At 37.6% G+C, this 57,338-nt stretch carries 57 protein-coding genes (1 of these 57 cut by a window edge); 39 read left to right on the top strand and 18 right to left on the bottom strand.

The features are described from left to right. The 4 genes from N0B48_RS09840 to hutU form a co-directional block, all read left to right on the top strand. Positions 1–479 carry the end of a 2-hydroxyacid dehydrogenase gene (locus N0B48_RS09840; RefSeq protein WP_259838606.1) on the top strand. It extends 499 nt beyond the left edge of the window, so the window shows 479 of its 978 coding nt (coding positions 500–978); the start codon falls outside the window, past its left edge; its stop codon occupies positions 477–479. 250 nt (positions 480–729) lie between these two features. Further along, positions 730–1,020, top strand: a complete 291-nt coding sequence (locus tag N0B48_RS09845; RefSeq protein ID WP_259838607.1) for a hypothetical protein — start codon at positions 730–732, stop codon at positions 1,018–1,020. 190 nt (positions 1,021–1,210) lie between these two features. Further along, on the top strand, positions 1,211–5,410 hold the full coding sequence (locus N0B48_RS09850; protein ID WP_259838609.1) for an FIDD domain-containing protein: 4,200 nt from the start codon (positions 1,211–1,213) through the stop codon (positions 5,408–5,410). Positions 5,411–5,632: 222 nt separating this feature from the next. Next, positions 5,633–7,618 (top strand): urocanate hydratase, encoded by a 1,986-nt coding sequence (gene hutU / locus N0B48_RS09855; protein ID WP_259838610.1) that lies wholly within the window; start codon positions 5,633–5,635, stop codon positions 7,616–7,618. A 101-nt stretch (positions 7,619–7,719) separates the two neighbouring features. Here the strand turns inward: hutU and N0B48_RS09860 are convergent, their stop codons facing one another. From N0B48_RS09860 to N0B48_RS09870, 3 genes are all read right to left on the bottom strand, one after another. Then, the gene (locus N0B48_RS09860) at positions 7,720–8,271 is read right to left on the bottom strand and encodes a hypothetical protein (RefSeq protein WP_259838611.1); all 552 of its coding nucleotides are present in this window, start codon (positions 8,269–8,271) and stop codon (positions 7,720–7,722) included. A gap of 10 nt (positions 8,272–8,281) precedes the next feature. Further along, positions 8,282–8,536 carry a hypothetical protein gene (locus N0B48_RS09865; protein ID WP_259838613.1) on the bottom strand — a complete coding sequence of 85 codons (255 nt, stop codon included), beginning with the start codon at positions 8,534–8,536 and terminating at the stop codon, positions 8,282–8,284. Positions 8,537–8,824: 288 nt separating this feature from the next. Continuing rightward, on the bottom strand, positions 8,825–9,610 hold the full coding sequence (locus N0B48_RS09870; RefSeq protein ID WP_259838615.1) for a hypothetical protein: 786 nt from the start codon (positions 9,608–9,610) through the stop codon (positions 8,825–8,827). A 400-nt stretch (positions 9,611–10,010) separates the two neighbouring features. Here N0B48_RS09870 and N0B48_RS09875 point away from each other — a divergent pair, with 400 nt between their 5' ends. Further along, on the top strand, positions 10,011–10,721 hold the full coding sequence (locus N0B48_RS09875) for a TonB-dependent receptor plug domain-containing protein (protein ID WP_259838617.1): 711 nt from the start codon (positions 10,011–10,013) through the stop codon (positions 10,719–10,721). Positions 10,722–10,743: 22 nt separating this feature from the next. Here the strand turns inward: N0B48_RS09875 and N0B48_RS09880 are convergent, their stop codons facing one another. Together N0B48_RS09880 and tpx (N0B48_RS09885) are read right to left on the bottom strand one after the other, a co-directional pair. Then, positions 10,744–11,982, bottom strand: coding sequence for a serine hydrolase domain-containing protein (locus N0B48_RS09880; RefSeq protein WP_259838619.1), 1,239 nt, complete (start codon positions 11,980–11,982; stop codon positions 10,744–10,746). 210 nt (positions 11,983–12,192) lie between these two features. Beyond that, positions 12,193–12,765, bottom strand: coding sequence for a thiol peroxidase (gene tpx, locus N0B48_RS09885; RefSeq protein WP_259838620.1), 573 nt, complete (start codon positions 12,763–12,765; stop codon positions 12,193–12,195). 175 nt (positions 12,766–12,940) lie between these two features. Between tpx (N0B48_RS09885) and N0B48_RS09890 the strand changes: the two genes are divergently transcribed. The 5 genes from N0B48_RS09890 to N0B48_RS09910 all read left to right on the top strand — a co-directional run bounded on the left by N0B48_RS09890 (position 12,941) and on the right by N0B48_RS09910 (position 17,666). Further along, entirely contained in the window at positions 12,941–14,569 is a 1,629-nt protein-coding gene (locus N0B48_RS09890) for an NADP-dependent glyceraldehyde-3-phosphate dehydrogenase (RefSeq protein ID WP_259838622.1), read from the top strand. 148 nt (positions 14,570–14,717) lie between these two features. Further along, entirely contained in the window at positions 14,718–15,227 is a 510-nt protein-coding gene (locus N0B48_RS09895) for an RNA polymerase sigma factor (protein ID WP_259838623.1), read from the top strand. Between the two features lie 11 nt (positions 15,228–15,238). Then, positions 15,239–16,054, top strand: coding sequence for a hypothetical protein (locus N0B48_RS09900; protein ID WP_259838624.1), 816 nt, complete (start codon positions 15,239–15,241; stop codon positions 16,052–16,054). 504 nt (positions 16,055–16,558) lie between these two features. Beyond that, positions 16,559–17,059 (top strand): RNA polymerase sigma factor, encoded by a 501-nt coding sequence (locus N0B48_RS09905; protein ID WP_259838625.1) that lies wholly within the window; start codon positions 16,559–16,561, stop codon positions 17,057–17,059. Positions 17,060–17,075: 16 nt separating this feature from the next. Continuing rightward, positions 17,076–17,666: a hypothetical protein gene (locus N0B48_RS09910; RefSeq protein WP_259838626.1), complete on the top strand. Its 591-nt coding sequence runs from the start codon at positions 17,076–17,078 to the stop codon at positions 17,664–17,666. A 45-nt stretch (positions 17,667–17,711) separates the two neighbouring features. Here the strand turns inward: N0B48_RS09910 and N0B48_RS09915 are convergent, their stop codons facing one another. Further along, positions 17,712–19,265 (bottom strand): S41 family peptidase, encoded by a 1,554-nt coding sequence (locus tag N0B48_RS09915; RefSeq protein WP_259838627.1) that lies wholly within the window; start codon positions 19,263–19,265, stop codon positions 17,712–17,714. A gap of 143 nt (positions 19,266–19,408) precedes the next feature. On the opposite strand from N0B48_RS09915, the gene N0B48_RS09920 reads away from it, so the two are divergent. Next, positions 19,409–20,503 (top strand): MBL fold metallo-hydrolase, encoded by a 1,095-nt coding sequence (locus tag N0B48_RS09920; RefSeq protein WP_259838628.1) that lies wholly within the window; start codon positions 19,409–19,411, stop codon positions 20,501–20,503. A 1-nt stretch (position 20,504) separates the two neighbouring features. Here N0B48_RS09920 and N0B48_RS09925 read toward each other — a convergent pair whose 3' ends face one another. Then, a complete protein-coding gene (locus N0B48_RS09925; RefSeq protein WP_259838629.1) occupies positions 20,505–20,792 on the bottom strand; it encodes a GNAT family N-acetyltransferase in 288 nt (95 codons plus the stop codon). 401 nt (positions 20,793–21,193) lie between these two features. On the opposite strand from N0B48_RS09925, the gene N0B48_RS09930 reads away from it, so the two are divergent. The 4 genes from N0B48_RS09930 (at position 21,194) to N0B48_RS09945 (ending at position 24,776) form a co-directional block, all read left to right on the top strand. Next, positions 21,194–21,616 carry a hypothetical protein gene (locus N0B48_RS09930; protein ID WP_259838630.1) on the top strand — a complete coding sequence of 141 codons (423 nt, stop codon included), beginning with the start codon at positions 21,194–21,196 and terminating at the stop codon, positions 21,614–21,616. Between the two features lie 101 nt (positions 21,617–21,717). Next, positions 21,718–22,623 carry a helix-turn-helix domain-containing protein gene (locus N0B48_RS09935; protein ID WP_259838631.1) on the top strand — a complete coding sequence of 302 codons (906 nt, stop codon included), beginning with the start codon at positions 21,718–21,720 and terminating at the stop codon, positions 22,621–22,623. Between the two features lie 93 nt (positions 22,624–22,716). Then, the gene (locus tag N0B48_RS09940; RefSeq protein ID WP_259838632.1) at positions 22,717–23,718 is read left to right on the top strand and encodes an aldo/keto reductase; all 1,002 of its coding nucleotides are present in this window, start codon (positions 22,717–22,719) and stop codon (positions 23,716–23,718) included. Between the two features lie 65 nt (positions 23,719–23,783). Next, positions 23,784–24,776 (top strand): MBL fold metallo-hydrolase, encoded by a 993-nt coding sequence (locus N0B48_RS09945; protein WP_259838633.1) that lies wholly within the window; start codon positions 23,784–23,786, stop codon positions 24,774–24,776. A gap of 312 nt (positions 24,777–25,088) precedes the next feature. Here N0B48_RS09945 and N0B48_RS09950 read toward each other — a convergent pair whose 3' ends face one another. The 9 genes from N0B48_RS09950 to N0B48_RS09990 form a co-directional block, all read right to left on the bottom strand. Continuing rightward, positions 25,089–25,481, bottom strand: a complete 393-nt coding sequence (locus tag N0B48_RS09950; protein WP_259838634.1) for a DoxX family protein — start codon at positions 25,479–25,481, stop codon at positions 25,089–25,091. Positions 25,482–25,874: 393 nt separating this feature from the next. Next, positions 25,875–26,651, bottom strand: coding sequence for a DUF1223 domain-containing protein (locus tag N0B48_RS09955; RefSeq protein ID WP_259838635.1), 777 nt, complete (start codon positions 26,649–26,651; stop codon positions 25,875–25,877). A gap of 118 nt (positions 26,652–26,769) precedes the next feature. After that, on the bottom strand, positions 26,770–27,531 hold the full coding sequence (locus tag N0B48_RS09960) for a LytR/AlgR family response regulator transcription factor (protein WP_259838636.1): 762 nt from the start codon (positions 27,529–27,531) through the stop codon (positions 26,770–26,772). Continuing rightward, positions 27,512–28,528 carry a sensor histidine kinase gene (locus N0B48_RS09965; RefSeq protein ID WP_259838637.1) on the bottom strand — a complete coding sequence of 339 codons (1,017 nt, stop codon included), beginning with the start codon at positions 28,526–28,528 and terminating at the stop codon, positions 27,512–27,514. The genes N0B48_RS09960 and N0B48_RS09965 overlap by 20 nt, the downstream gene beginning before the upstream one ends. Positions 28,529–29,136: 608 nt before the next feature. Further along, a complete protein-coding gene (locus tag N0B48_RS09970; RefSeq protein WP_259838639.1) occupies positions 29,137–29,577 on the bottom strand; it encodes a cytochrome P460 family protein in 441 nt (146 codons plus the stop codon). Beyond that, the gene (locus tag N0B48_RS09975) at positions 29,577–30,557 is read right to left on the bottom strand and encodes a heme-binding domain-containing protein (protein WP_259838641.1); all 981 of its coding nucleotides are present in this window, start codon (positions 30,555–30,557) and stop codon (positions 29,577–29,579) included. The genes N0B48_RS09970 and N0B48_RS09975 overlap by 1 nt, the downstream gene beginning before the upstream one ends. A 327-nt stretch (positions 30,558–30,884) precedes the next feature. After that, positions 30,885–33,104 carry an NADP-dependent isocitrate dehydrogenase gene (locus N0B48_RS09980; RefSeq protein ID WP_259838643.1) on the bottom strand — a complete coding sequence of 740 codons (2,220 nt, stop codon included), beginning with the start codon at positions 33,102–33,104 and terminating at the stop codon, positions 30,885–30,887. A 107-nt stretch (positions 33,105–33,211) separates the two neighbouring features. Further along, positions 33,212–34,324, bottom strand: coding sequence for a DUF8740 domain-containing protein (locus N0B48_RS09985; RefSeq protein WP_259838644.1), 1,113 nt, complete (start codon positions 34,322–34,324; stop codon positions 33,212–33,214). Positions 34,325–34,336: 12 nt separating this feature from the next. After that, positions 34,337–34,789, bottom strand: a complete 453-nt coding sequence (locus tag N0B48_RS09990) for a T9SS type A sorting domain-containing protein (protein ID WP_259838646.1) — start codon at positions 34,787–34,789, stop codon at positions 34,337–34,339. Positions 34,790–35,169: 380 nt separating this feature from the next. On the opposite strand from N0B48_RS09990, the gene tpx (N0B48_RS09995) reads away from it, so the two are divergent. The 24 genes from tpx (N0B48_RS09995) to gcvP all read left to right on the top strand — a co-directional run bounded on the left by tpx (N0B48_RS09995) (position 35,170) and on the right by gcvP (position 55,057). Next, positions 35,170–35,667 carry a thiol peroxidase gene (gene tpx, locus N0B48_RS09995; RefSeq protein ID WP_259838648.1) on the top strand — a complete coding sequence of 166 codons (498 nt, stop codon included), beginning with the start codon at positions 35,170–35,172 and terminating at the stop codon, positions 35,665–35,667. 90 nt (positions 35,668–35,757) lie between these two features. Beyond that, positions 35,758–36,105 carry a glyoxalase superfamily protein gene (locus tag N0B48_RS10000; protein ID WP_259838650.1) on the top strand — a complete coding sequence of 116 codons (348 nt, stop codon included), beginning with the start codon at positions 35,758–35,760 and terminating at the stop codon, positions 36,103–36,105. Positions 36,106–36,158: 53 nt separating this feature from the next. Beyond that, complete coding sequence (locus tag N0B48_RS10005; protein WP_259838651.1) at positions 36,159–36,563, top strand: glyoxalase superfamily protein; 405 nt, start codon at positions 36,159–36,161, stop codon at positions 36,561–36,563. A 171-nt stretch (positions 36,564–36,734) separates the two neighbouring features. Then, positions 36,735–37,946 (top strand): DUF763 domain-containing protein, encoded by a 1,212-nt coding sequence (locus N0B48_RS10010; RefSeq protein WP_259838653.1) that lies wholly within the window; start codon positions 36,735–36,737, stop codon positions 37,944–37,946. A gap of 194 nt (positions 37,947–38,140) precedes the next feature. Continuing rightward, positions 38,141–38,731, top strand: coding sequence for a Crp/Fnr family transcriptional regulator (locus tag N0B48_RS10015; RefSeq protein ID WP_259838654.1), 591 nt, complete (start codon positions 38,141–38,143; stop codon positions 38,729–38,731). Between the two features lie 78 nt (positions 38,732–38,809). Next, positions 38,810–39,223 (top strand): VOC family protein, encoded by a 414-nt coding sequence (locus N0B48_RS10020; RefSeq protein ID WP_259838655.1) that lies wholly within the window; start codon positions 38,810–38,812, stop codon positions 39,221–39,223. Between the two features lie 46 nt (positions 39,224–39,269). Next, positions 39,270–39,731: a DinB family protein gene (locus N0B48_RS10025; protein ID WP_259838656.1), complete on the top strand. Its 462-nt coding sequence runs from the start codon at positions 39,270–39,272 to the stop codon at positions 39,729–39,731. 47 nt (positions 39,732–39,778) lie between these two features. After that, entirely contained in the window at positions 39,779–40,219 is a 441-nt protein-coding gene (locus N0B48_RS10030; RefSeq protein ID WP_259838658.1) for an SRPBCC family protein, read from the top strand. A 20-nt stretch (positions 40,220–40,239) separates the two neighbouring features. Beyond that, positions 40,240–40,764 carry a DinB family protein gene (locus N0B48_RS10035; protein WP_259838659.1) on the top strand — a complete coding sequence of 175 codons (525 nt, stop codon included), beginning with the start codon at positions 40,240–40,242 and terminating at the stop codon, positions 40,762–40,764. A gap of 3 nt (positions 40,765–40,767) precedes the next feature. Beyond that, the gene (locus N0B48_RS10040; protein ID WP_259838660.1) at positions 40,768–41,544 is read left to right on the top strand and encodes an alpha/beta fold hydrolase; all 777 of its coding nucleotides are present in this window, start codon (positions 40,768–40,770) and stop codon (positions 41,542–41,544) included. Between the two features lie 272 nt (positions 41,545–41,816). After that, positions 41,817–42,248 (top strand): VOC family protein, encoded by a 432-nt coding sequence (locus N0B48_RS10045; RefSeq protein WP_259838661.1) that lies wholly within the window; start codon positions 41,817–41,819, stop codon positions 42,246–42,248. A gap of 75 nt (positions 42,249–42,323) precedes the next feature. After that, a complete protein-coding gene (locus N0B48_RS10050) occupies positions 42,324–42,737 on the top strand; it encodes an SRPBCC family protein (RefSeq protein ID WP_259838662.1) in 414 nt (137 codons plus the stop codon). Positions 42,738–42,772: 35 nt separating this feature from the next. Next, a complete protein-coding gene (locus tag N0B48_RS10055; protein ID WP_259838663.1) occupies positions 42,773–43,021 on the top strand; it encodes a helix-hairpin-helix domain-containing protein in 249 nt (82 codons plus the stop codon). A gap of 83 nt (positions 43,022–43,104) precedes the next feature. Beyond that, positions 43,105–43,971 carry a VOC family protein gene (locus N0B48_RS10060; RefSeq protein ID WP_259838664.1) on the top strand — a complete coding sequence of 289 codons (867 nt, stop codon included), beginning with the start codon at positions 43,105–43,107 and terminating at the stop codon, positions 43,969–43,971. 108 nt (positions 43,972–44,079) lie between these two features. Then, complete coding sequence (locus N0B48_RS10065; RefSeq protein WP_259838665.1) at positions 44,080–44,913, top strand: SDR family oxidoreductase; 834 nt, start codon at positions 44,080–44,082, stop codon at positions 44,911–44,913. 163 nt (positions 44,914–45,076) lie between these two features. Continuing rightward, the gene (locus tag N0B48_RS10070; RefSeq protein ID WP_259838666.1) at positions 45,077–45,505 is read left to right on the top strand and encodes an SRPBCC family protein; all 429 of its coding nucleotides are present in this window, start codon (positions 45,077–45,079) and stop codon (positions 45,503–45,505) included. 34 nt (positions 45,506–45,539) lie between these two features. Continuing rightward, positions 45,540–45,983 (top strand): SRPBCC family protein, encoded by a 444-nt coding sequence (locus tag N0B48_RS10075; protein ID WP_259838667.1) that lies wholly within the window; start codon positions 45,540–45,542, stop codon positions 45,981–45,983. 115 nt (positions 45,984–46,098) lie between these two features. Beyond that, a complete protein-coding gene (locus tag N0B48_RS10080) occupies positions 46,099–46,557 on the top strand; it encodes a DoxX family protein (protein WP_259838668.1) in 459 nt (152 codons plus the stop codon). Positions 46,558–46,739: 182 nt separating this feature from the next. Then, the gene (locus tag N0B48_RS10085; protein ID WP_259838669.1) at positions 46,740–48,746 is read left to right on the top strand and encodes a S9 family peptidase; all 2,007 of its coding nucleotides are present in this window, start codon (positions 46,740–46,742) and stop codon (positions 48,744–48,746) included. Between the two features lie 457 nt (positions 48,747–49,203). Continuing rightward, on the top strand, positions 49,204–49,782 hold the full coding sequence (locus N0B48_RS10090; protein WP_047451537.1) for an RNA polymerase sigma factor: 579 nt from the start codon (positions 49,204–49,206) through the stop codon (positions 49,780–49,782). A gap of 13 nt (positions 49,783–49,795) precedes the next feature. Continuing rightward, positions 49,796–50,128, top strand: a complete 333-nt coding sequence (locus N0B48_RS10095) for a hypothetical protein (protein WP_090022282.1) — start codon at positions 49,796–49,798, stop codon at positions 50,126–50,128. Between the two features lie 90 nt (positions 50,129–50,218). Continuing rightward, on the top strand, positions 50,219–50,485 hold the full coding sequence (locus N0B48_RS10100) for a hypothetical protein (protein WP_259838670.1): 267 nt from the start codon (positions 50,219–50,221) through the stop codon (positions 50,483–50,485). Positions 50,486–50,920: 435 nt separating this feature from the next. Beyond that, entirely contained in the window at positions 50,921–51,568 is a 648-nt protein-coding gene (locus N0B48_RS10105; RefSeq protein ID WP_259838671.1) for a J domain-containing protein, read from the top strand. A gap of 630 nt (positions 51,569–52,198) precedes the next feature. Next, complete coding sequence (gene gcvP, locus N0B48_RS10110; RefSeq protein ID WP_259838672.1) at positions 52,199–55,057, top strand: aminomethyl-transferring glycine dehydrogenase; 2,859 nt, start codon at positions 52,199–52,201, stop codon at positions 55,055–55,057. A gap of 72 nt (positions 55,058–55,129) precedes the next feature. On the opposite strand, the gene N0B48_RS10115 is transcribed toward gcvP, so the two are convergent. Further along, positions 55,130–55,279 carry a hypothetical protein gene (locus N0B48_RS10115; RefSeq protein WP_259838673.1) on the bottom strand — a complete coding sequence of 50 codons (150 nt, stop codon included), beginning with the start codon at positions 55,277–55,279 and terminating at the stop codon, positions 55,130–55,132. A 211-nt stretch (positions 55,280–55,490) separates the two neighbouring features. After that, positions 55,491–56,951 (bottom strand): S41 family peptidase, encoded by a 1,461-nt coding sequence (locus N0B48_RS10120; protein WP_259838674.1) that lies wholly within the window; start codon positions 56,949–56,951, stop codon positions 55,491–55,493. Positions 56,952–57,338 lie beyond the last annotated feature (387 nt).

Below are 57,338 nucleotides of genomic sequence, written 5' to 3' on the forward strand. Positions count from 1 at the left end.
CTTTTGATATGAATATTATTTATCACAACCGTAATCAAAATGAAGAAGCGGAAAAAGAATTAAATGCCACCTACGTTTCTTTCGAGGAACTGGTTGCACAATCCGACGTTCTCAGTATTCATGCGAACTTCACTACTGAACAGAAAGACCTTTTTAATGCTCCGGTTTTTGCAAAAATGAAAGACAACGCGATTTTCATCAATACGGCAAGAGGCGGTTTCCAGAATGAGAAAGACCTATATGAAGCGCTGATTTCAAAACAAATCTGGGGAGCCGGTTTAGACGTTACCCATCCTGAACCGATGTCTAAAGAAAGCCCGCTTTTAGAACTTTCAAATGTCTGTGTACTGCCGCATATCGGTTCTGCTACTATTGAGGCGAGGACCGGAATGGCAAAAATAGCCGCTGAAAATATCATCGCTTTTTCTAAAGGAGAGAAAATACCTTATTGTGCCAATCCGGAAGTGTATACAGGATGAAGAATAAGTAATGAATAATAAGTAATAAAGTTGGAGAGAGCTATCTTTCAGATTTTTTTATGATGAAAAACGGTTGGGGTGTTGAAATCGAAATATTAAATTATCTGTTTCAAGGCATATAAAGAAGCTCATACAGACCTATTTTGTTACACGTTCTGCTGGTTTTAAGTTTTTGTACAAATCTCCTACAACAAACAGGAAGGTTGGAACCGTTTTTGTTCTATACTACTCAACATCAAATACTCATATTATGACACCAGAAGATAATACCAACGAACAGAACAGAAAGCTGGAAGAGATGGATTACAATCCCAGTGAAGATATATTCAATAAAGAAAAACATATTCCGCTTGACGGCGATGGAAACCCCATTCTGAGTGAAGAGGACGATGATAAATTAGATAAAGGACTTGATATTCCGGGAACTGAAGATGACGACGATATGGAAGAAATAGGATCTGAAGATGAAGAAAACAATTACTGGAGCCGCAGCGATAATGAAGATGACCACGAAGAAGAAAATGATGACGTAATGCGGTAGTACCAAAGTAGTACTTCATCAGTGCAATTTTTTTTGTTAACTTTTATATTATAATCAATTGTATTACAGTTGATTATTTTTTATTTGTGTTAACCGGGGAGTAACCCCTTGATTAATGTGATGAATGTAATTTAACAAATTGATAGCTTTACCATAATATTATAATTAATTTTTTTTAATTTTCATAGGGATGGTGAAATTTATACATTTATTATTGTTTTTTATTGTGGTTTCCGTTTTTTCTCAATCTCCTGTCAACGTAAAGGTGAAGGATGCAGCGGGAAATGAAAGTTTTAATGTAACTTGTAATAATAATCTTGATGCCAATGGCTGCCTGTCTCTTCATGTAGAATACCCTGTACTGAAACAAACCACCAGCTATGAAGTCAATCCAACGGCTTACAGCCCTCCTGTTGCTATGAATCAGGGAACTGCCCTTAATGCCAATTATGATGACCTGTTTGCTGTGAAGCTGGATATTCCTTTTAAATTTTGCTTTTTTAATCAATATTTTGATGCCCTTGTGGTAGGTTCTAACGGGATGATTACTTTTGATACTGCTCAGCTAGGGAATATCAATTACCCAAATGTTCAGTGGCAGAATCCTAATTCCGGCCTTTCCAAAAATTCTATTTTTGGGGTATACCATGATATGGTTTTCTCTTCCGGAGATTCTTCAGAAATTTATTATTCAACGATTGGTGCTGCACCTTACAGGAAATTTATAATCAATTTTTATGAAGGCAGAGTAGCCGGTTGTACGGATGTTTCCTCCTCACAGATCGTTTTACACGAAACAACCAATATGATTGAAGTGTTCGTGGATAAAAAACTTACCCCTTGTCCCACGAGGAAATTTGAAAATGCACTCATCGGGGTGATCAATGCAGACGGAACAGCAGGATATTCCCCTGCCACAAGAAATACAGGGGTTTGGCAGGCTTCGCAGGAAGGGTGGAGGTTCAATCCGCAGGGAAATACCATCGTTCCTGAAGTACAATGGACCAATTCCCAGGGTCAGAATGTTGGAACGGGTATTCAGACAACCCTTTGTCCCACTCAGAATGAAACCTATACAGCGAACGTTACCTTTACGATTTGCGGAAGCAGTGCCCTTACTTTAACGGATGATTTTGGAGTAACTTTTGATCCGACCTATCCTGTCGCCAATAATTTTACCCAGAATTTCTGTGCAAATGGCTCAGTTTCGGTTAATTTAAATAGTTTTCAGGCCAATCTTACCTCTCAAAATCCTGCTAATTTTAATTTTAGTTTCCATTCAACATTACAGGATGCACAAAATGGAGTGAACGCTTTGCCGGCTTCTTACACCCTAACCGCCAATACGGTGTTGTATGTAAGGGTTCAAAATCCTGCTGTTCCCGGGTGTTACAGAACTTCTGTACTCACTCTGAACTTTCTCACCAAAAGTTTACTGAAAACAACCGTAGAGATTTGTGATACCAATAATGACAATGTGGAGCCGAACTATGCGCTCTCATTATTGACCCCTGAACTTTTCCCGGCGGGAACTACAGGCATCTCTTATCATCCTACACAGGCTGATGCCCAGAATAATACCAATGCAGTTACTACCGCCAATATAACCGTAAATACCACACTCTGGGTAAGATTGCAGGAGGCAAGCTGTGTCTATGTTTTAGGACCGGTACGCTTTCAGTTTAAGCCCGGAGTTAATATTAATTCACCCATCAATTTTTCCTATACAATTTGTGATATCAATGCAGATAATAGTGAACTTTTCGACTATGCTGTCAATATAGGTCCTCTTATAACCGCTCAGCCGGGTGCTGTTTTTACCGCATATGAAACGTATGACGCGGCCGTAGCCGGTACGGGAACACCTTTAGGAACAATCCGGGAAGGGATATACCAAATTTTTATAAGGGTACAGATTCCGAACGGATGTTTTGCCGTTGTTCCTGTTAATTTGAACGTTACTTTTACAGAAATAATCGTTAATGAAAAAAGTGAGTACATTTGTTTTAACGGAACAGATGATATCACGGTCAATCTTTCCGTGTTATCGGCTGGGATGCTGGTTTCTCCTGTCACGGTTCCGGTAATCGAATTTTATGATGATTTTGCAAGTGCAACAGCCGGTGTCAACCTGATTAACCCGAATCAGATCATTACAACGGATGGAGATCTTGTTATAAAAACCTATTATGTCCGCTTTGAACAGTCTGATCTTTGCTATACGATAAAAGCTATTACGGTTCATTTGGTCCATCCTGCCATCGTTAAATCTGATTTTAAAGTTTGTGATTATAATAATGACGGTACCGAAAATATACAGCTGGCTCAGTATTCGGGGGCGATTATAGGAAATCAGAATGCAGCAACTGCGTTTTATCTTACCCTTGCTGACGCACAAAATGGTGTCAATGCCATAACCAATCTTACAGTGACCGGAAACCAACAGATTTTCGTGAAAATCACTTCACACAATTGTCATCAGATTTATCCTGTGAATATAAGCCTTACTTCAAACCCGGGGGTCAATTCGCCGGTTAATATTATGGTCAAAAATATCTGTGATAATAATAATGACGGATCAGAAATGTATAATTTAATGCTGGCCCAGCCTCAGATCTATAACGGATCAAATGCCACGTTTACTTATTTCATGAATTATGACAGTGTAACGCATACTTTTTCCAATCAGATCAGTAATCCGGGACAGTTTTTGGTTACCGGGAATGCAACGGTTTATGTAAAGGTTGAATTGAGTAACAGCGAATGTTTTTCCGTAGCTCAGTTGAATATACAAATGACCTTTCTGGCGCCTATTGTTTTGAATAATGCAGTTTTGAATACCTGTGATAAAAACTTTGACCTGAATGAAACATTCCAGGTGAGTGATGCTGTTAGCCAGTTATTCATTCCGGCCCAGAATACCCAGCCCCTTTCCAATATGACGATATCCTATTATCTTACGGCCGCAGAAGCCAATATAGGGAATCCAGCCAGCCAGATCGGGAATAGCATCACAACGAATATTTCTACATTGATTGTATGGGCCAGATTTCAATCCAATACCACAGGTTGTTATTCTGTTGCTTCAATTCAGTTGAATACCTATTTTCCTCCTAAAGCGATCAATTCCACCATCAGTGTCTGTGATGAAAATTTAGATGGCAGTTATGAAGTTAATTTATTGAATTTCACGGATTCAATGGTGAATACTCCCAATGCGGCCAATACATTCATTTTTTATCTGACCCAACAGGATGCGCAAAACGGTGTGAACCCCATTGCGAATCCATCCAACTATAGTGCTCAGCCTTTTCCCACACAGATCTGGGTGAAAATCCAGAATATACCAGACTGTGATGATATTGCGACAATTAATTTTGTATTCGGAACTCAATTGACGCTTCAGAATCCGGGACCGTTCCAGCTCAATAATGTGTGTGACACAGGAAATGATGGTATTGAGAATGTGAATTTAACACAATTTGAACAGCAGATGTATACCGGTGGAAACGTAACGTTCACCTACTATTCTTCGTTAGCTGATCTTAATGCCAATACAAATGCTATTGCCAATCCTTCCGCTTACTCATTTAATCAAAATACAGGACCCAATATCATCTATGTAAAAGTGAAAGCTCCCGGTTATTGTTCTGTAAAAGTAGAAATTAAACTGGCTCTCAAAAAGACTCCTTTTTTCACACTCCCAACACAATATATCTGTCCTGACGGTTCACTTACCTATACTGCGAATATTCAGGGATATACTATCATTAGTTACTTGTGGAAGGATCCTAATGGAAATGTAATTTCAACAACGGCCACCGTTACAGGTATTAAAGTCATTGGAAACTATAGCCTTACAGTGACTTCTGACAATGGTTGTTCCTATACGGGGACCATGGAATTAAAGTATTTTGATGTTCCCGTTATTCAAAGGATTGATATCAGTGGAGTTAATTGTACGGTTTTCGCAACCGGCACAAAAACAATCCTGTATTCTATAGATGGGATGACATGGCAGGCGAGTAATATTTTCTATAGTTTACCCAAAGAGATTATCACTTTTTATGTGAAATATGAAAATGAGGACTGTATTGTAAAACGGGAAGAACTGATTTTAAATATTACCAATGCAATTACACCTAACGGGGACGGTCGCAATGACACTTGGGTGGTGAAAAATCTTCAGATTTTTGGAGGAAAAATGACCAATGTGAAGGTATTTGACCGCTATCAGGCTCTGATGTTTGAACAAAATACAAACACCCAAATCATCTGGGACGGAACCATAGCAGGAAGAGCAATTCCTACGGCTACGTACTGGTATGTCATCACTCTTCCGGACGGCAAAACATATAAGGGTTGGCTTCTCGTAAAGAATAATGATTAAAAATACCGATCGTAAAACAATTTTTCAAAAGTATCGAATCATCATATCAAAGAATTCCCACATCATCAAATCCTCACATCGCCACATCATCACATCAACAAATCATCGCATTGTCACATCAACTCATCAACACATCAGCAAATTCCCTTGCCTATATTTTCTAATTTGAATATCTTTAAAACTTCAAAAAGTTGAATTCTAAACATTGAACTAGATAGCAATATGACATTTCAAGAACAGATACAGCAGGGGATCCCGAATCAGCTGCCACAGCCTAAACCATACGAAACCAATATCAATCATGCACCGAAGCGTAAAGAAATTTTAGGAGAAGAAGAGAAAAAACTCGCTCTGAAGAATGCTTTGCGTTATTTCGAACCTCAATTTCATGCGGAGCTTTTACCTGAATTTAGGGAAGAACTGGATAAATACGGGAGAATTTATATGTACCGTTTCCGTCCGGATTATGAAATGAAGGCAAGATCAATTGCGGATTATCCCGGAAAATCTGAGCAGGCAAAAGCAATCATGCTGATGATCCAGAACAATCTGGATTATGCAGTGGCACAGCACCCTCACGAACTGATTACGTATGGAGGAAACGGAGCTGTATTTTCAAACTGGGCACAATATCTTCTGACGATGAAGTATCTGTCTGAAATGACGGATGAACAGACTTTAACAATGTATTCAGGCCATCCGATGGGCCTTTTTCCATCGCATAAAGATGCACCGAGAGTAGTGGTAACAAACGGAATGATGATTCCTAATTATTCCAAACCGGATGATTGGGAGAAATTCAATGCTTTAGGAGTTACCCAATATGGCCAGATGACCGCAGGAAGTTATATGTACATTGGTCCTCAGGGAATTGTTCACGGAACCACCATCACGGTTCTGAATGCATTCAGAAAAATCAAAAAAGAACCAATAGGAGGACTTTTTGTAACTTCAGGATTGGGAGGAATGAGTGGTGCGCAGCCAAAAGCAGGGAATATCGCAGGCTGTATCACGGTATGTGCTGAAGTGAATCCGAAGATCACCAAAATCCGTCACGACCAGAAATGGGTAAACGAAATTCATGAAAACCTGGATGAATTGGTAGAAAGAATCCTAAAAGCTCAGGAAAATAAAGAAACCGTTTCTCTGGCTTACCTTGGAAATATTGTTGAGGTTTGGGAGAAATTTGACGAGAAAAATTTAAAAATAGATATCGGATCTGATCAGACATCGCTTCACAATCCTTGGGCGGGTGGCTATTATCCGGCTGGACAAAGCTTTGAGGAATCAAACAGAATGATGGCTGAAGAACCTGAATTATTCAAAGAAAAAGTTCAGGAAACCTTAAGAAGACACGCGGCTGCCATTAATAAACATACACAGAAAGGAACTTATTTCTTTGACTATGGAAATGCCTTTTTACTGGAAGCTTCAAGAGCCGGGGCTGATGTAATGGCTGAAAATCCGACTTTAGGACGAGAATTCAAGTATCCTAGTTATGTTCAGGATATTATGGGACCTATGTGTTTTGATTACGGTTTCGGGCCGTTCCGTTGGGTATGTGCGAGCGGAAAACCGGAAGATCTGCAGAAAACCGACAATATCGCATGTGCTGTACTGGAAGAGATGGTGAAAAATTCTCCCGAAGAGATTCAGCAGCAGATGAAAGATAATATCCAGTGGATCAAAGGCGCTCAGGAAAACAAACTGGTTGTTGGTTCTCAGGCGAGAATCCTTTATGCAGACGCAGAAGGAAGAATGAAGATCGCTGAAGCATTCAACAATGCGATCAAAAACGGAGAAATCGGACCAGTAGTTTTAGGAAGAGATCATCACGATGTTTCCGGTACGGATTCCCCTTACAGAGAGACTTCCAATATCTACGACGGTTCAAGATTTACCGCTGATATGGCGATTCACAACGTAATCGGTGACAGTTTCCGCGGTGCAACTTGGGTATCCATCCACAACGGTGGCGGAGTAGGCTGGGGCGAAGTAATCAACGGAGGTTTCGGAATGCTGCTGGACGGAAGCTCAGAGGCAGACAGAAGATTAAAATCTATGCTGTTCTGGGACGTGAACAACGGAATTTCCAGAAGAAGCTGGGCCAGAAATGAAGGGGCTGTTTTCGCGATTAAAAGAGCGATGGAAGCAGAACCGAATTTGAAGGTGACGTTGCCGAATTTTGTGGATGAGGGGCTTTTTTAATTTGGGAATTTGAGAATGAATTAATTTGAAAATTATAGATTTCGGATATAATAAAACCTGCTGTGAGGCAGGTTTTCGTTTTATGATGGTGCGGATTTGTTTTATTTAAAGCTTTTTTCTAACAGCTTTTTGTCATTTTCACCGAGCTTCTCATATTCTTCAATTGTCATTCCTAATCTTTTCAAATTTCTACTTATATACATATTGACTTCATCAATAACTCTTTGAGCATCATCAATCAATGCTTGATATTGAAGATCGATTAACTTACTCAACAATAAAGCTTCAGCAGCTTTATAGTGACTTACAAAATCTTCCTTATTCTTAAAACCATAACGAAGAGTGTTTATGGTCTTTTTATCTCTTTCAACATTAAATGCATCATAATATTCTGTGAGAGGTTTCATAAGAACTTTCTGCATTGTTTTGTTGTTAAAATCTTCTAGTTTTAAAACATCGTCAATAGCAGATTTTAAAACCTTTCGAGCATTTTGTAAATATTCAACTTTATTATCTTGGATATTATATTTTTGTAGTTCTAATGTCAAAGAATCTGTTCTAACACTTCGTTTATTTAAAATTTCATCAACGTTTTGTCCATAGGAAATTCCAAAAAACATACTGAGTAGTGAGAAAATAAAAATTCTTTTCATTTAAATGTTTTTATCTGCTTTTAAAATTTAAGAAATCACTATATTCTTTTGCATCTTTAAAACCTGAATTTAACCATTGTATATATAAATAATAACCTTTATTTTTAAAATACTGAATAGTTGAACGTCCTTCCTCTTTATACTGGACAGCACATAAAACAATCTTAGATAAATTATTTTCATTAAAGAAATTCTCGACCTCATCATCTGATTCTTCAAACGATGAATTTCTTACGAAAATGGCATCATTTATTTCTTGATACATTTCTTCAAAAGATGAATTCTTAACAAATAGTTCAATATCTTGTTTGTTTAAATTTTTTTTTTAATCCGGTTCTAATTTTTCTTCCAAAGAATTCATAGAATGTATTTGATTTTCCAGAGTTTCTATTCCCTAAAATTAATATAGCAACTTTTTTTTCATTCTTTTTAATTTATAAAGCAATATATATAACCTAAGCTCATATATAATTATTTCCATAATCTAAGGGCTTTTAGATTAAAAATTCGATATGCACTTTTTTTAAATGGATATTATATCTTTAGGATTATTTCATTTCATTTTTTGTTCCTTAAAGTTTTTACCACCATATTCTTTATATTTTGAATCTTGAAAAGGATAAAAGCTAATTAATTTTGGAGTATCAAATATAGACCAGGCAACAAAATGATCTGCAAACGTTAGATATTTACTTTTACTTAATGGATACACATCTATTAGATTCTTGATTGATTTTGTGTCAAAAATACTTATTGTGCAATCGGAGCAATTCTTTTCTCTAAATTGTTTTACGAAACTTGATATTTCATTTTTAGATAAATTATTTATATCAAGATAGATATTATAGTTTTTACTTATATTATTTTCGGTTGTGGAAATTATCTCATATTTTAATTGTGATAAATTTACACTAGGAGTCTGACTACCATCTTTGATAATGTTTTTTAATGGAATCCACCCAGAATGCGTTGCAGATAGATGAGAAGGCTCTACAATTCTTACTTTAGCCCAATTATTTTTTTCTTGTTCAATAGAAATAGTACAAGTATAATCAACTTGCAAATATTGAGCTTCTCCAATAACATCTGTTGCTTTTTGGTTTACTAACTTATCGTAATTTTTTCCTGGGCCATCTCTAAGAAAAATATTTTCGCCCTTTATTTCATATATTTTCTTTTCTAAATTAGAATCATCAAATCCATACATCTCTGATGAATCCATTTCATTATTATTATTTAAAACTAATGTATCTAAATTATTATTTGCATCAGTATTGGATTTTTTACAATTTGCAAGTAAAAAAAATCCTAAAATTAATAGTAAAGTTGTTCTCTGCATAAGTTTAGAATCAATTATAATATTTCAAATGTAAATAATTGAAATCATTAATAATTACGGTTTTCCACAATCAAAAAGCTTCCCTTTGCTGTTTGTTTTTACTGAACTTGTCTAAATCTTTTTGTTGGAGAACCGCAAAGACCCAAGGTTTTTAAAATTTATGGAGACTTAAGGCACAAGAAAAACAAAAAATTTCAGCAAAGGGGATGATGAGATTGCTTCGTCGCTGCGCTCCTCGCAATGACGGCGGTATTCAATTTTATCGGAGATAAAATCTTTGCGCCTTAAAACATGTTGATTAAAAAACTTGCGCCTTAGCGATTTTCCAACAATATGATTATTTCAACATAACCTTTCCAACCTTTCTCATCATTCCCGCATCTCTATATAAAAAGAGACTATGAAAATCATCATACCAAAACCATGTCATGAAAACTGGGAAGCTATGACTCCCGAAGAGAAGGGAAGATTTTGTTCCGTTTGTTCAAAAACCGTCCGGGATTTCACCATTGCTTCTGATCAGGAAATCATAGAGATTTTTTCTCACTCTTCAGAAGATATTTGTGGAAATTTTAATGCATCGCAGCTTAACAGAGATCTGAATTATTCTTTTATTAATTCATTATTTGCGAAGTTTGCGGTCGGTTTTATGTTGACAACAGGAGGATTTGTTTCGGTACATGCACAACAAAATGAAGTACATGATACCTTAAAAGCAGACGAAATAAAAGACGTTGTGATCCTCCAGAAAAAACAAAAAATGCTGCTTGGTTCAACGACAGTAGTACCGGGGAATCTTTTAGTGAATACTCAACGGAATGATATGCCGGCAAAGTTAAGCGGTTTGATTGGTAAGGGAGCTCCTACTGTACAACAAGATGATACTACTCATCGGAAAATGATGATCGGAGGGGCTTCCTCAACGCTGAAGAGTACTGAAAAACCTTTATGTGTCATTGATGGAAAAGTCAGCAGTTTTGAAGAACTCAATATGATCGATCCTAATACGATAAAAACGATGAACATTCTCAAAGATGCAAAGTCTATCTATGGGGTCAAAGCCAAAAATGGAGTTATAGTGATTACGACTAAACGGAAAATGAAAAAGTAAATAAATATAATTTTTCACTTGTTTACTTTGATTGCTTCACGGTCTTTTCGTATTCCGACAATGATTTCCATATGCCTTCAATTTCAGGCCATACATGATCTGTAAAATCGGTATCTGTGTTCACCAGTAGTAGTTTCCCTATTTTAGTTTCAGGATTAAAATACATGGCAGTGAATACACCCGGGTCAGAACCATTATGACCAATCATATTATTTTTAATTTTTAAAAACTCGTCACGGAATTCAATGAAAATTCCATAGTTTTCACTTTTTCCTTCATCTGTAAATGTCTTTTTTTCAAAGAGTTTTTGATAACTTTCTTTGTTTAATAATTTTCCATTCCCTCCATAGCCTTTGATGAGTTCTGATAAAAATAGTCCCAGATCATGACTCGATGTCAGAAATCCACCATCAGCATAGGTTATAAGAGAATAATTGGCTATCATTTTGTCTTTGTTGGCAAACAATCTGGAACGCATATTGACATCAATGTCTTTTGATGACCAGCCGGAACTGTTCATTTGTAATGGTTTTATGATGTGTTGCTGAGTAAAAGAACCGTAATCCTGTCCTGTTGCAGATTCTATAACCAATGCACAAAGAGCGGCTGCTATATTGGAATATTCACGCTTTTCTCCGGGTTTCGTGCTTAAAAAGGAGTTTTTGGTATACCATTTTCCATTTGGAGTAAGACTGTTTTGAATGAAATTTAATAAGGGGATATTGCTTTCGGGAGCATTGAAGTAGTCGTAAACCCCCTCATTACCGGCATGCTTGTTTTCGGTTAAAACATATGATTTTGCATACACTTCATCCAGATCGGTAATTGAAGAGGTATGATAGGCTAAATGTTTGATTAAGATCGGGATATCAGGATAATTTGGATTGATGATCCTGAAGGGTAGGTATTTATTGATAGGATCATTGATATTGAGTTTCCCTAATTCCTGCGCTTTAAGTAAAGATATTCCAATGAGTGTTTTGGATATGGATGCTATATTTTGAACGGTTCCTGAGGTATATGCTTTTTTTTGTTCAATATCTGTATACCCGAAGCCTTTATCGTAAATCAGGCCCTTTTCATTGACTACAGCAACTGAAAATCCTATAATCGCTCCTTTCTTACCATCCAGTTGTAAGTGTTTCGTAAGCGTGTCATTTATTGCCGTATAATTTTTGCCACTTGTTTGATGAGTTAGGCTTTTATGTTGACAGAAAAATAATGTTGTTGAAAAGAGGAAGATTAAAAATAGATTTTTCATGGATTTTGGTTTTATTCGGGCCGAAGCTTTAATGGAGTTATAGTTTTTTAGTGAAGGGGAATTCTTAAATATACGGAAAGACTTTCAAAAAATGAATATATGCTTGATTTTGATCATCCTTCTGACTGATTTCTTACTTACGTAAAAAACAGAGCTCCGGCGATCGAAGATCGCCGGAGCTCTGTTTTAAATTATTCCAAAAGCAAAAGCTTACTTTTTTACAGCTGCAATCGCTGCTTCATAATTCGGTTCCTGTGAAATATCAGCAACCTGCTCTTCATAAATGATTTTCCCTGAAGGATCAATCACCACAACTGCTCTGCTTAAAAGACCTTTCATCACAGAATCTGTAATTTCTACGCCATAAGTTTTTCCGAAATCTGAACGGAAATCTGAAAGCATCACGACATTCTTAATTCCTTCTGCACCACAAAATCTTTTCTGGGCAAAGGGTAGATCTTTAGAAATACAAAGAACAACCGTATTGGGAATACTCGCTGCATCTTCATTGAAATGATGTACGGAAGCCGAGCAAACACCAGTATCTACACTTGGAAAAATATTAAGAATCATAAATTTTCCCTTGTAAGAATCAAGCGTCTGATCCTTCATCGTAACGTCTGTAAGCGTAAACTTTGGAGCCGCTTTATTAACCGCCGGAAGTTTCGCATAAGTATGTACCGGTTTTCCTCCCATCAGAACAGTATTCGCTGTTTTGGTATTTTGAGCGAAAATAAATGCTGAGAAAAACAATAAGGTGCTGAAAGCTAATTTTGAAAACATGAAATTTTATTTTTAGTAAAATTATTCATTTTTTCAGTATCCGACATTAATTTTAATTCAAACACCCGTCAAATAGAACAAATCTATCAACCTCCTGTTTTTAGTACCAATTTTAACGTCTACCTTTATTCTGTATAATTTTAGAATGACACTCATTATCAAAAAATAAAAATTTATGGATTCAGTCAATAAGCCGTTATTTAAGGATATTTTTAAAAGCGAAAACGAAATTCCGGAAGAATTTAAAGTACAGGAAATTCATCAGAAAGTATATCTTCTCAATGGAGAGCTGGTGGAATGGAAGGGAGAGACTCAGAATATCTATTCGCCGGTCTGCATTCCTACTGAAAACGGTCTAGAGAGAAAATTGCTGGGAAGTATCCCGAATATCAGCCCCAAAGAAGCGATGGAAGTCCTTGAAGCTTCTGTTAAGGCCTATGATAATGGTCTCGGAGAATGGCCTACCATGTCTGTGGAAGCACGTATTCAGTGTATGCAGAAATTTGTTTATCTGATGATCGAGCAGCGTGATCTTGTGATTAAACTGTTAATGTGGGAGATCGGGAAAACCCTGGCAGATTCTACCAAAGAATTTGACAGGACTGTAGATTATATCAACCAGACCATAGATGCTCTGAAAGATCTTGACAGAGAATCATCCCGTTTCCAGGAAGCAGAAGGAACTATCGCACAGATCAGAAGAGCTCCGCTGGGCGTTGTTTTAAGCATGGGACCGTTTAATTATCCTTTGAATGAGATTTTCACCACATTGATTCCCGCATTGATCATGGGAAATACGATTTTGTTTAAGCTTCCAAAGCATGGGGTTCTGGCTCATTATCCATTGCTGAGTGCCTTCAAAGAAGCCTTCCCGAAAGGAACTGTAAACACGCTTTATGGCAAAGGTTCTGAGATCATCACTCCCATTATGGAAAGCGGAAAAGTAAATGTCCTGGCATTTATTGGGTCCAGTAAAGTGGCTAATGGACTGAAGAAACTGCATCCTAAAGTCAACCGTTTACGCGCTATCCTGAGTCTTGATGCTAAAAATGCAGCGATCGTAACTAAAAATGCCGACCTGAATGTAGCAGTAAGCGAATGTATTCTGGGAGCATTGTCATTCAACGGGCAGCGATGTACAGCATTGAAACTGATCTTTGTTCAGAAAGAAATTGCCGAAGAATTCACCCAGAAATTAAGTGCTGCTGTTTCTGCTCTGAAACCCGGCCTTCCGTGGGAAAAAGATGTAAAAGTGACGCCGCTTCCAGAAGTGAATAAACCACCGTATCTGAAAGAATGTATTGAAGATGCTTTGGCTAAAGGAGCGAAGGTTTTAAATGAAAACGGAGGTTTTACAGAAGAATCTTTTGTATTTCCTGCAGTCGTTTATCCGGTAAATAGTGACATGAAACTCTATCATGAAGAGCAGTTTGGACCGGTGATTCCGGTTGTTCCGTTTGAGGATATTGAAGAACCAATTGAGTACCAGGTTAACGCGTCCCATGGAATGCAGGTAAGTATTTTCAGCGAAGATCCGCAGGAAGTTTCCAGGCTGATCGATCCGTTCGTGAATCTGGTGAGCCGTGTGAATATCAATTGTCAGGCACAACGAGGCCCAGATGTTTTTCCGTTTACAGGAAGGAAAGACAGTGCGGAAGGAACGCTTTCTGTCTTTGATGCGCTCCGTTCATTTTCCATCCGGTCTCTGGTGGCTGCGAAACTGACAGATTCCAACAAAAAATTATTAAATACAATCGTTAGAGATCATGACTCTAATTTTTTAAGTACCGACTATCTTTTCTAGGGATGTTCTACTTAACATAAAATAATAATCCTCATTAAATTTCTTTATTTTTTGAGGATTTTGTACTTTGAGACGTGGAGTTTTTAGTTTTTATGTTAAAATTGTAGTATTTTTAGCAAAAATACTGCTGTACGAGTAGAGTTTGAGCATGTCTTTAATGGAAAAAGAATTTTTAGAGAAAATTGAAAAGCACAAAGGTGTTATTTTCAAGATCTCTAAAATGTATATGGACGATCGGGATGATCAGAATGATCTTTATCAGGAGATCATTTATCAGGCCTGGAAATCATACGGTGATTTCCAGAGGAGAAGCGACTTCTCCACATGGCTCTACCGCACTGCACTTAATACGGCAATTGTATTTTTGCGTAGTGAAAAAAAACGTAGTTTTATACAAAATCAGGGGATAGAAGATCTTGTTGTTCCACATGAATCCTATAATGATGCAGATGACAGAAATATGAAGTTGATGTATGAGGCTATTCATGAACTCAGCCCTATAGACAAAGCGCTTATTTTTTTCTTTTTGGAAGATTTTCCGGGTAAAGAGATTGCCCGCCAGCTGGGAATCACTGAAGTGAATGCCCGTGTAAAAATGAATCGGGCAAAAACAAAACTGAAGCAGATCATCGAAAAACAAAAAAGCGACAAGATTTAAAGTAAAAACAAATGGAGTTAGAAAATTTTAAAGAACTTTGGGATAAAGATACCAGGCAGGATCTGCCCGAGATCTCTCTGGAGAAACAGCGTGAAATTCATTCGCCGATGCGGATGCTGAAGATCAATATGCAGACAGAATTCTGGCTTATGATTGTTACTCTGCCTATGCTTTTAATAGGATTTCCTTTTGCTTCCGGAGATTCGAATATTGTTATCATATCGGCATTCGTCGTCGCACTTACGCTTGCTTCTATCATTTATTTTTATTCCCGTTTTCTCAAGCTTTACAAAATGCTTTGCAACAGCAGCATCAATACAAATTATGATCTGTTCAACCTTAAAACACAACTTTTAATATCGAAAGAAATCTACATTTCCTATTATATTGCCTACATTCCGTTGGCTTTTCTGTTGTCTCTTATCAAAATCAACTTTCATTTTGAGGCGAAATATAATCTGGCGATTTTCGGGATCAGTTTCCTGATTACACTGATGCTGGTATGGTTTGTGATCAAATACTGGATCTATTATATGTATGGGCGATATATAGAAGACGTTGTACGTTTGGTAGATGAACTGAACGACCTTGAAATAGAACCTAAGAAAGTGAGAAAAAATTCATGGTTTGAGCGCTCTCAAAGATTCTTCATGAATAAATTCGGGCTTCAGGGGAACATTCTGAATACCGTAATATGGTTTGTTTCCGTGTATATTTTTATCGTTATTTTTCTGACATTGGTCCTATTAATTTTCATTATTATTGGCGTAAAACTTCATTTTATCGATATTCACACCCTTCAAAATGCCTTAGACAGACTGAATTGATTGGTCAATGAAAAAGTGATAATACATTTAAAAATAAAGATACAATCCCGAAGAAATTTTTTCTGTCGGGATTTTTTTTACAACATCAATAAAAATTATAATGATCAGAAAGGGGCAGTATCAAGGAGTTCACAAAGCTTACAGGAAATTTTAAAAAGATAATTGTGGTTTTTTGATGAAGATTTTTCCCCAAATGGTGTAACATTTTTGCTTTTTTTCTACTAACTATTAAAAACATACAATGTTAGTGTCCAAATTCGGACTGTTACTGTTCAAATTTTTAACTGACTGTTCAATTTAAAATATAAGCCGTTCATGAGTCGGTTTATAGATTAAAATTATTTCGTACAAAGACTGTGTTTTTCTGAAACATAGATTGGAGTAAAACTAAAAAAACACACAATGGGCCCTGCAGGAAATTTTCTGTTGGGTTTTTTTTTATCTTTTCAAAAATATCTGTAACATTTTTTTACAATTAAAACTAACTCTATAGAGCCCGAAAATATGAACTCATTAGAGCAGGAATTTTTAGACAAAATAGAAAAGCATAAAGGAATCATTTTCAAGATTTCTAAAATGTACATGTCCGAAAAAGACGACCGTGATGATCTTTTTCAGGAAATCACTTACCAGATCTGGAAAGCCTATCCTAACTTCAAAGGACAAAGTGAATTTTCTACCTGGCTTTACAGAATTGCCCTGAATACGGCCATTATTTTTCTGAAATCCGAGAAGAGGAGAAGTTTTATCTCTAATGAAGATTTTGCCGGATACAAAGTTATTCAGGATGACTATGATTATGGAAAGGAAGAAAAACTGGTTCAGATGTACGAAGCGATCCGCCAGCTGAACTCTATTGATAAAGCTTTTATCTTTTATTATCTGGAAGACTTTTCAGGAAAAGAAATTGCAGAACAGATGGGAATCTCTGAAGGGAATGCCAGAGTAAGAATGAACCGGGCCAAAAATAAACTGAAAGATATCTTAAACTCAAATCAACCATAACTTTAAATCAGTACCAATGAATATAGATGAATTAAAAAATGCATGGAATGAAGATGTTTCCGAAGAAACACCTGAAATAAGTATTGAGCAGAGAAATAAGATCAGTCTTCCGCTGGAAAAAATGCGTAAAAACATGCGTATGGAATTCTGGTCCATCATTGCGATCTTTACCTTCTCATTTATCGTGTGTGCTTTTTGTCAACCCTTTAAGTTACAGTTTTATATTACCGTTCTTATAGCGTCAATGCTGATGGTGACCATCTTCTTTTTCAGTAAATTTTTCAGACTTTACAACGATATCAGCAACCCAATGCTTAAAACCTATGATTCGTTAAAAGATCTGGTCATGCAAGTCAATCTCAATAAGCAATATTATCTGTCGTATTATCTGAGTTTTGTACCGTTTATCGTCTGCGAAATGATTATCGTGATAGAATTTATTCCATGGCCTGAACCGATGAGCGAAATAAAAATTGCCGTGATCCTGATCAGCTCAGTGACGGTAGGACTTTTTGTGTTGTTTTTAGCCGGGAAATTCTGGTTTCATAGGTATTACGGAAGGTATATCGTACATATCGAAGATCTTATGAAAGAATTAAAAAGATGAAAATAGTTTCGGCGGGCTGAAAGCCCGCCGAAACTATTAATAAAGCTATTGAAGCGCTCTTTCTTTTGCAATTTCATTTTTCACCCAGTCCAGCTGCGGATCTTTTTTATCGATAATATCCTGCATACTTTCGGTGATCGTAATATCCGGAACGACACCTTTTTTGGTATTCAGAAAATCAATATTAGGCTGTACCAGCAATAAACCGATAGGAAGATTGATTTTTGAATGCGGAAGTTTCTGGTAAGAATAAAACCCCGCTACAGTTCCGTCATTGGCACCGCCGGTTTCTTCACCCACTAGAACTGCCCGTTTATCGTATTTCAGTTTTGCTGTAATGATTGACGATGCTGAAAAGCTTCCGCCATTAATCAGTACAAAAACCCTTCCCTGGAATGCATCTTTATTGGGTTTTGTTGGCTTGTCGGCTTTCATTTTGTAATACACCTTTCCGTCTTTTTTATAGGTACTGAAGGTCTGTGCAAAAACATAAGTCGGATAAGCCAGACTCTTAAAAGCGTATTGGAAGGGGGTACTTTTTCTGAAATAATTTGTTTTTAACGGCGTAATCCTTGAGGTAAGCTGTGAGGGTTTTATCAGAACATACGGTTCCGGAGCCAGATAAGAATACAGATTATTGATTTCATGCAGGGATCCGCCGTAGTTGTTACGGACATCGATAATAAGGTATTTAGACCCCGCATTTTTTATTTTTGCAAATGTTTCTTTGTAAAATTTATCGGAATAATCCCTTGAAAAACTTTTTACTTTAATATAAGCAGTCGTACTGTCTTTATCCAGAAATTTAAAATTCCGGTTATAAGAATTACTCGCTGCTACATAATCATTAACTTTCTTTTCAGGAGTTCTTTTTTCCAGCTCCTTGTCTTTGTCCAGATCATTTTTAGATTTGGATTCGCGGTGCAGGGTATACGTGTGTTTTTCGCCGTTATACAACGTTTCTATAGAGGCGGTGTCTTTAAATCCGTGTTCTGCAGTATAAAAATTAAAAAACACATCCTTCAGAAAGTAAGACTGAAATGTAGTATTGTATCCGTCACTGCTGATCAGTTCGCGGTATTTTTTTACATAATTGGAAACAGGAACCTTGTTGATGGTCAGAATTTCACTTCCCGGTTTTATATTTTCAATCGAATCTTTATTCTGAATAATAAATAAATGATTATCTTTTATATAGTACTCAAAACGGCTGAACATTCCTTTTTTATGCTCAAGAGATTTAATTTGTCTTTTAGTGAATTTTTTCCGCGGAACTCTCAAGGCAAGGTGTCCTTCACGGATATCAGCGATCACAGGCTGCAGTTTAAAATAAAACTGAAGCGGAGTCAAGGGCTCGTCGATGGTCCCTTTAAGACTGTCAAATTTACGGTCGAGTTCAGGTTTGGAAATGTACCAGTAAAGCTGGGGGTGCATCTGCTGAAGTTTTAGGTAAGCGTAATCTACATCCTCCTTAAGCTCATCAGGGCCAACGCAGGTTGCCCTCTGTTCGTTGTGCCTTCTGATAGACGTACATGAAGAGAGTGCTGCAGCCAGCAGTATGATCGAATAATTTTTCAACGTATTTTGAATTTTTTTCAATCTGCTAAGTTAAAAAGTTTGAGATTATTTTGGTTTAAATAAATAATAAATTATTCAGAAAGCTTTATAAATTAAGTTAAAAAACAACTGAATTTTCCATGTGAAACCAAAAGTCAATACCTTTGAGGCTTATTTCAATGCAGATGATATACCTGATTTTAACGGCCATTTTATTAGTAATAACTTATTTTGTGGTAATGAATCGCCCTGCTTTCGGAGCAGCTCCCAAAGGCAAAAGACTGGAACGTATAAAACAGTCAAAACTCTACAAAAACAGACAGTTCCGGAACATCAGTCATACGCCTTCCATTACTGAAGGATATAGCCCGATAAAAGTTACTTACGATTTTATTTTAGGCAAAAAAGATCCATTGCTGAAGCCTCTGAAAAATATCCCTGCCATTCATACAGATTTGAAAAATATTAGAAAAGATCAGGATGTTTTCATTTGGCTGGGACATTCGTCCTATTATCTGCAGACCGATGGTGTTTCTTTTCTGGTAGATCCTGTGCTGAGCCTGTACGGTTCACCATTCAAATATTTTAACAAGGCATTTAAAGGTTCGGATCTGTTTAAACCCGAAGATATCCCGGATCTGGACTATCTGGTTATCACGCATGATCATTTCGACCATTTGGATTATCCCACAGTGAAATCGATCAAAGACAGAACCGGTAAGGTTATTGTGCCACTAGGCGCCGGTGCTCACATTGAAAGATGGGGCTATGCAGAAAAAAATCTGATTGAAGAGGAGTGGGGTACGGAGGTACTTTTAAAAAATAATCTGAAAATTACTTTTACACCGGCAAGACATTTCTCAGGGCGGAAAATAAAACAAAACAATACTTTGTGGACTTCGTATGTTCTCGAAACTCCAACGAAAAAAATATTTTTAGGTGGTGACAGCGGGTACGATTCTCATTTTAAGACCATTGGTGAACAATTCGGACCTTTTGATTATGCTGTTCTTGAAAACGGGCAGTATGACGAAGCATGGCGGTATATCCATGCGTTGCCTGAAGACGTGATCCAGGCAGCCGTTGATCTTAAAGCCAAACATAGTATTCCTGTCCACTCATCGAAATTTGCGCTGGCTCTTCATCCATGGAATGAGCCGCTTCAGAAAGTGACAGGTTTAGGAAAAGAAAAGGGACTCAGCATCCTTACCCCAATGATCGGGGAAGTAGTGGATATGAAGCTTACCCACCATCAGTTCAGCAGCTGGTGGGAAGACTGATTCAGGCATGCCAGATATCTTTGTACCGGGCAGGATGATTTTCAAACTGCTGGCGTACAAAATCACATTCCGGATCTACCAGAAGATCTTTTTCCTCGGAGTAACGGACCAATTCGTCCAGAAGCATTTTGGCATATCCATGGCCTTCACGTTCTTCAATGATTTTTGTGTAATAAACGATCAGCAGTCTTCCGTCTATTTTTATCGACATGTATCCTACCTTTTCTCCGTCCAGCAACAGTTGCATTTCATCCTGATAAGGAGATATCTCAAACTTTATATTTTCCATAATCATTAAAATTTGATTAAGTTAAAATGACTTGCTTCACTGAATTGATAAAGCAATCTAACAGTCCCTCGACATTACAAACCTTGCGGATGCATACTTCTCACTCTTAAAATTACAAATTAAAATAATACAAAACGTGAGTTTTCAGGAAACTTAACGAAATTTTAGGAGAGTAAAGGAGTAGAAGGGTTTAAGTATAGTAGAGCTGTTGAGGGTTAGGATGTATGAAATCCTTATCTATTTGTGAACCTCTTATCGCTTATTATTGAGTCTTCTGATGTGTGTTTTAATTAATAATTGAGCATGTTTTTGTAGTTTTTAACAAAGATTGGGAAGATACATTGCAAACTTGGCATTTTAATTGACTATGCTAAAACAGTTAACCAAAAATAAGACTAAAGATGAAAAAAATAATAATAGCGTTAATGCTGGTAGGGACTTTCGGACTGAGCTATGCACAGTCAGATTATTATAACGATTACAGAAGAAGTATTACAGATGTTAACTGGCAGACCGTGGCAGCAGATCTTCTGCTTTCCGTAGCACAGACCAATCAGTTGAATGCTTTAAATGACAGATACCACGATTATAATTCGTGGAACAGAGCCTATGTAAGCCAGCCGGACAGATGGAGAGAAGACCGGTACTATGAAATTGAAAGAATACTTGGAAGGGAAAAATACACCAAGTTCAAAAAGAATTATTACAAAGGCCAGAATCCGGTAGCTGTTTATAACCGTAACAAAAATAACTACAAGAAAAGCAAGGTTAAAAAGAACAAAGTATACAAAACGGAGAAGAAAAACGGACATCATCATCACTAAATCAAGTTTAACTATACATACAATCTTAGATGGCTGGCATTTTGCCGGTCATTTTTTATTTTATCAATCATTAATTTGTTTGAATTTTATAACTTAGTGGTATGGAATCTAAAGAAACAATACAAGGATTTTATTTACGGAATGCATCTGTGGAGAGACCGGAAGCTGTTACAACTCCCGGGGTAGGGCATTTTAACGTATTTACACGTGAAAGCTGCTCACTGCTAACACCATACAGCAGGAGAGATTATTACAAAATATCACTTATTATCGGAAAGGGAAAGCTTCATTACGCAGACAAATGGATCTATGTAGACCGTCCGGCACTTTTGTTTTCCAATCCTGTGGTTCCTTACTCATGGGAAGCGGATGATGAAGATCAGACAGGATGGTTTTGTCTTTTTACCGATCAGTTTCTGCAAAACGGAACGCGTCTTGGAAACCTCCAGGATTCACAGCTTTTTAAAATTGGCGGAACTCCGATGTTCTTTGTTGATGAAGAGCAGCAGAAAACCATTTCAGACCTTTTTACCAAGATGATGACGGAGATCGAGTCCGAATATATGCACAAATATGATATGCTCCGTGCATGCCTCCATTTGATGATTCATGAAACCATGAAAATGCATCCTGCTGAGAACTTTGAGCCCTATCAGAACGCATCCCAGCGTGTTGCTTCGTTATTTATGGAACTGTTGGAAAGACAGTTTCCTATCGACAGTCCTGAAGCTTTTCTGAAACTGAAGACTCCCAATGATTATGCACAGAGTCTTTCCATTCACGTAAATTCGTTGAACCGTTCCGTGAAAGAAATGACAGGAAAGACCACCAGTCAGCAGATCGCCTCAAGGATTGTTCAGGAAGCTACCGCACTGCTGAAACATACCGACTGGAATATCTCTGAAATCGCCTACGGATTGGGGTTTGAAGAGCCTGCTTATTTTACCAATTTCTTTAAAAAACAAGCAGGAATGGCTCCTAATGCTATCAGAATCGCGGTTGTTTGAATTTTATAATTCTTAGTTTGAATTCTATACAATCCCGAGCTTATTCTTGTTCTAATTTTGTCTTATCAATTTAAATTAAAATCACAACCCATTATGAAATTCAGAAAATTAGGAAACACAGGAGAGCAGTTATCTGCAGTAGGTTTAGGATGTATGGGAATGAGCTTTGCTTATGGCCCGGCCGATGAGCAGGAAAGCATCAGTACATTGCACAAAGCTTTAGACTTAGGGGTAAATTTTTGGGATACGGCAGATATGTATGCCGCAGGAGAAAACGAGAAACTGATCTCAAAAGTTTTGGTTCCGAACCGCGACAAGATTTTTATCGCAACCAAATTCGGATTCAGATTTAAAGACGGAAAACCAAGCCACAGCGGCGCACCGGGAACTTATTTTGACGGTTCACCTGAGTGGATCAGACAAGCGGTTGATTTAAGTCTTCAGAGACTGAAAATTGACACGATTGATCTGTATTATGCCCACAGAGTAGACCCGAATATTCCCATAGAAGAAACGGTTGGAGCGATGGCGGAACTGGTGAAAGAAGGAAAAGTAAAATACCTTGGATTATCAGAAGCTTCTGCAGAATCGATCAGAAAAGCGAACAAAATTCACCCGATTACAGCTTTACAGTCGGAATATTCTATCCTTACCAAAGATGTAGAAAATGATATATTGCCAACCATCAGAGAACTTGGAATCACATTGGTGCCTTATTCTCCACTGGCGAGAGGTCTTTTCGCGAACATCAATGAAGTACAGAATTTCGGTGACGAAGATTTCAGAAAAACCCTGCCGCGTTATCAGGAAGAATATCTTGAAAACAACAGAAATTTGGCAAGGGAAATCAATGAATTTGCCGAGTCTAAAGGAGTAAAAGGAACCCAATTAGCCCTTGCATGGGTGTTGAATCAGGGAGAAGATATCATTCCGATTCCGGGAACTAAAAGAATCAAATATCTGGAAGAAAATATCGCTGCGGTGAATATAGATCTTTCAAAATCTGATCTGGAAACAATTGATTCGCTCCTTAAAAAATATCCTAACGTTGGTGAAAGATATACCGAAGGTTCTATGAAATTAGTCAATAACTAAAACATAATATTTCCGGATTGCTGAATAGTCAGCAATCCGGAATATTAATAATCACCCATTCAATCATGAACAGAAGAGAACTTTTAAGAAACGGACTCCTGGCCGGAGCATTAAGCTTTGTCCCTTTTTCTGATGTTTTTGCCGGCACACAGACGGTTTTACCCCATTCAGAAGATGACCTTTCAACATTTAAAAAGATTCAACTTGGAGAACTGGAGCTGTTTATTCTTACCGACGGATACATTCACGAAAAAAACGTTGATACATTTTCTCCGCGGGCAGATGTTCCTGAGTTAAAGAAGCTCCTTAGAGATCATTTCCGTCCCGATGATTATATTGATATGGCGATGAATCTGCTGCTTGTTAAAACAAAAAACAGACTGATTTTACTGGATGCCGGAATGGGGATTTTTGCCGATGAAAGAACCGGTTTCCTTTTAAAAAGTCTTCAGAAAGCAGGATTTTCACCTAAAGATATTACCGATGTTTTTATTTCCCACGCTCACCCGGATCACATCGGTGGAGTGGTGGATAAACAGAATAATCTGGTTTTCCCGAATGCAGACCTCTATATTTCAAAGATTGAGCATGATTTTTGGCTTCAGGCTTCCCTTAAAGATTTTAAAAACAGCTTTTTAAAGAACGAACCGGAATTCCTTAACCAGGTGATTCCACCTCTTCAGAATATCCTGAGAACAATTCGTCCAAAGCTGAAGTTTTACGATTTTAAAAAGCCTTTATATGATCATTTCAATTTTCAGCTGGCTCCGGGACATACGCCGGGACTTACCATCATGACGATTTCTTCAGGAAATGAAAAACTGATCTATATGGCAGATCTGATTCATTCTGATGTCATTCTTTTCCCACATCCCGAATGGGGTTTTTCAGGAGATACCGATCTGGATATTGCTACCGAATCCCGTAAGAAACTTCTTCAGCAGCTGGCGGAAACAAGGATTAAAGCATTTGCTTATCATCTTCCATGGCCGGGACTTGGTTTTACAAAGAAAAAAGATACAGCCTATGAATGGATTCCGGAGAGTTTTATGAATTAGCGGAATTAAGGAGTATCAATACGCATAACTTAAATTTTCTACGACATCATTTAAAAATAAATCCTCTCATTTCCGGGAGGATTTATTGATTGAAAATTCCCCAACCAAAGCAACGTAAAGTAGAAAATGAATAAGGCATACAGTCACCTGATTTGGGGAACACAAATATTTTTTCTATAACTCTGAAATAATCATTGATAAGTTGAATGCCTGACAAATTTTAGCATTTTTTGAATTATTAAAAAACAGATGATGTGTGAGATTCTGAATTTCTAACTTATCAATTGATCAGTTTAAAGGGGGGGACTTCTGCTAAGCTTCTCCAAATACAAGTTCTGGAGTATACAGTTTTCTGAACATCACGTATGTCACAGAAAGTACTGTAAAAGCGATAATTGCATCTAATGTTGCTGTGAAACCAAGCACGGCAATTTTTGAAAAGAAGGCAAAGATGATATCAAAAAACATTCCTGCAAATACCCATTCTTTCAGTCTTAATAAACGATTGGGCAGAAGGAGTACCAGAACTCCCGATAATTTAAAGACACCAAGAATATAGATGAAATGGGCCGGATAGCCAAGTTGTTGGGTAATGTCCCATACCACAGGGTTTTTGGTAAGTTCAAAAAAGCCACTGGCACCGAACCATAATGACATGAAAATGACACCTGACCAATAAATGATTTTTGTTGTTTTTGTTTTCATTGTTTTATTATTTTAAGTTTTGTTGGGTTTTCTAATACCTTGAAATATTTTTATTTTGATATAGCCTTGCGTCTTAGCGTTTCTCAACACGTATTTTATACTTGTTGGATAGTGATTTTGGTTTGTCACAAAGGCGCAATTTTTTTCAAACTACATGTTGTAAGGCGCAAAGACTTTATCTTCGATAAAATTGATTGTGTTATAATGATTGATTTTCAGTATTTAGTCCTTGCTGAAAATTTTTAATTTTCTAGCGCCGTAAAATCTTCACATTTAAATAGAGCTTAGCGCCTTTGCAATTCTCCAACAATTATTTATACTCGTTGGATGATGATTTCGAATGATCAAAAGACAAAGGCTTTATGTGATTTGTACATTAATTTCCAACCTATTTTACTGGATGATAGTCTTGGATGCTCCAGCAATAGTTCCGGTTTTCGGATTTTGAATAAACCCAATGATTTCCCAGTTATCAGGAGAGAAATTCTCTGGAAGTGTGAAATTTACAGCTCCTTCCGGATGATCTTTCAGTGAGATTTGTTCTTGTTTATGCACGATCTGCCAGTGCTGCAGACGATGTCCTTCATTTTCTCCGCCATTCACCTGAGTGAGTGATTTCTTTTCAATCAGATTGATCAGTAATTGATTTTGAGAATCCGTTTCAGTTGTTTTAAAACTGACGGTGATTGCTTTTTGTGAAGAAGCTGCGGAAAGGTTTATAAAAGCATTTTTAGAATCAGGGATAGCCTTTTGAATCGCGTTTTCTATAGCATTTCTGTCAGAACCTACAAACTCTGTTTTTCCATTCACAACCAATTGAGGCGTATAAGTTTGTGATTTCAGAAGACGGCTGTATGTTTGCTGCCGTTGTGAATTTTCAGCACTGCTGAACCTGTCTTTCCATCCCAGACGGTTCCAGTAGTCTACGTGATAAGAGAGAATGTAAACAGGTTGGTCTTTGTATTCTTTCTGGATCTGTCCCATCAGTTCATCTGCAGGAGGACAGCTTGAACAGCCCTCAGAAGTAAAAAGTTCCAAAACTGCGAAACCATTATTTTCAGAGGAAATGTCTTTAGAGATTGTTTTAATTTCGTCTTTCTGTATGAATGCAGAAGCGGCGAACATGAAGGCGGTAAAAGCACTTACACTTAAGAGGTTTTTAAGAATCATTTCTTTTAATTTTGATTCAAAAGTAGCTACTCAGGAAGCGCGAAAGAATACAAAAAAGGGTCAGCCGGACAAATTGAAAGGCGAACCCGGAAAATAATCAGGTCTAAAATTTAAGAAGTTAACGGTCTTCCAGCCAAGTGAAGAAACTGTGGGTTTTTTCTTTGTTGATCAGGAGTTTTTCAGGAGTTTCAATGACCAGTTTAACCAAAATTTTACGCTGAAAGTAATGCTCCATTTCCTTGATCGCTTTGAAATTGACCAGATACTGTCGGTTGATTCTGAAAAACTGTTTCCCGGAAACCTGCTCCGCAACCTGTCCAAGCGGTTGAGAAAGCTGAAATTGTTCCTTATCAAAAGTAACCAGATGCGTGATCTCATTATGGATATAGAAATACGCAACACTTTCGGTGGCAATGGTCGTGTATTTTTGATTTTTAAAAACTAGAAAGCTCGTTTTCCCTGCCGGCTGAGTGATTCTCTGCAGCAGCGATTCAATATCGGGAAGTTCATTCTTTTGGAAGAATTTCCGAAGCTCATCAACTTTTTTCAAAGCTTCTGAAATATCATCACGGGAAAACGGTTTCAGAACATAATCTACTCCCTTGCTTTTGAATGCATCCAGCATATACTGATCAAAAGCAGTACAGAAAATGATTGGGCAGGTAATGTCCACCGCTTTGAAGATCTCAAATGAAAGACCGTCTGACAACTGGATATCCATAAAAATAAGATCCGGCTTGATGTCTTGTGATAGAGCTTCAACACTGGCCTCAATACTGTCATAAACCCCCAGGATCTTAGACTCCGGTTTTAAGTCTAAAATAAGGTTCTGAAGAGACTTTGCCGCTCTAAATTCGTCTTCAATGATGATGATATTCATGGATCAAGGGTAGTTTTATTTGAAAAGTTTTTTCGTCTGAATAAATTTCGATTTCCTGCTCCAGCAGATGTCTGAAACGCATTTTAATATTATCCAGGCCAACGCCAAGGGAATCTTCTGTCGCGATTTTTCGCTGAATCGGGTTTTCAATAATGATTCTGTCTTCCGAACTGTAGATACTGATGTGCAGCGGTTTGCTTTGCGATACAATATTGTGCTTGATACAGTTTTCTACCAGAAGCTGCATGGTAAAAGGAGGAATAAGGGTTTTAAGATCTTCCTGCTTAAGTTCGTTGGTAAATGTAATTCCTTCACCAAAACGTGCTTTCTGGAGAAAAAGATAAGCTTCAATAATGTTCATTTCTTCTTGAACTGAAATAAGGTCTAATTTCCTGCTTTCCAACGTGAATCTGTAAAAATCAGAAAGTTTAATGATAAAATCAACCGTTTCTGAGTCGTTCGTTTCTGCCATTGACTTTAAAGTATTCAGGCTGTTGAAAAGGAAGTGAGGATTGACCTGTTGTTTTAATAATTCATATTGTGCACCCAGATTATCGCTTTTTACTTTTTCCAGTTCTAACTGTATTTGCTGTCCTGCATAGTTATTCTGAAGCAGCGTTAAGAACATATAACACACCAAATTAATCAGAATTCCTCTGACTTCTACCATCAGCATCACCGGACCGAAATTGATATGTGATAAAATAAGCTGCTGGATCCAGGCCAGTCCAAACATGATCACCATTCCGAATGCTAAGACCGTTAATAATCTGGAATACGAAATATCCTGTCTCCGCTTTCCTGCACTGCGGTTTAAAAGATAAATATTGAGGTACCACATGATCACAGAAAACGCCGCAGTTATCGCTGAATTCACAGCTGCTTCTTTCCAGTTGAATGCATGGGAAGCCAGCTGTGGTACGGAAGATAAAACCCCAAGAAAAAGGGAACTTATCCAAATGATGGCCGGTGAAATTTTTACTTTTTGCTGCTGCATGGGAACAGATATTTTGAGAAGTGAAATTAGGTTTTTTTATTTGTAAAAAGAAGAGAGAGTGAATACTTATAGTCAATGGTGAATAGTCAATTCGCTTCGCTTGTGAATTTTTATTGTGAAAATTGACGATTGACTTTCGTTAGCAAAATTGACCATTCACAGACCTTCATTGTCAATAGTCAATGGTGAATTCGCTTTGCTTGTGAATTTTTACTGTGAAGATTGACAATTGACTTGCTTTAGCAAAATTGACCATTCACAGACCTTCATTATCACTAGTCAATTCGCTTCGCTTGTGAATTTTTATTGTGAAAATTGATGATTGACTTTGCGTCAGCAAAAATTGACCATTCACAAACCTTCATTATCACTAGTCAATTCGCTTCGCTTGTGAATTTTTATTGTGAAAATTGACGATTGACTTTGCGTCAGCAAAATTGACCATTCACAAACCTTCATTGTCAATAGTCAATGGTGAATTCGCTTTGCTTGTGAATTTTTTTACTGTATAAATTGACGATTGACTTTGCGTTAGCAAAAATTGACCATTCACAAATTACCAATTCACAAAAAACATTTGAAGCCGAGTACTCAACTTCAAATGTTTTCTAAGGTCTTACAACAGGCCTGTAACTCAAAATGTACTGTATCCGCCCGTCTTTGTTGGGCTGAACATTTTCAGTTCCGGAAGTATTTTGCATTTTGTAGGAAACATTTCCGTTATTATCGGACTTAACGGTTTCAATACTTAGTAACTCACCAGTAATGGTTCCTCCAATGTATTGCGGATTATCATGGTACTTCCAGGTGACCAATTTTATCACAGAACCTTTTTTTAATTGATTATTTTCACCTGATAAAGAGGCTAAAGCTTCCGGGTTTCCGTACAGTGCGGATGAAGTTTCCTTTTTTGTATTTAATGAAGTGGAAATGAACTTCAGATCTCCCGGATCAAAAACAATGCGTTTTAAATCTTTATCAGGTTCATCAATTTTACAGGCCGTAAACAACGTGCAGATGGACAGGGTGATGAATAGTATTTTTTTCATTATTTCTCAAGGTTTTTAATTAATCTTTCGGTATTGATTTTCATCGGAACATCAAATAAATATCCCGTTTTTTCGGCTAACTGACGGTGACAGGCGATACAGGATTCTTTCGCGAATGAGGCTGTTTTTCCTGTTGGATGAAGATCATTTCCTGAAAACTTTGCAAAGCCCCAGCCTTTTGTATCTGTGTATTTCTTAGCGTCTTTGACCATAAACTGAGCATTGACAAATTCGCCGGCTGTCACTTCTCCGTCTGCGAAATTTTCCTGCTTCCATACGGATTTTACAACGATGCTTCCGTCTGGCCACGGATGAAAATTTTCTGTTTCAATGGCTTTTACCGCAATCTCATTTCCATAAATAACCCTGATAGAATGATCGAAAAGTGTACTCATACTGATGACCTTCCAGTTTTTAAATGCATCTGTATATTGTACTCCATTGGGAGAAACCGGAAACTTCGCGGGAGTTGAGTTATGATGGATTTCAACACTCCGGTGCGGATCTTTTTCCTGTTTTGCAGAAGTGAGACCTGATAATGAAAGGGTATACTTTCTAATGGTTTCAATCTCTTTTTTCGTGATTTTAGCTGACGGATGAAGCAATGTATACTCATGAAGCGGCATTTTTCCGCTTTGCATCATGTTTAAAATTGCATACATTTTTCCCTGATGTTCCCCGGCAGAATAATTCCATTCCGAAAAGTTTAACACCTCCTGGGCTCTCTTTATATCCTTATTGACAGCCCAGGATACAGGGGCAATTTTGTCATACCAGCTCAATTTCTGTTCATTGGAGTGACAATTAAAACACGAATTTTCCAGAATAGCAAGAACCTCACGCGGAGCCTCTATTTTTTTGGCAACAGGTTTTCCTTCCAAAGGTTTGTTGAAAAGCTGTAAAACGGTAAAAGCGGCCATAACTGCCAAAAATATAATGGCTATGGGCTTTACTGTTCTTTTTTTCTTTACTGAGTCCATATGATATCATTTTTTTATGGCTCAAAAGTAGAGGCTTCAGTAAGGTCCTGAAATTTGAAATGGGGTGAACCGGACAAAATGGTGGGCGAAGGGGACAAGTTGTAGGTGTGAGGGATTAGAGATTAGAGATTAGGGTGTACCTTAATCAGTATTTGTCTAAAAATTCAATAGGAACGGGCTTTAGCCCGTTTTCAAAAATGAAAAATTCTATTGGCTTCAGCCAAAACCTAAAACTCAACGGTAAAATAATCTTATCCTCAATCTCAACCTTAAAACAAAAAAAAGCCCCTTTAAAAAAGGAGCTTTCATTTGTATCAGAACGGGAAATTAAATTCCGTCAATAATTTCATTTAACACTGTGCTTGGTCTCATCGCTGCATACGTTTTGTATGTGTCAGTTTTGTAATAACCGTCAATGTTTTGCGGCTTACCTTGAGCACTTATTAATTCTGCGTTGATTACTTCTTCACTTTCCTGCAGTGCAGCAGCAACCGGAGCGAAATGAGCAGCTAATTCAGCATCTGCAGTCTGATTAGCCAAAGCTTCTGCCCAGTACATCGCTAAATAGAAGTGAGAACCTCTGTTGTCGATCTGACCTACTTTTCTTGCAGGAGATTTATCGGTAGCTAAGAATTTCGCATTAGCTTCATCCAAAGTATCTGCTAAAACCTGAGATTTAGTATTTCCCTGTGTTTGAGCTAAATGCTCTAAAGAAGCCTGAAGCGCTAAGAATTCACCCAGAGAATCCCATCTTAAATAACCTTCTTCCAGGAATTGCTCAACGTGTTTTGGAGCAGAACCTCCGGCACCTGTTTCGAATAAACCACCTCCGTTCATCAATGGAACGATAGAAAGCATTTTTGCAGAAGTACCCAGTTCAAGAATTGGGAAAAGGTCAGTTAAATAGTCTCTCAATACGTTTCCTGAAACAGAGATGGTGTCTTTTCCTTCTCTTGCTCTTTTCAGCGTTTCAGTCATTGCATCTTTTACATCAAGAATTCTGATGTCAAGACCTGTTGTATCGTGATCCTTAAGATATTTTTCTACTTTTTTGATGATTTCTCTGTCATGTGCTCTTCCTTTGTCTAACCAGAAGATCGCAGGCGTATCAGAAAGTCTTGATCTGTTTACAGCCAGTTTTACCCAGTCTTGGATAGGAGCATCTTTAGTCTGACACATTCTGAAGATATCACCTGTTTCTACTTTTTGAGAAAGAAGGATGTTTCCTGTTTCGTCCTGAACTTCAATAGTTCCTTCAGCAGAAGCCTGGAACGTTTTGTCGTGAGAACCGTATTCTTCAGCTTTTTGGGCCATTAAACCTACGTTTGGAACAGAACCCATTGTAGTAGGATCCAGTTTTCCATGAGCTTTCATATCATCAATTACTGACTGGTAGAAACCTGCATAAGAACGGTCCGGAATGATACAAACGGTATCTTCTTCGTTTCCGTCTTTGTTCCACATTTTACCGCCACCTCTTACCAATGCAGCCATAGATGCATCAACGATGATGTCAGAAGGAACGTGGAAATTGGTAATTCCTTTGTCAGAATTTACCATAGCCACTCTTGGTCCGTTTGCTAAAGCAGCTTCAATATCAGCTTTGATATCAGCTTCCTGAGCGTTTCCTTTGATTTTTTCAAAAAGATCGGCAAGACCGTTATTTGGATTAACATCTAAAGACTTAAATGTCTCAGCGTATTTTGCAAATACCTCTTTAAAGAAAGTTTCTACGATAGCCCCGAAAATAATTGGGTCAGAGATTTTCATCATCGTAGCCTTAAGGTGGGCAGAAAGAAGGACATTTTTGTTTTTAGCCTCATCGATAGCCTGCTGAACAAATGCTTTCAGTGAGTTTAAATTCATGACAGAAGAATCGATCACTTCTCCGGCCTGAAGACCTGCGAAATCTTTTAACAGCGTTTCAGCACCGTCATTTCCTTTGAAGACAATTTTGAATTTAGCTGCATTTTCTAGGGTAGTTGAATTTTCAGTTCCGTAGAAATCTCCTCCTTCCATGTGAGCAACATCTGTTTTGCTGTCAGAAGCCCAGTTACCCATTCTGTGAGGGTTGGCTTTTGCATAGTTTTTAACCGCTTTTGGAGCACGTCTGTCAGAATTTCCTTCTCTTAACACAGGGTTTACAGCACTTCCTAAAACTTTGGCATATTTAGCTTTGATTGCTTTTTCTTCGTCATTTTTAGGCTCAGCAGGATAATTTGGAACTGCAAAACCTTTAGACTGTAATTCAGCGATAGCTTCATCCAACTGTGGAGCAGAAGCTGAAATATTAGGTAACTTGATAATGTTGGCATCAGGTTGAGTGGCCAATTGACCTAATTCAGCCAATGCATCACCGATCCTCTGGTCATCTTTCAAAAATTCAGGAAAGTTCGCTAAGATTCTTCCGGCTAAAGAAATATCCGGAACTGCGATTTCAATATTTGCTGATTTTGTAAAAGCTTTCACAATCGGTAAAAATGAGTGTGTAGCCAGCATCGGAGCCTCATCCGTTAATGTGTAATAGATTTTTGATTTGTCTGACATTATACTGTTATTTATTATTTGACTTTTTAAGAATCACAAATTTACTAAATATGATTGTTTTATGAATGTATTTTACATAAAAAAAGAGGCCCGAGCCTCTTTAAATTTTAGATTTGAACAATTGTATAGGTTCCTGTCCCGTTAAAATTGAGACTGAATTCAAGTTTATAGTTTTTAGGAGTAGAAGAAAGATTTGGAAAAGTAATGGAAGAACCTTCGATATCGAAAGAACCATCATGTAAATTATCTCCTAAATCCTCAGGAATCGGACCTTCTGTTGCGAGTTGTATATAGAAAGATCCACCGCTGCTGGTTGTAACTCCATTAATAGTTATCGTAAACTTCCCTGTAGAAGTACTGTAGGCTACGGAAGTCGTAGGCTGTGTACCACCATCTATCGCAGTGAATTTGATTTTTGGAGTAAAATTAGAGAAATTAACTCTTGTGCCTGCCATATAACTGTCCACTAATACCTGGTAATATCCATTGGAAGAAACATTGTAATTGCTTCCATCGGCAACGACTGATCCGGAAGAATCTGAACCATAAGTTTGTGCACCGTTACTTGGCGAAGCTAAAAATTTTATCTGAGTATTCGCCTGTAAGTATTTATAACCAATTTTTGGAACACCATTACCTCTCAATAATTCAGCTGTAGAATTATTGAAAGAATTGTATGATCCGTACATGTATAGATTTGACGGTAAATTATTAGATGGATTAGAAGTGGTCGGTAAGCTTAATGTACCTGCATCGTTTACCCCCAAAGTATAAGAAGTCCCATTCGGAGAAACAAGCGTAAGGCCTTGTCCTGCACCTGTAACAACTGTTTTACTCACTTGCGCATAAGGAACACTCATCAGCTGATTAACCCCTACATTGGTATAGTTTGAACCTCCCTGAGGGTCCATTTCCACTTTTACGAATTTAGTATTGGTTCCCCAGTTAATTCCTGAAAAATTTCCTGTAGAAGGCGTTCCCTGACCGATATTAAGATTAACCAATCCTTTTGAATTAGTCGTTTTGGTATGCGTTTCAGTATATAAAACATTTCCTGTAGCCGTATTTTCCAGAATACTTACTTTTAAAGAGATATTTCCGTTGGCAATAGGCGCTCCCGAAGCATTGAAAGCAATCGTCTGGTAGCTGAAAGCTTGCGGAACCTGTGCACTTACAAGTGTTGCAAGAAATAATCCTATAGTAGCGTAAAGTTTTTTCATGTTGATGAGTTTTTAAGGTTTTTTGATAATTTTAATAGGTTTTAGATCAGGATTTTTAAAAGAGATCATATAAATCCCGGAATTAAGACTGCGCAGATCAAGTTTTCCACTGTCAATTTTTGCTTTCAAAACAAGTCTTCCTGCGGTGTCATACACTTCAGCTTCCTCAATTTTTGAATTGGATTTAAGAGTGATGTGAACAAAATCAGCAGTAGGATTGGGGTAGATCTTAACGTTGTCTTTTTCAAGTTCTTTAACGCCTAAAACCTGTAATACGGATTGGTAGAACATTCCCAGTGTTCCTGAATTAGCCTGATCAGGATCTGCAGGAATTACATAAATTTCCCCTACAGAATGTATGAAACCGGCATCAGAAACTGCCCCGGAATTGATGTTTCCGATCACAGACTGGGCGAAACCAAAGACCGGTACTCCGAAGAGCAGGAAAGTAATTTTTTTTCGCATGGTTATTATTTTTTTGGATTGCGAATATAACTAAAATTTGAATTAAAAAATCACTACAGGTTGATAAGTCTTTTTATTTTCATTTTAAGTTGTGTTTGGGTTGAGGAAATTAAGATATGAGGTTGGGAGTTACGGGGTACGGGTTTGAGCGTCTTAGAGTTTCGGGATATACGGTTTGGTGGGTATGATTGTAAAAAGTAGTTGCTGTTCGAACCACGAGATTCGAAACTTTATTACAAAACGTCTCATGTCTGAAATCTGGTATAGGAAGTCTGTCATCTTGATTCAGGCTTCCAACTTACTTTAAGAATTATTTAACCTTTATTTATCCTCAGAAATTTTCTATTTTGAGTAAATTTGAAAAACTTAAAAAATAATTTATGTCAAATATTACATTAAAAGGAAACGCAGTAAGCACAATAGGTAATTTACCATCAGTAGGAACTACGATTAAAGATTTTGCTTTGGTAGATTCAGGTTTAAATGTGAAAACACTTGAAAGCTTTGGAGGGAAGAAAAAAGTATTCAATATTTTCCCAAGTATCGATACACCTACTTGTGCGTCTTCTGCAAGAAAATTTAATGAAGAAGCTTCAAGCCTGGATAATACAGTAGTGATCAACGTTTCTAAAGATCTACCTTTTGCACTGGGAAGGTTCTGTGCGGCAGAAGGATTAAACAATGTAGAAACGCTTTCAGACTTCAGAAGCAGCTTTGGGGATGATAATCAATTGACTATCGCAGATTCTCCATTGAAAGGACTTTTAAGTCGTGCGGTAATCGTAACGGATGCTGATAATAAAGTAGTGTACACAGAGCAGGTATCTGAAATTGCAGATGAGCCTAATTACGAGGCAGCTCTTTCTGCTTTAAAATAAGATCTGAAAATAAAATTTAATAAAAGCCTTGTTGAGATTTTGTTTCGCAGGGCTTTTTTTGGCAGTAATAATTTCTAAATCCGGTTTACAATGATAAAAAGAATTGTCGCCAATATAAAGACTGAAGACCTGTCCAAAGCAGACCTGTTTTATAATGAAATTCTAGGTCTTGATATTCTGATGGATCACGGCTGGATCAAAACCTTTGGAAACCATGAAGAAGCCAGAGTTCAGGTGAGTTTTGCCACTCAGGGAGGAAATGATACAGAAGTCCCGTTACTTTCAATTGAGGTAGACAATGTAGATGAATTATACAACAAAGTAAAGCAGGCAGGCTTTGAAATTACCTACGGAATCACCGATGAAGACTGGGGCGTCCGGAGATTTTATGTAAAAGACCCGTTTGGGAATTTAATTAATGTACTTTCCCATCAGTAATTAATTTTGCAACAAGCAACAAGCAACAAGCAACAAGCAACAAGCAACAAGCAATGAAAGCAGAAAAAATTATTCCAATTCTCAGAATTTTTGATTACAAAAAAACGATAGAGTTTTACATAGACTGGCTCGGTTTTGAGATCGTCTGGGAACATCATTTTGAGGAAAACGCGCCTGTTTATATGGAAGTGAAAAAAGGAAATATTATTCTCCATTTAAGCGAGCACCACGGCGATGGAACTCCGGGAAGCAGAGTGTTTATCTGGGGCGAAGGTGTGGCCGACTACCATAAAGAACTGATTGATAAAAACTACAAATACAACCGTCCCGGACTGGAAAAAGCCTTTTACGAAGCAGTATCCTTTACCGTTGATGATCCTTTCGGAAACAAATTGATCTTCAATGAAGAATTTGATGAAGAGAAACATAAAGACCTTGAATTCTGTTCTATCCATTAATGGGTACAATTAAAAAGGACCTTGAAAGATTCAATAGGAACGGACTTTAGTCCGTTCAATGAAAAACAATTTTCAAAAGGCTTTAGCCAAAACCTATTTGTAACCAAAACAAATGATTCAAATCATCAAAAAAAAAACTCTACTATAATTACCTTTACCCTTTAAAATACTATGAAACGTTCAGGAACCGCAGATCTGCCTTTACACTATGGAAAAGTACCGCCATGGCTGTATGAGCGTATGTCTGCACTCGGATTTTCCATCATTGAAGTTATTCTGATGGATTACGGCAAAGATGAGGTGCTCCGAAGACTCGCAGACCCTTTCTGGTTTCAGAGTTTTGGAGCGGTCATGGGAATGGACTGGCATTCTTCAGGAATTACTACTTCCGTTATGGGGGCTTTGAAACGTTCCATTAATCCCAATTCACAGTCGCTGGGGCTTTATATCTGCGGCGGAAAAGGAAAATTTTCAAGAGAAACGCCTTCAGAACTCCTTCAGATTGCGGATAAAACCGGACTGAATGGTCATGAACTGGTGAGAGCCAGCAAACTTTCTGCAAAAGTAGACAATACAGCGATTCAGGATGGCTACCAACTCTATCTGCACAATTTTATACTGGCTGATACTGGCAGCTGGAGCGTGGTACAGCAAGGAATGCATGAGTCAGACGGTACGGCAAGAAGGTATCATTGGCATTCCGGCAATATCAAATCATTTATAGAAGAGCCTCATACAGGAATTAATGGCGTTTCCAGAGGGAAAATCCTCAACCTTACCGATGCTGAAGCGTCGGGAAACAGAAAGGGAATTCTGGATATTTCTCATACCGATTCCATAGATGTCATGAAAGATTTTTCAAGACTGATACTTCCTGCGCATCATGAAGTTCAGGCTTCTGATGTTGATTTAAAACGTCTCGGAGCTCTTTTGTACTTAACCCGCGAACAGCAGCCACAGAATTTCGAAGATCTTCTCATGTTGGAAGGTGTAGGACCAAGAACGATGCAGTCACTGGCATTGGTAAGTGAAGTAATTCACGGTGCTCCCTCAAGATTTGCAGATCCTGCCAGATTTTCCTTCGCCCATGGAGGGAAAGACGGACATCCTTTTCCGGTTCCGACTAAAACCTATGATGAAAGCATCAGCATTCTCAGAAAAGGAATTGAAAAATCCAAACTCGGAAACTCTGACAAGCTGAATACCTTAAATAAACTCCATCAGATCGTAGCCGCCACAGAAAAATATTTTACCCCCGATTTCGACATCCAGCAGGTGATAGAAGAAGAAAGGCAAAATTCATGGCGCTTCGGAGGAAAAACGGTTTTTGGAGACGCAGAACCCCCTAAAAAACCCAAACCGATTCAGCTTTCTTTATTCTGATATAGAGAAAAAATTTTTTGAGGTTTTGAAAGATGATTGAAAATCTGTTTAATTATTTAGAAAGAATAAAAACAATTAGTAATAATACAGTTAAATGGAGCTTTTTCTATGGACTTCATTAATTTGTTTAATTTTTTTTGTTCCGGAATCAATTAAAAATGATACTTTTAAAGCCTTAAAAATGCACCAATTCAATGACCAGCAAAGCCCTAGAAATCTGTTACGATTTCCCGTTCTTTTTTCAGGAAGAGCTTGATGAAATATTTCAGGCCCACGAAAAAGTCTCATTCCAAAAGGGAGATATTATTCTTGAAGAAGGAAAAACAGCCAATGAATACTATATTCTTGAAAAAGGTCTGGCCCGTTCTTATGTCAATGATTTTAATGGAAATGAAGTAACCACGCATTTTTTTGCGGATAACGAGATCATTATTGAAGTGCTGTCGCTTTTCCAGAGAATTCCTTCACAGGAAAATATTGCATGCATCACAGACTGCGAATGCTGGCGGTTTGATTACGAAACCTTTCAGGAACTTTTTCATAAAATACCGAATCTCAGAGAATGGGGAAGATCGTGGATGTCGAAAGAACTTTTCGCGTACAAACAGCGTTCCGTTGAAATGTTTACCCTGTCTGCCACCAGACGTTATCTTAATCTTTTAGAACAGAAATCACAGGTGGTGCAGTTTGCTCCGCTTAAGCAGATTGCTTCCTATCTCGGCGTTACAGACACTTCTTTGAGTCGTATTCGTAAGGAAATCGTCTCTCATCCAAAGAAAAATTAAATCTTGTCCTATGGCAAGTTGATTTTCATGAAGGCTTGGTAATTTTGGTTTACAGATTAACACCAAATAATTACAATTATGAAAGCCAATCAAATTTATGTCAACCTTCCGGTAAAAGATGTTCAGAAAACAAAAGCATTCTGGACCCAACTCGGATTTGCAATCAACGAACAATTTTCAGATGACAAAGCGACGTGTGTTGTGATCAAAGAAGACAACATCTACGTCATGTTCCTGACCGAAGAATATTTCATGACTTTTTCTGAAAGACCCGTTCCGAAAGGCGATACCACTCAGGTGCTCGTTGCCATTGGTCTGAGCAGCCGTGAAGAAGTTGATCAGGTGGTGAATACCGCTTTGGAAAATGGAGCTTCACAACATGAAGAACCTCAGGATTACGGATGGATGTATCAGAATTCTTTCTGGGACTTAGACGGACATGGCTGGAATATCACATTTGCTGATATGTCTCAAATGCCCGCTGAATTTTAAAAATTTCCACAATCTGCAAATCTGCAGAAAATAAAAACTTACCGCTATGGAAACCCAATCAAACGACATTGAAATCGTAAAAGTTCAGGTATTCAGTAACTACAAAGTAATTTCAATGAATATCGACGGCATTACCCACGAAGAATCCATGATTTTTCCGAATGGGGAGGCGAATTGTATGAACTGGATCCTTGGACATTTAATTTACATCAGAAATGCTTTTTTAAATGTTCTGGCAGAAGAATCAATCTGGGACGGTGAAAAATTTTCATGTTACGAGAGAGGTGCACTTCCGCTCGAAAGAAAAGACGAGCTGGTCACCTTTGAAGAGCTGAAATCTCATCTGCAGCAATCTCAGGATAAGCTGGAAGCAAAACTCATCAGCATTGAAAGTTTCGCTCCTGAAACAATCAATGATATTGCGATCCTTTGTCTTCACGAACTCTATCACAGTGGGCAATTAGGCTATCTCAGAAGAATTCTCGGAAAACCCGGAGTAATAAAATAATACGGCAAAATTCGCACGCGAAAATAAAAATCCAAAAACAAACGACTATGGAAAATTCCTTTTCAATCCTGCATAACGTGGATGTAGATGCGACCCTTGAAAATGTATTCCAGATGGTTTCCGTTCCCGAGTTTCTCAATGAGTGGTGGACGCATTATTGTGAGGGCAGTCCTGAACCCGATTCAGAATATACTTTTGAATTTTCTAAGACAGATATCCTGAAGGGAAAAGTTTCAAAGTTCAGCCCACCTTATGAGATTGAATTTTTAATAACGGACGGGGATAAAGATTGGGTTGGAACCAGAGTTGGATTTGTTTTAAAAGAAACAGGAAATAGCACAAGGATAAGCTTTTATCACACCGACTGGAAAGTTATCAATGACCATTTCCGCCAAAGCTCATTCTGCTGGGCAACCTACTTAAGAATTTTAAGAAAATTTGTAGAAGAGGGGCTTCATGTTCCTTACGCAGAAAGATATCATTTTTAAAACAACTAAAAATCAAGAAAATGGACACACCGAAATCAAAAAAAATGGAAATTATTATTCCGGCCTACCGAATGCACACCCAAAGCTTTCTCAATGTTTTGGATGGTATTTCGGAAGAAGACGGATTGAAAAGAATTGAAGGAAAAACTAATCATATAGTATGGATGGCAGGAAACTTTGTGAACATGCGCTATAGCCTGGGATGGGTTTTAGGACTCAGGGATGAAGATCCGTACAGTGATCTTTTCTTTCAGGGAAAAGCCTTGAATGAGAGTAATAAATACCCGACTTTAGACGAACTGGAGAAAAATTTCCATGACATTTCTCCAAAAATATTCCAAAAGCTGTTAGAAGTGACAGATGAAGAATTGGATGAAATTTTCGAGATGGGAATGAATATTCCTTTTATCCGTGAAACCAAACTCAATTTCGTAGGAATGTGCATTGGCCGCGAAGACTATTTATGCGGACAGATCGGTCTGATGAGGAAAATCCTTGACTATCCGGGAATGACCTATGATGTGGACGAAAATATAAAATATTAATCAATGGAACCCAAAGAAAAAGGCTACAAGCAGGTCAATGGGATCCGGATGTATTATGAAATCTATGGTTCCGGACAACCTCTGGTTCTGATTCATGGTGGTGGTTCCTCAATTCTGTTTGATTTTAAAGAGATAATTTCCCGGTTTGAAGATCAGTTTCAATTGATCGGAATTGATCTTCAGAACCATGGAATGACCGATCATCGCGATATTCCTGAAACCTTTGAACAGGATGCCCATGATATCGCTGCTCTTTTAAAAGAACTTCATATCGAAAAAGCTTTTTTCTGGGGATTCAGTAACGGCGGAAATACAGTGATGCAGGTTGCTCATCTTTACCCTGAAATAGCCGAAAAACTGATCATCGCTTCTGCATTTTTCAAAAGAAACGGAATGATGGACGGCTTTTTCGAAAGCATGGCAGAAGCTACTCTGGAATCAATGCCGGAACCTCTTAAAATCAATTTTCTGAATCTGAATCCTGATTTTTCAAAATTGGAAAACCTGTTCGATAAAGACAGCAAAAGGATGCAGACTTTTGAAGACTGGGATGAGAAAATTTTAACATCCATTGATGCTCTTGCATTATTGATCAGCGGGGACAAAGACGTTATGAAACCAGAACATGTGGTGGAAATGTGGCGACTGATCCCGGATTCGCAGCTGATGATCCTGCCGGCAACCCACGGTTCCTACATGATGGCTGATTTCGAAGGAAATACAGACGATCATTTAATAAACTTTACAGTAAGCGAGGTGGTGAAATTTTTAAAACAATAACGAAATAACTATTGAAGAAACGCAAGGACGCAAGGCTTGACAGACCTGAAAACATTTATTAAGGCACAAGAAAATCGAAGATTTTCAGCAAGGATTATGATGAGATTGCTTCGTCGCTGTGCTCTTCGCAATGACAGTGGTATTCAAATTTTATTGGAGATAAAATCCTCGCGGCTTAAAGCATTCGAATCAGGAAAAAATCTTGCGCCTTTGCGATAATCCAACCCTACAAAATCAACATTAATTAACAATAATTTTAAAAACAAGAAATCATGGCTAAATTAAATCCATACCTAAATTTTGACGGAAAAGCAGAAGAAGCTTTCACATTTTACAAATCTGTTTTCGGAGGAGAATTCCTTGGCGAAATCCATAAAATGGGTAACGCTCCGGGAACTGAAAATTTATCTGAAGAAGAAAAAAACAGGGTCATGCATGTCGCACTTCCCATCGGGAAAGACCTTCTGATGGCTTCGGATATTGTTCCAAGCTTCGGACAGACCCTTAACGTAGGAAATAATAATTACGTTTCAATTTTTCCGGAATCAAAAGACGAAGCAGACAGACTTTTCAAAGGACTTTCTGACGGCGGAAATGTAGAAATGCCGATTGAAGACCAGTTTTGGGGAGACTATTTCGGAAGTTTCCAGGACAAATATGGAGTTCATTGGATGGTGAACTATAATGAAGAATATGCAAAATAGTCTTATATTTAACTAAATTTATGGAGGGCAGTTCACCCGGACTGCCTTTTTATTTCAACATTAAAAAGTAGATTTATGGATCCTATTAAGATAGATATCACGATTTTAGCCCCTGTGGAAAAGGTTTGGAATTATTTCAACGAACCGAAACACATTACGAAATGGAATTTTGCCCACGAAAGCTGGGAATGTCCAAGCGCAGAAAACGATTTGAGAGTGGGAGGAAAAATTAAAGCAAGAATGGAAGCGAAAGACAAAAGCTTCGGTTTTGATTTTGAGGGAATCTATGATGAGGTGATTCCGAATGCCGTTATTAAATACCATCTGGAAGACGGAAGAAAGGTAGAAGTTCTGTTTGACAAAATAGACGAAAATACCACAACGGTTGTCCAGATTTTCGATCCTGAAAAACAAAATTCTGTGGAAATGCAGCGAGACGGCTGGTATGCAATTCTCAACAATTTTCACAAGTACGTAGAAAACCACTAAAATACGCATCTGCAGTCATGATCAATCTCTTAATAATGGCAAAATGTTTAAGCTCTATCTGCGCTGTCAACCATTTTGCTAAAAGTAATAATTTCCTGAATGGCGTTATTGCAGTACCGGCGAGAAGGTCTTTGGAAAAAGAGAAAATAGACTCTTTTGAAAAGCTTTCGGACTATTCTGAAGAAGAGATCATGCAGCTTCATGGTTTCGGAAAGAATGCCATGGAGAAACTTAAAAATCATATGAGGGAACATCAGGTTTCTTTCAAAAACCAATACCTGTAATTACCGGATGCTTTCGTTATTGCGGGCTCAATTAGCCGGCAGTGACTGATAAAACTATATATTTCAACCCTAAATTTAATACGATGAATAACGATATTTTCCCATGCCTTTGGTTTGATGAAGAATCAAAAGAGGCAGCAGAATTCTATTGTCAGTTATTTGACGGAAAGATCACTGCAGATACTCCTGTGGTCATGAATATTGATCTGTTCGGGCAAAAACTGATGCTTCTGAACGGTGGACCTCATTTTTCAAAGAATCCCTCCGTTTCCTTTATGGTGATCTGCGAAACTGAAGATGAGGTTCAGAAATACTGGGACCAGCTGATGGATGGAGGAATGGCCCTTATGGCGCTGGATTCCTATTCCTGGAGCAAAAAATATGGTTGGGTACAGGACAAATACGGCGTTACGTGGCAGCTGTTTTTAGGAGACAAACCGGAATCACAGAAAATAGTTCCAACCATGATGTTTATTCATCAGAACAATGGAAAAGCCAGAGAAGCCATGGCGTTTTATACCAAAACTTTCCCGAATTCAAGCATTGGAAATATCCTGAAATATGGCGACGGCGGAGAAGGACATCTTATCACCGAACCTTCTGAGAATGTACAGCATGCTCAATTTACGATTGACGGCTATAGTTTCTTTTGTATGGATAATTCTTACGATCATCAATTTGATTTCAATGAAGGAATTTCTATCGTTATCATGACTGATGACCAGCAGGAGACCGATCATCTTTGGAATACACTTATTTCGGAAGGTGGAAGAGAAAGCATGTGTGGCTGGCTCAAAGACCGATACGGACTGAGCTGGCAGATCGTTCCGAAAAGACTGATCGAACTCATGAACGATTCGGATCAGTTAAAAGCCCAAAAAGTAGTTCAGGCGATGATGAAAATGCAGAAAATCGTTGTAAAAGAGCTTGAGGAAGCTTATCATTCTTAAGATACATGGGTTAAAAGGTGGAAAACAAATTTGTCTTTTAGCCCATTTGCTATTTTAGGTTTCAGTTTTCGGCTTGCTGTTTGATGGAGTTTAGATAAAGATTTGCTTATGAAAACACAGAACAAGTCACAATCTAAATCCAAAGTTCCTAAAGAGGGACTCTTTCCGGAGATTATCCGTAACGATTATCAGGGAAGCCGGAAACTCAAAGGAAAAAAGGCGGTCATCTCAGGCGGTGACAGCGGAATAGGGCAGGCGGTAGCCGTTCATTTTGCGAGAGAGGGAGCCGATGTTGCCGTCATTTACAAAGAAAGCGATAAAGATGCTAAAGAAACCAAAAAACTGGTGGAGAAGGAAGGTCAGAAATGTATTTTGATTAAAGGAGATCTGACCAAAAAAGCATTCAGGACAAGATGTTTTGAAAAAATAAAAAAAGACTGGAAGAATCTGGATATTCTGGTTAACAATGCGGGAATTCATACTTCAAAGAACAGCCTTGAAAGGATCTCCGATGCGCAGATTCAGGAAACTTTTAATACCAATATCATTTCCATGATTTCCTTCACAAGAAATTTTCTGCCTTTGATGGGAGAAGGAGGCCGGATTATCTGTACCACATCAGTCACGGCGTACCGGGGAAGTGATCATCTGATTGATTATGCGGCAACGAAAGGAGCTATTTTATCCTTTATCCGCTCTCTGTCAGCCAATCTTGCCGAAAAGAAAATATTAGTCAATGGAATTGCTCCCGGACCTATCTGGACGCCCCTTGTAAAAGAAGCTTTTGACAATCTTTCAACATTTGGAAAAGATACACCCCTGAAACGGGCGGGACAACCTTCAGAAGTCGCTCCGGCATATGTTTTTCTTGCCTCCAGAGATGCAGATTACATTACGGGAGAAGTCATTCATATCAATGGGGGAGATTTCGTTGGAGGGTAGAATCAGAAGTTAGAAGCTAGAGCTTAGAAATTAGAAACTGGAAGTTATAACAACTAATAGTAGTATTTTTAACATCTGACATCTGACATCTGACATCTAACGTCTGGTATCTTGGCTCTTGGCTCTATCCCTACTACTTTATAACATCTAAATAAAAAAAACAATGCAAAAAATATTTTTTGAAATCCAGATCGATGCGCCCACTGAAAAAGTATGGGATGTGCTTTGGAGTGATATCACCTACAGACAATGGACAACGGCTTTTACAGAAGGTTCTTTTTATCAGGGAACATTTGAAGAGGGAAGCATCATGAAATTTTTTGATCCCAAAAATAACGGAATGTACAGCCGTGTTGAAAAAAATATCCCCCACAAAGAATTGAAGCTTCTGCACCTCGGTGAAATTTATGACGGTGTAGAAACACCGCAGGATTGGGGTGAAGCTACTGAAGCTTATATTTTGGAAGAAACAGAAACGGGTACCATTTTGAAAATTGAAATTCAGACCCCTGAGGAGTTTAAAACGTTTTTTGAGGAGAAATTCCCGATTGCTTTGGGAATTGTGAAAAATCTTTCAGAAAACCAGCTATAAAACCACACATTATACCAATCAAAAAAATAAAAATATGGAAACCTTATCTTACGAAATTGTCATCAACGCCCCATTAAAGAAAGTATGGGATGTTCTCTGGACTCCCGAAACCTATACCGAATGGACTCAGTTTTTCGGTGCAGGATCTGTAATGAAATCCGACTGGAAAGTGGGTGGAAAAACCTATTTTGTGAATGCAGAAGGGGCAGGAATGGTATCAACGATTGACAGTCTGGATGAACCCAATCAGATCATTTTTAAACATCTGGGAATGGTAGATAAAGAAGGCAACGAGGACATACACAGCAAAGAAGTAATGGAATGGAGTGGTGCTTTCGAAAAATACATTCTCATTGATTTTGATGGGAAAACCAAGCTTCATACCGAAGTTCAGGTCGACAAAGAATGGAAAGAGCATCTGGATACGGGATTTATAAAAGGCTTGGAAGTAGTGAAAAATCTTGCCGAAAATAAATAATCCGTATATTACTTTAACAAAAACTAACCTTATAGATTTCATAAATCTATAAGGTTTTATATTGATATTATGAGAAGATACAGTATCTTTCTAATTACTTTTAATAAATAACAATATGAAATTATTAAGCATCCTTTTCGGAACATTTCTTCTCGCTTTAGTGGTGACGTTCGCCATCCAGGGAAAGCCTGATTTTCTATTTTCCGGGAATCTGGGAATGGCTGTGTTCATTGTATTCACTGGGTTTTCACACTTTAAATTTCAGAAAGGAATGGCGATGATGATTCCTGAATTTGTACCCGGCAAAATGTTCTGGGTTTATTTCACGGGAGTTCTTGAAATTGCAGCCGGAATAGGGTTGATGATTCCATCCATACGGGAAATAACCGCTATACTGCTGATCATTTTTTATGTTCTGGTTTTCATGGCCAACATCAATTCATCAAAGAAAAATATCAATATTTTCAAAGCAGACTACACCGGTCCCGGCATGAATTATCTTTATAAGGAGCGAATTCCGATGCAAATTATTTTAATAGCTTGGACATTTTATTTTGGAATTTATTTAAGTTAATGATTGCTAGGAAAAAAAACATGAATACCATTTTAATACTTGATGATTTTCTATAAATGTATTTTTTTAATGAATGAGTTATGATTTATGTAACATATTGAGATTAAGCACGTCATATTAAGTAAAGATTTTTATTATTTTTAAAATCTTATTTACACAGTTTAATCTTAAAAACATAAGTTATGAATCTAAATGCAAAATTTTTTGGTGCGGCTCAGATCGTACTGTCAGCAATGATGATGAATGCACAGACTTCAACGGCTAAACTGCCGGGCGACCCTACGCTTCCCTCTTCCAAAGAGACCCTTGACAAGTTGATTTCCTATGATAAAGGAAACTTCAAGTACAAAGTAGAAGACTATTTCGCAAAACCGAATGCCTCACAATTTAAAATTTCACCGGACGGGGAATACCTTTCTTACAAAGAAAAAGACGCGGATAAAAAGAATCACGTCTATGTAAAAGAACTGAAAACGGGGAAAATTACGAAAGCTATTGTAGAAAAAGATGATCTTATCGGGAGCTACGGCTGGCTGGATAAAAAAAGAATGTTTTTTACTCAGGATAAAGGAGGGAATGAAAATACCCATTTGTACGCCGTGGATATTGATGGAAAAAATCTTAAGGATTTGACTCCTTTTGATGGTGTAACCCTCAATTATGCAAATATAATTAAGGACACCGAATTCGTGATTGTGGCCCTGAACAAGAACAATAAGCAGATCTTTGAACCCTATAAAATCAATTTCAATACAGGTGAAATGACCCAGCTTTATGAAAATAAAGATGTTAATAACCCTATTGACGGGTACATTTTTGACAAAAAAGGCAACCTCAGAGGATACACAGTTCTGGAAAACGGATTGACTACAAAAACATATTATAAAGACTTAGATACGGGAAAATTTAATCTTATTAAATCAACGGACTGGAAAAACACCTTCAGTATTATTGGGTTAAATGATAATTCAAAAAATAAAGATGAAGCGTATGTGGCGACCAATTTAGACAGTGATAAAAACCGGATCGTGCTTTATGACCTGAAGAAGAATGCCATTATAAAAGAAGTTTATTCCAATCCTGTATATGATGTAAGCTCATTAAGAACGGCACAGAAAAACAGGAATTATGAACTGGATTACATCAGCTATACCGGCGTTAAAAGTGAAATAGTTCCTGTCAGCAAATTTTATAAAGAAGTTCACGACAGATTAAAATCTGAATTTAAAGAAAAGGAATTTTCAATAGTGTCTTCTGATGAAAATGAAGATAAGCTGTTGGTCGTAGTTGGAAGTGACAGACTTTATGGGACTTATTATGAATATAATACAAAATCCAAGCAGATAAAACTTCTGTACAACCTGATGCCTCAGCTTAAAGAAGAGGATATGGCAGAAATGAAACCTATCGAGTTCAAGAGCAGAGATGGCCTTACCATCCGTGGATATATCACAATGCCTAAGGATGCGGTGAATGGTAAAAAAGTTCCATTAATTGTTAATCCTCACGGCGGCCCTCAGGGCGTTAGAGATGAATGGGGATTCAATTCTGAAGACCAGCTTTTTGCAAGCAGGGGATATGCTACACTGCATGTGAATTTCAGGATTTCCGGAGGTTATGGAAAAGAATTTAAACAATCCGGATATAAGCAGATAGGCCGTAAAGCCATGGATGATGTGGAAGACGGAGTAAAATATGTGATAGAACAAGGCTGGATTGATAAAAATAAAATTGCGATTTACGGAGGAAGCCATGGAGGATATGCAACTCTGATGGGATTGATTAAAACTCCGGATCTATATGCCTGCGGTGTAGACTATGTGGGAGTTTCCAACATTTTCACATTCTTTGAATCTTTCCCTGAATACTGGAAACCTTACAAAGAAATGATGAAACAAATTTGGTATGATCTTGATAATCCGGAAGAGGCGAAAATAGCTAAAGAAGCTTCTCCAATATTCCAAATTGATAAAATCAAGAAACCTCTATTTGTAGTTCAGGGAGCTAATGATCCGAGAGTGAATATCAATGAATCAGATCAGATTGTCAAAGCGATGCGTGCAAAAGGAGTTGATGTTCCATACATGGTAAAATATGATGAAGGGCACGGATTCAGAAAAGAATCAAACAGTATAGAACTGTACAAATATATGATGGGCTTTTTCGCCGAAAATTTCAACAAGAAATAATACTGATTGAATAATTATAGGAACGGAGAGTGTAATGCTTTCCGTTTTTGTTTTTAAGAGAGGTTAGAGATTAGAAGTTAGAAATTAGTGGGGATAGAGACAAGGATCAAGAGCCAAGATGCTAGATATTAGACATCAGACATCAGACATCAGACATCAGACATCGGACATCAGATTGAGGTAGAGGTTTAGGTTGACGGGAGATTAAGAAGAGATTATTTGATATTCAAATAGTCAAAGTTATAATCTATTAACTCGCAACACGAACTCCGTATTATATTTTTAATGTTCCGGTTTAGATATTTTACTCTAAAACTCTAAAACTCTAAAACTCTAAAACTCTAAAACTCTAAAACTCTAAAACTCAGAAACCCGCTCTACAAAAGAAAATCTCAACAATCAATAATTTTTTTTAAATTTATTAAAGTAAAACCAAAAGACAGATCGTCATAGCAATATGGAGGTTGTCGAAGAAATAACAATGCCACAAGAGGAGAAAGCAAGTATCATCTCACAAACCGTTTCAAAGTACGGAGGAAAGCTGATGTCTTATATTCGTCCGAAAGTGAAAAACACCGAAGATGCGGAAGATATTCTGCAGGAAGTGTGGTTCCAGTTCAGCAGTCTGACCAATCTTTCGGAGATTGTGAATGTCGGCGGCTGGCTGTACAGAGTGACTGCGAATAAAATCACAGACCGTTACCGCAAGAAGAAAACCGAAAATCTTGAAGATTTCGTGTATGAAGACGAAGATGGAAGTTTTTCTATCAAGGATATCTTATTGCTGGACGAGAGTGCCGGACCTGAAGTCAAAATGTTTCAGGATGAGATCTGGAAAAAGCTGTTCGAGGCATTGGATGAACTTCCTGAGAAACAAAGGCTGGTGTACGTAGAAAACGAGCTGAACGACAAAACACTGCAGCAGATCGCTGACGAACAGGGAGAAAATATCAAAACCATTATCAGTAGAAAAAATTATGCTGTGAAGCATTTAAGAAACAGACTGAGAAGATTATACGAAGATTTAAATAGTTAGTAAAGAAGAAATTATGAATCATAAACACAAAAAAGGCTGGATTTTTTTATTCTTATGTCCGCCGCTGATCTTATTGGCCGTTACATTTATTGTAATGTCGCTTTGGAACTGCCTGCTTCCTGAGATCCTGGGTGTAAAATCCATTACATTCTGGCAGGCGATGGGAATACTGGTCTTAAGTAAAATCCTTTTTGGAGGTTTCCATTTCGGAAAAGGAATGAGAGATTTCAAAGAAAGAAAAATGAGACAGAGAATGGCTGAACTGTCCCCTGAAGAAAGAGAGAAATTCAAGGAAGTTTGGAGAGATAAATGTTCAGGAGGATTCTTCAACAAAAACAACGGATAATTTAAAAATTTTAAGAAGTAGTAAAGTAAAATTGAAATTCATCCGTCTCTATAAAAAACAAGAAGTAGTAAAATTTAAAATTTTGAAAAAATGAAAAATTCAGCATTAAAAGGAGCTCTTGGAGCATTAGCTGTTGTGGGCATTGCATTGGCTGCCAAAAAAATAGCACAGAGAAAACGATTTATGAAAGGTATTTTTAACGAATACGGAATCAAAGAAAGATCACCTTTCGGTCTTGCAGACAGAATCAGAGAAATGAATGATGAGCAGTACCAGGAACTGAAAGGGAAATTCAAAAAAGAATTCTCTTCAAGATGTTGCAGAAAGGACAGTAAAGATAATACTGTAGAAGCATAAGAACACAATAACTAAATTGAAATTGTTTAGTTCCGGCGCGGGAAGCAAAGCTTCCCGCGCCGGAATTTTTTTATAGGGAAAGGTGGCTTCGAGTGCCTCAGCCACCAGAAAAGTAAGGAGAGTTCATGATCACTAGAAAAATAAGGGATTTCATAACTACAAAATAAATATCTGAATGTTTTGAATTTTGCTGAGTAAAACGCTTTCGTGAACTTAAAAACATTAAGCTTATCAAAGAAACTTTGCAGACTCTGCTATAAAAGAATCACCCTGTTACGCACACACCACAACAGCATTGTGGCCATTTGTGAAAACATTTGTGTCATTCGTGTTTAAAAAAACATAATGTATACCGAAAACCTTAGCATTTTACTGAAATATTCCCCTAAAGAATAAACCCGAAAAAAAAATAATTCCTTATTTTTGCCTAGCTCAATGAAAGATTACTACTATTTTCTCGGGATTTCTCCGGATGCTTCAGAAGAAGACATCAAAAAAGCCTATAGAAAGTTATCTTTAAAATATCATCCCGATAAAAATGACAACGATGATTTCTTTGCCGGACGTTTCCGCGAGATTCAGGAGGCTTATGAAATATTGAGTGATTCTGGAAGAAGACGTACGTACGACCAGAATTTAGAGAACCATCAGAAAAGTTTCAGGTATAATATTCCGCCAAGCATTAAAACGTTTACGGCGAATAAAATTCATGCAAAAAAAGGGGAGGAGATCATCATCAACTGGCAGACGAGCAATGCCGATGTGGTGAAAGTATTGCCTTTCGGTCTGGAAAAGCCTTTTGGAGAAAGAATCTTTAAGATTACAGAATTTAAGGACGGGAAATTTCAGATTTTGCTTCATGCAACCAATTCTCTGCTGCACAAAACGGCAGTACAGGGAATCACCATTACGGAAGTCTTTGAGAATGACGGCACTCAGTTTAAAAGCAGCGTAGAGGAAATGTTCAAGCCTCAGCCCAGAACACGGATCAATAAATCAGGCCAGCCAAAGATCATGATGCTGATCTGGGGAATTATTATTTTGGCAGTGGCCATCTATTTTTTAGTCAGGAATTTCGGCTAGTTTAAGCCATTTTTTTTCTTCCAGGACACTTTTTACATCTTTTCCCTTTCTTGAATTTCTTACAACAAGATTTCTTTTCACAATACATATCTTCATTATTAAATGCAAATACAGGAGCTAAAGGCGGTACTTTGAATGGGACAATCATATTCATGTTGCAAATATATTAATTTAGAATAAATATAATTAATAAAATTTCATAAAATTGACAAGGCCTGTTGATCAGCGTATTCAGCGACAATTGAGTATCTTGTTTTGGATGGAAAAAGAAGATTTTTGAGCATTTGACTTCCCGAAAAGTGAGATAACATACCATTTGAAAATTTCTGATTTGAGATTTATTTCAATGAGTCTAATGATTATTCCTGACCAATTATTAACTCAATGTGTACTCATTTTAAACATCAATCGTATAAATTCTAAGTTTTGATGCAGATTTAATAAAGCATTAAAATAGAGAATGAAAAATAAACGGATTAAATTTTAATTATTAAACAGATAATGGAGTGATTTATTTAATATATGATATAGATTTTCTTTATTGTTTTGACAATTTTGAACTGTTGTACAATCGTTTAAAAAAACGTAATTTTACGAATCTTTTTTACGAACAAAATCTAATAAATAAAAATGAATACAGAACAGTTTGTGAGCCGTCACATTTCCCTTAATGAAGCCGATAAACAGGCAATGTTGGAAAGATTGGGCGTTTCAAGTATTGAAGAACTAATTTCTCAGACCATTCCTTCTTCTATCCGTTTAGAAAAGGATCTTGAGATCTCTGCACCGCTTTCAGAATACGAGATGCTGAACCATTCGAAAGATCTGGCATCGAAGAATACTGATTATACGAGCTACATTGGTTTTGGATACCACAATACACTTTTGCCATCAGCTATTCAGAGAAATATCTTTGAAAACCCAAGCTGGTATACGGCGTATACTCCTTATCAGGCTGAAATTGCACAGGGAAGGCTGGAAGCGCTTCTTAATTTCCAGACGGTAGTGTGTGATCTTACAGGTTTCGGACTTGCTAATGCTTCTCTTTTGGATGAATCTACAGCTGCTGCCGAAGCAATGCACATGTTCTTTAACAACAGAACGAAGGACCAGAAGAAAGCCAACGCCAACAAATTCTTCGTTTCCGATCTTGTTTTACCTCAAACAGTTTCCGTTTTAAAAACGAAAGCTGAAGGTTTAGAAATCGAAATCGTGGAAGGTGACCACAAAACGCACGAGTTTGACGGAAGCTATTACGGTGTTTTATTGCAATATCCTGGAAAAAACGGTATCGTTTTAGACTATACTGAAGATATTGTAGACTATAAAAAATTAGATTTACAGGTGGTTGTAGCTTGTGATCCGATGGCTTTGGTTAAATTAAAATCTCCGGCTTCTATGGGTGCTGACTGTGCCGTAGGAACTTCTCAGAGATTCGGTATTCCATTAGGTTACGGAGGACCTCACGCTGCATTTTTCTCTTGTAGAGAAGATTACAAAAGAGATATTCCGGGAAGAATCATCGGGGTTTCTCAGGATATGTACGGAAAACGTGCATTGAGAATGGCGCTTCAGACCAGAGAGCAGCACATTAAAAGAGAAAGAGCGACTTCCAATATCTGTACAGCACAGGTGCTTCTTGCTGTAATGGCTGGAATGTATGCGGTTTATCACGGTCCAAGAGGATTAAACTATATCGCTGATCAGATCCACTTTAAAGCAAATGCTTTGAAAAACGGTCTTAAAGCATTAGGATATCAGACGGTTGAAGAGCCAATCTTCGATACCGTAAAAATCACGATGAGTGAGGACGAAAAAGGAAGACTGACAAGAATGATGCTTGATCACAAACTTAATCTGAACTATTTCACAGAAGGAGTGGTAAGTATCGCGATCAACGAAAGTACAACATTGGAGAAATTAAATTATCTGATGGCTTCTTTCGCTCAGTTCAAAGACAAGCAGACTTTCAAATTAGAAATAAAAGAAGGATACAGCATTCCTGAGGAGAATTTAAGAAAAGACGAAATTCTTACGGAACAAGTATTCAACAAATACCATACTGAAACGGAATTGATGCGTTACATCAAACGTTTGGAAAGAAAAGATTTATCATTAACGCATTCAATGATTTCTCTTGGTTCTTGTACAATGAAACTGAACGCTGCTACACAAATGTTACCTCTTTCTTGGGATAACTGGGGAGCTATTCACCCATTTGTACCGGTGGACCAGGCTGGAGGTTATCAGGAAATGATCAGAGAATTAGAGAAAGATTTAGCTGAAATCACTGGTTTCGCAGGAACTTCTCTTCAGCCAAACTCTGGAGCTCAGGGTGAATATGCAGGATTAATGGTGATCAGAGAATATCACATTTCAAGAGGTGAAGGCCACAGAAATGTAGTATTGATTCCTCAGTCTGCACACGGAACCAACCCGGCTTCTGCAGCAATGGCAGGAATGAAGATTGTTGTGGTTAAAAACCTTGAAAGCGGAGAAATTGACTTCGATGACTTGAAAGCTAAAACAGAACAGCATTCTGAGAATTTATCTTGCGTAATGATCACCTATCCGTCTACTTACGGATTCTTCGATGCGAACATTAAAGAAATTACAAGCTTAATCCACGAGCACGGTGGACAGGTATATATGGACGGTGCAAACATGAACGCTCAGGTAGGATTTACAAGTCCTGGAAACATCGGAGCAGACGTTTGTCACCTGAACTTACACAAAACTTTCGCGATTCCTCACGGAGGTGGAGGTCCTGGAGTTGGTCCTATCTGTGTAGCTAAGCACTTAGTACCTTTCCTTCCTTCCAATGCGAATATCAGAGTCGGTTCTAAAGAAGCGATCGAAGGTATTTCTGCAGCCCCTTATGGTTCTGGTTTGATCCTTAACATTTCTTATTCTTACATTAAAATGCTAGGAACAGATGGATTGAAAAAGGCAACAGGACATGCGATCATGAATGCTAACTATCTTAAAGAAATTTTAGCAGAGCACTTCCCGATCTTGTATTCAAACGAGAGTGGAAGAGTAGCTCACGAATGTATCGTAGACTTCCGTCAGTTCAAAACTTTAGGAATTGAAGTAGCTGATGTAGCGAAGAGACTAATGGATTATGGATTCCATGCTCCAACCGTTTCTTTCCCTGTAGCAGGAACATTGATGATTGAGCCGACAGAATCTGAAAGCAAGTCTGAAATCGACCGTTTTGCAGAAGCATTAATCTCTATCAAAAAAGAAATCGACGAGATTGCTAATGGAGAAGCAGATCAGGCCAACAACGTCCTTAAAAACGCTCCACACACTGAGCAACTGGTGATCTCGGATTCTTGGGATAAACCATACAGCAGAGAAAAGGCAGCTTATCCACTAGACTGGGTAAGAGACCACAAATTCTTCGCTTCCGTATCCAGAGTTGATGAAGCTTACGGAGACAGAAACCTAGTATGTACTTGTGAGCCGATTGAAGCTTATATGTAATCATTGACTATAAATATAAGACACCCGTTTAGATTCTAAACGGGTGTTTTTTTGTTATATTTTTATTTTCTCTTACCTTCTTCGATAGCTGTATGCTACAAGAAGCGCAACAGCCATGGCACCAAAAGTGACCATTGAAACTGTTTTAATGGATAGCTCACTGTCTTTTGCTGATGATGTATTTTGAGATTTCTCACATGAAGACAAGAATACTACTGTCATGAATAGACAGCCAAAGAGTAATTTTTTAATCATAGTTATATTTGTTTGGTTCTTAATGTTTTAAGAGCAAAAAATATACCGGATATTCGTTTGGGATAAGAATTCTATATGCAGTAAATAAGAAATATTGAAAAAGATAGATTTGAGATTGTAAATAAAAACCCTTCTCAAAACAGAAAAGGGTTAATTATTTTATATAGGAATAACAATTTTATTTCCCGTTAAGTACACCATTCACATAATCCGTCCATTCATACACCGGAATGCTTCTGTCCAGATAAAAGTCAGGCTGTAGTCCTTTTGCATCGATCGTAAAATCAGGAATACGCATACTTCTAGAAAGGGAATAGCCTAATTCAAATTCCTTACACGGCGAAGGAACATAATACATATTGGAAACATCCAAAACACCAAAAGTTGTAGTTCCGAACAGCTTCACTTTCTTACTTTGTTTGGCTGCAAGTAAAAATTGCTCGTCGGTACTCCCGTTTCTTTGATTAATGATAATTCCTACGTTTTTAGGATAAGGATAAATGGTATCAAACTTAGTGATGCTCACAATACTTTCATTGAGGTTGACAAATTTTCCCTGTTCCTTTTCCAGGGTGTTAAATGAAGATTGGGCCCATTTTTTATTCTCTTCACTGAATCCGTATTCCGGTTTGTTGATGAAATCCAGCATTCTCTGATTATTCAGTTTTGTAGAAAGATATTCTACGCCAACAGTTCTGATCGGATTAGTGTAAATCAGAGGAAGGATTTTACCGTAACTGGCATCGCTTCCTCCGGTTCCGTTTCTGATATCAATAATAAGGTTTTCAGTAGAGGTGATTTTATCTTTGTTGGCAGTAATGACACTGTCAATTTTTTGCTTTTCAGAAGCCTGGAAAGAAGGGATTCTTAAGTAGAGTGTTGTTTCGTTTAATTTTTCTATATAAGGTTGGTTGGCGCCTATTGATTTAAAATATTGTGCATATTTTGGCTCATCGTCAATCTTAGGATAAACTCTTGAAAGGCTGAAATCCCCGATTTGCAAATGATTTTTTCCGGTCAGTGTGATCTCTTTAGATTCCACTGCTGAACGATCACGCATATAATAAACAGAGCTCATTTTACCCTCTGAAGAATTGAGTTTCAGTTTTACCTGGCCTTTTGTCCAGGTTTCTGCCCCAGATTCGATGATAAATCCTACATATTGATTTCCCACTTTTTTAATTCCGATGGTATAAGGTTCGGTTACCCAGATTCCTTCGTAGTCGGATGTTTTCTTTTTGTCCAGATACTTTTTAAAATCCTGTGTTTCTACAGCTAAGGTTTCCCAATTGACAGATGGGCTTTCCTGTTTTACGTTATTAGCTGTCTTTGGTGTTTCCTTGTTAATAGGCCTTATCGCAATATGTCCGGAACGGAAAAAAGATAACCATTCGTAAAGAACAGGTCCGCATTCAGTATAGGTTTTTATTGATTTTACTTTCTCGGCTATGGTTTTATTATGGGCTTCGTAGGCCTGATTGCCTTTTTGCTTGAGTGCATATTCAAAACCTGCATCGTTGGCTTCAAAAGTTTTCTTCACCCATTCATAATTTTTTGTACAATCACAATTCTGAGCGTAGACTGATGTGGTTAAAAATGTAAATAAAGAAGATATTAAGACGGCTTTTATTTTTTTCATGAGCTTAATTATAGTATAAGAACATCCGGTTTGCTTTAAATATTACATGCTTTTAATTTCATTTAGGTCGATGTATCAAATCAATCCGAATTATATGGCGCTAAAAATAAATAAATATCTAATGAAAAGCAATTTTTTAAATCCTGTGCTTGTGAGAATGACGGTATTTGTGTTTTCTTGAAAAATATATACAGAAACTAAGAACGCACCAGATAAATACTGATGATATTTTGATGACCAAAAATTAAACACAAATTGCACAAATTCGTTTCACAAATAGCACAATTTGATCTCCAAAACCAATACATTCAACTCTAAAACTCTAAAACTCTAAAACTCTAAAACTCTAAAACTCTAAAACTCTAAAACTCTAAAACTCTAAAACTC

Origin of the sequence: Chryseobacterium herbae (assembly GCF_025154075.1) — a bacterium.
Classification (GTDB): domain Bacteria; phylum Bacteroidota; class Bacteroidia; order Flavobacteriales; family Weeksellaceae; genus Chryseobacterium; species Chryseobacterium herbae.

Excerpts from the sequence above, each read along its gene's own strand:
- N0B48_RS09845 (WP_259838607.1), top strand. The coding sequence starts at position 730 with ATGACACCAGAAGATAATACCAACGAACAGAACAGAAAGCTGGAAGAG.
- N0B48_RS09850 (WP_259838609.1), top strand. The coding sequence starts at position 1,211 with ATGGTGAAATTTATACATTTATTATTGTTTTTTATTGTGGTTTCCGTT.
- hutU (WP_259838610.1), top strand. The coding sequence starts at position 5,633 with ATGACATTTCAAGAACAGATACAGCAGGGGATCCCGAATCAGCTGCCA.
- N0B48_RS09860 (WP_259838611.1), bottom strand. The coding sequence starts at position 8,271 with ATGAAAAGAATTTTTATTTTCTCACTACTCAGTATGTTTTTTGGAATT.
- N0B48_RS09865 (WP_259838613.1), bottom strand. The coding sequence starts at position 8,536 with ATGTATCAAGAAATAAATGATGCCATTTTCGTAAGAAATTCATCGTTT.
- N0B48_RS09870 (WP_259838615.1), bottom strand. The coding sequence starts at position 9,610 with ATGCAGAGAACAACTTTACTATTAATTTTAGGATTTTTTTTACTTGCA.
- N0B48_RS09875 (WP_259838617.1), top strand. The coding sequence starts at position 10,011 with ATGAAAATCATCATACCAAAACCATGTCATGAAAACTGGGAAGCTATG.
- N0B48_RS09880 (WP_259838619.1), bottom strand. The coding sequence starts at position 11,982 with ATGAAAAATCTATTTTTAATCTTCCTCTTTTCAACAACATTATTTTTC.
- tpx (WP_259838620.1), bottom strand. The coding sequence starts at position 12,765 with ATGTTTTCAAAATTAGCTTTCAGCACCTTATTGTTTTTCTCAGCATTT.
- N0B48_RS09890 (WP_259838622.1), top strand. The coding sequence starts at position 12,941 with ATGGATTCAGTCAATAAGCCGTTATTTAAGGATATTTTTAAAAGCGAA.
- N0B48_RS09895 (WP_259838623.1), top strand. The coding sequence starts at position 14,718 with ATGTCTTTAATGGAAAAAGAATTTTTAGAGAAAATTGAAAAGCACAAA.
- N0B48_RS09900 (WP_259838624.1), top strand. The coding sequence starts at position 15,239 with ATGGAGTTAGAAAATTTTAAAGAACTTTGGGATAAAGATACCAGGCAG.
- N0B48_RS09905 (WP_259838625.1), top strand. The coding sequence starts at position 16,559 with ATGAACTCATTAGAGCAGGAATTTTTAGACAAAATAGAAAAGCATAAA.
- N0B48_RS09910 (WP_259838626.1), top strand. The coding sequence starts at position 17,076 with ATGAATATAGATGAATTAAAAAATGCATGGAATGAAGATGTTTCCGAA.
- N0B48_RS09920 (WP_259838628.1), top strand. The coding sequence starts at position 19,409 with ATGATATACCTGATTTTAACGGCCATTTTATTAGTAATAACTTATTTT.
- N0B48_RS09925 (WP_259838629.1), bottom strand. The coding sequence starts at position 20,792 with ATGGAAAATATAAAGTTTGAGATATCTCCTTATCAGGATGAAATGCAA.
- N0B48_RS09930 (WP_259838630.1), top strand. The coding sequence starts at position 21,194 with ATGAAAAAAATAATAATAGCGTTAATGCTGGTAGGGACTTTCGGACTG.
- N0B48_RS09935 (WP_259838631.1), top strand. The coding sequence starts at position 21,718 with ATGGAATCTAAAGAAACAATACAAGGATTTTATTTACGGAATGCATCT.
- N0B48_RS09940 (WP_259838632.1), top strand. The coding sequence starts at position 22,717 with ATGAAATTCAGAAAATTAGGAAACACAGGAGAGCAGTTATCTGCAGTA.
- N0B48_RS09945 (WP_259838633.1), top strand. The coding sequence starts at position 23,784 with ATGAACAGAAGAGAACTTTTAAGAAACGGACTCCTGGCCGGAGCATTA.
- N0B48_RS09950 (WP_259838634.1), bottom strand. The coding sequence starts at position 25,481 with ATGAAAACAAAAACAACAAAAATCATTTATTGGTCAGGTGTCATTTTC.
- N0B48_RS09955 (WP_259838635.1), bottom strand. The coding sequence starts at position 26,651 with ATGATTCTTAAAAACCTCTTAAGTGTAAGTGCTTTTACCGCCTTCATG.
- N0B48_RS09960 (WP_259838636.1), bottom strand. The coding sequence starts at position 27,531 with ATGAATATCATCATCATTGAAGACGAATTTAGAGCGGCAAAGTCTCTT.
- N0B48_RS09965 (WP_259838637.1), bottom strand. The coding sequence starts at position 28,528 with ATGCAGCAGCAAAAAGTAAAAATTTCACCGGCCATCATTTGGATAAGT.
- N0B48_RS09970 (WP_259838639.1), bottom strand. The coding sequence starts at position 29,577 with ATGAAAAAAATACTATTCATCACCCTGTCCATCTGCACGTTGTTTACG.
- N0B48_RS09975 (WP_259838641.1), bottom strand. The coding sequence starts at position 30,557 with ATGGACTCAGTAAAGAAAAAAAGAACAGTAAAGCCCATAGCCATTATA.
- N0B48_RS09980 (WP_259838643.1), bottom strand. The coding sequence starts at position 33,104 with ATGTCAGACAAATCAAAAATCTATTACACATTAACGGATGAGGCTCCG.
- N0B48_RS09985 (WP_259838644.1), bottom strand. The coding sequence starts at position 34,324 with ATGAAAAAACTTTACGCTACTATAGGATTATTTCTTGCAACACTTGTA.
- N0B48_RS09990 (WP_259838646.1), bottom strand. The coding sequence starts at position 34,789 with ATGCGAAAAAAAATTACTTTCCTGCTCTTCGGAGTACCGGTCTTTGGT.
- tpx (WP_259838648.1), top strand. The coding sequence starts at position 35,170 with ATGTCAAATATTACATTAAAAGGAAACGCAGTAAGCACAATAGGTAAT.
- N0B48_RS10000 (WP_259838650.1), top strand. The coding sequence starts at position 35,758 with ATGATAAAAAGAATTGTCGCCAATATAAAGACTGAAGACCTGTCCAAA.
- N0B48_RS10005 (WP_259838651.1), top strand. The coding sequence starts at position 36,159 with ATGAAAGCAGAAAAAATTATTCCAATTCTCAGAATTTTTGATTACAAA.
- N0B48_RS10010 (WP_259838653.1), top strand. The coding sequence starts at position 36,735 with ATGAAACGTTCAGGAACCGCAGATCTGCCTTTACACTATGGAAAAGTA.
- N0B48_RS10015 (WP_259838654.1), top strand. The coding sequence starts at position 38,141 with ATGACCAGCAAAGCCCTAGAAATCTGTTACGATTTCCCGTTCTTTTTT.
- N0B48_RS10020 (WP_259838655.1), top strand. The coding sequence starts at position 38,810 with ATGAAAGCCAATCAAATTTATGTCAACCTTCCGGTAAAAGATGTTCAG.
- N0B48_RS10025 (WP_259838656.1), top strand. The coding sequence starts at position 39,270 with ATGGAAACCCAATCAAACGACATTGAAATCGTAAAAGTTCAGGTATTC.
- N0B48_RS10030 (WP_259838658.1), top strand. The coding sequence starts at position 39,779 with ATGGAAAATTCCTTTTCAATCCTGCATAACGTGGATGTAGATGCGACC.
- N0B48_RS10035 (WP_259838659.1), top strand. The coding sequence starts at position 40,240 with ATGGACACACCGAAATCAAAAAAAATGGAAATTATTATTCCGGCCTAC.
- N0B48_RS10040 (WP_259838660.1), top strand. The coding sequence starts at position 40,768 with ATGGAACCCAAAGAAAAAGGCTACAAGCAGGTCAATGGGATCCGGATG.
- N0B48_RS10045 (WP_259838661.1), top strand. The coding sequence starts at position 41,817 with ATGGCTAAATTAAATCCATACCTAAATTTTGACGGAAAAGCAGAAGAA.
- N0B48_RS10050 (WP_259838662.1), top strand. The coding sequence starts at position 42,324 with ATGGATCCTATTAAGATAGATATCACGATTTTAGCCCCTGTGGAAAAG.
- N0B48_RS10055 (WP_259838663.1), top strand. The coding sequence starts at position 42,773 with ATGGCAAAATGTTTAAGCTCTATCTGCGCTGTCAACCATTTTGCTAAA.
- N0B48_RS10060 (WP_259838664.1), top strand. The coding sequence starts at position 43,105 with ATGAATAACGATATTTTCCCATGCCTTTGGTTTGATGAAGAATCAAAA.
- N0B48_RS10065 (WP_259838665.1), top strand. The coding sequence starts at position 44,080 with ATGAAAACACAGAACAAGTCACAATCTAAATCCAAAGTTCCTAAAGAG.
- N0B48_RS10070 (WP_259838666.1), top strand. The coding sequence starts at position 45,077 with ATGCAAAAAATATTTTTTGAAATCCAGATCGATGCGCCCACTGAAAAA.
- N0B48_RS10075 (WP_259838667.1), top strand. The coding sequence starts at position 45,540 with ATGGAAACCTTATCTTACGAAATTGTCATCAACGCCCCATTAAAGAAA.
- N0B48_RS10080 (WP_259838668.1), top strand. The coding sequence starts at position 46,099 with ATGAAATTATTAAGCATCCTTTTCGGAACATTTCTTCTCGCTTTAGTG.
- N0B48_RS10085 (WP_259838669.1), top strand. The coding sequence starts at position 46,740 with ATGAATCTAAATGCAAAATTTTTTGGTGCGGCTCAGATCGTACTGTCA.
- N0B48_RS10090 (WP_047451537.1), top strand. The coding sequence starts at position 49,204 with ATGGAGGTTGTCGAAGAAATAACAATGCCACAAGAGGAGAAAGCAAGT.
- N0B48_RS10095 (WP_090022282.1), top strand. The coding sequence starts at position 49,796 with ATGAATCATAAACACAAAAAAGGCTGGATTTTTTTATTCTTATGTCCG.
- N0B48_RS10100 (WP_259838670.1), top strand. The coding sequence starts at position 50,219 with ATGAAAAATTCAGCATTAAAAGGAGCTCTTGGAGCATTAGCTGTTGTG.
- N0B48_RS10105 (WP_259838671.1), top strand. The coding sequence starts at position 50,921 with ATGAAAGATTACTACTATTTTCTCGGGATTTCTCCGGATGCTTCAGAA.
- gcvP (WP_259838672.1), top strand. The coding sequence starts at position 52,199 with ATGAATACAGAACAGTTTGTGAGCCGTCACATTTCCCTTAATGAAGCC.
- N0B48_RS10115 (WP_259838673.1), bottom strand. The coding sequence starts at position 55,279 with ATGACAGTAGTATTCTTGTCTTCATGTGAGAAATCTCAAAATACATCA.
- N0B48_RS10120 (WP_259838674.1), bottom strand. The coding sequence starts at position 56,951 with ATGAAAAAAATAAAAGCCGTCTTAATATCTTCTTTATTTACATTTTTA.